This window comes from Arachnia sp., from assembly GCF_057238465.1.
Map to the genome: position 1 here is coordinate 256,842 of NZ_DBHHFZ010000004.1, position 53,772 is coordinate 310,613.

At 67.5% G+C, this 53,772-nt stretch carries 47 protein-coding genes, 2 pseudogenes and 1 riboswitch (1 of these 50 cut by a window edge); of the genes and pseudogenes, 16 read left to right on the top strand and 33 right to left on the bottom strand.

The genetic code is table 11. From position 1 onward, the window contains the following. From ACO6D6_RS06625 to hpt, 10 genes and pseudogenes are all read right to left on the bottom strand, one after another. A protein-coding gene (locus ACO6D6_RS06625; RefSeq protein WP_484784282.1) for an ATP-dependent Clp protease ATP-binding subunit crosses the window boundary here: on the bottom strand, positions 1-2,130 show its 5' portion. The gene continues 366 nt to the left of window position 1, outside the view; the window shows 2,130 of its 2,496 coding nt (coding positions 1-2,130); it begins with the start codon at positions 2,128-2,130; its stop codon lies beyond the left edge, outside the window. Between the two features lie 871 nt (positions 2,131-3,001). After that, entirely contained in the window at positions 3,002-3,325 is a 324-nt protein-coding gene (locus tag ACO6D6_RS06630) for a histone-like nucleoid-structuring protein Lsr2 (RefSeq protein ID WP_484784284.1), read from the bottom strand. Positions 3,326-3,702: 377 nt separating this feature from the next. After that, positions 3,703-4,365, bottom strand: coding sequence for a hypothetical protein (locus ACO6D6_RS06635; RefSeq protein WP_484784286.1), 663 nt, complete (start codon positions 4,363-4,365; stop codon positions 3,703-3,705). 95 nt (positions 4,366-4,460) lie between these two features. Beyond that, positions 4,461-4,958: a DUF3180 domain-containing protein gene (locus ACO6D6_RS06640; protein WP_484784287.1), complete on the bottom strand. Its 498-nt coding sequence runs from the start codon at positions 4,956-4,958 to the stop codon at positions 4,461-4,463. Continuing rightward, a complete protein-coding gene (gene folK, locus ACO6D6_RS06645) occupies positions 4,955-5,518 on the bottom strand; it encodes a 2-amino-4-hydroxy-6-hydroxymethyldihydropteridine diphosphokinase (protein WP_484784288.1) in 564 nt (187 codons plus the stop codon). Before folK ends, ACO6D6_RS06640 begins: the two co-directional genes overlap by 4 nt. Next, positions 5,499-5,867 carry a dihydroneopterin aldolase gene (gene folB / locus ACO6D6_RS06650; protein ID WP_484784290.1) on the bottom strand — a complete coding sequence of 123 codons (369 nt, stop codon included), beginning with the start codon at positions 5,865-5,867 and terminating at the stop codon, positions 5,499-5,501. The genes folK and folB overlap by 20 nt, the downstream gene beginning before the upstream one ends. Positions 5,868-5,940: 73 nt before the next feature. After that, entirely contained in the window at positions 5,941-6,741 is an 801-nt protein-coding gene (folP, locus tag ACO6D6_RS06655) for a dihydropteroate synthase (protein ID WP_484784291.1), read from the bottom strand. 4 nt (positions 6,742-6,745) lie between these two features. Continuing rightward, positions 6,746-7,312, bottom strand: coding sequence for a GTP cyclohydrolase I FolE (gene folE, locus ACO6D6_RS06660; RefSeq protein ID WP_484784292.1), 567 nt, complete (start codon positions 7,310-7,312; stop codon positions 6,746-6,748). Beyond that, positions 7,248-9,315 (bottom strand): annotated as a pseudogene (gene ftsH / locus ACO6D6_RS06665) (ATP-dependent zinc metalloprotease FtsH). The gene folE and the pseudogene ftsH overlap by 65 nt, the downstream one beginning before the upstream one ends. A gap of 134 nt (positions 9,316-9,449) precedes the next feature. After that, positions 9,450-10,001 (bottom strand): hypoxanthine phosphoribosyltransferase, encoded by a 552-nt coding sequence (gene hpt / locus ACO6D6_RS06670; RefSeq protein WP_484784293.1) that lies wholly within the window; start codon positions 9,999-10,001, stop codon positions 9,450-9,452. Between the two features lie 108 nt (positions 10,002-10,109). Here hpt and ACO6D6_RS06675 point away from each other — a divergent pair, with 108 nt between their 5' ends. After that, entirely contained in the window at positions 10,110-10,697 is a 588-nt protein-coding gene (locus ACO6D6_RS06675; protein WP_484784294.1) for a histidine phosphatase family protein, read from the top strand. Between the two features lie 48 nt (positions 10,698-10,745). Here ACO6D6_RS06675 and ACO6D6_RS06680 read toward each other — a convergent pair whose 3' ends face one another. Next, on the bottom strand, positions 10,746-11,123 hold the full coding sequence (locus tag ACO6D6_RS06680) for a DUF2218 domain-containing protein (protein WP_484784295.1): 378 nt from the start codon (positions 11,121-11,123) through the stop codon (positions 10,746-10,748). Between the two features lie 369 nt (positions 11,124-11,492). Here ACO6D6_RS06680 and mutA point away from each other — a divergent pair, with 369 nt between their 5' ends. Then, a complete protein-coding gene (mutA, locus tag ACO6D6_RS06685; RefSeq protein WP_484784297.1) occupies positions 11,493-13,361 on the top strand; it encodes a methylmalonyl-CoA mutase small subunit in 1,869 nt (622 codons plus the stop codon). A 3-nt stretch (positions 13,362-13,364) separates the two neighbouring features. Then, positions 13,365-15,557 carry a methylmalonyl-CoA mutase gene (gene scpA, locus ACO6D6_RS06690; RefSeq protein WP_484784299.1) on the top strand — a complete coding sequence of 731 codons (2,193 nt, stop codon included), beginning with the start codon at positions 13,365-13,367 and terminating at the stop codon, positions 15,555-15,557. Positions 15,558-15,699: 142 nt separating this feature from the next. On the opposite strand, the gene ACO6D6_RS06695 is transcribed toward scpA, so the two are convergent. The 7 genes from ACO6D6_RS06695 to ACO6D6_RS06725 all read right to left on the bottom strand — a co-directional run bounded on the left by ACO6D6_RS06695 (position 15,700) and on the right by ACO6D6_RS06725 (position 22,667). Next, entirely contained in the window at positions 15,700-17,175 is a 1,476-nt protein-coding gene (locus tag ACO6D6_RS06695; protein ID WP_484784301.1) for an ATP-binding protein, read from the bottom strand. Positions 17,176-17,252: 77 nt separating this feature from the next. Next, complete coding sequence (locus ACO6D6_RS06700; protein ID WP_484784302.1) at positions 17,253-17,567, bottom strand: type II toxin-antitoxin system PemK/MazF family toxin; 315 nt, start codon at positions 17,565-17,567, stop codon at positions 17,253-17,255. 3 nt (positions 17,568-17,570) lie between these two features. Then, the gene (locus tag ACO6D6_RS06705; protein WP_484784304.1) at positions 17,571-17,804 is read right to left on the bottom strand and encodes a YlcI/YnfO family protein; all 234 of its coding nucleotides are present in this window, start codon (positions 17,802-17,804) and stop codon (positions 17,571-17,573) included. A 170-nt stretch (positions 17,805-17,974) separates the two neighbouring features. After that, complete coding sequence (locus tag ACO6D6_RS06710) at positions 17,975-18,931, bottom strand: hypothetical protein (RefSeq protein ID WP_484784306.1); 957 nt, start codon at positions 18,929-18,931, stop codon at positions 17,975-17,977. Beyond that, the gene (locus tag ACO6D6_RS06715) at positions 18,931-19,245 is read right to left on the bottom strand and encodes an immunity 53 family protein (protein ID WP_484784308.1); all 315 of its coding nucleotides are present in this window, start codon (positions 19,243-19,245) and stop codon (positions 18,931-18,933) included. Before ACO6D6_RS06715 ends, ACO6D6_RS06710 begins: the two co-directional genes overlap by 1 nt. A 226-nt stretch (positions 19,246-19,471) precedes the next feature. Then, positions 19,472-20,875, bottom strand: coding sequence for a leucine-rich repeat protein (locus tag ACO6D6_RS06720; RefSeq protein ID WP_484784310.1), 1,404 nt, complete (start codon positions 20,873-20,875; stop codon positions 19,472-19,474). 289 nt (positions 20,876-21,164) lie between these two features. Continuing rightward, positions 21,165-22,667, bottom strand: a complete 1,503-nt coding sequence (locus ACO6D6_RS06725; protein WP_484784312.1) for a DUF7059 domain-containing protein — start codon at positions 22,665-22,667, stop codon at positions 21,165-21,167. Positions 22,668-22,856: 189 nt separating this feature from the next. On the opposite strand from ACO6D6_RS06725, the gene ACO6D6_RS06730 reads away from it, so the two are divergent. Further along, entirely contained in the window at positions 22,857-23,261 is a 405-nt protein-coding gene (locus ACO6D6_RS06730) for a carboxypeptidase-like regulatory domain-containing protein (protein WP_484784313.1), read from the top strand. A 78-nt stretch (positions 23,262-23,339) separates the two neighbouring features. Here ACO6D6_RS06730 and ACO6D6_RS06735 read toward each other — a convergent pair whose 3' ends face one another. From ACO6D6_RS06735 to ACO6D6_RS06750, 4 genes are all read right to left on the bottom strand, one after another. Next, positions 23,340-25,055, bottom strand: coding sequence for an ABC transporter ATP-binding protein (locus tag ACO6D6_RS06735; RefSeq protein WP_484784315.1), 1,716 nt, complete (start codon positions 25,053-25,055; stop codon positions 23,340-23,342). Then, positions 25,055-27,562 carry an ABC transporter ATP-binding protein/permease gene (locus ACO6D6_RS06740; RefSeq protein ID WP_484784318.1) on the bottom strand — a complete coding sequence of 836 codons (2,508 nt, stop codon included), beginning with the start codon at positions 27,560-27,562 and terminating at the stop codon, positions 25,055-25,057. Before ACO6D6_RS06740 ends, ACO6D6_RS06735 begins: the two co-directional genes overlap by 1 nt. Positions 27,563-27,707: 145 nt before the next feature. Beyond that, positions 27,708-28,853 (bottom strand): cobalt-precorrin-5B (C(1))-methyltransferase, encoded by a 1,146-nt coding sequence (locus ACO6D6_RS06745; protein ID WP_484784320.1) that lies wholly within the window; start codon positions 28,851-28,853, stop codon positions 27,708-27,710. Beyond that, positions 28,843-29,493, bottom strand: coding sequence for a precorrin-8X methylmutase (locus ACO6D6_RS06750; RefSeq protein WP_484784322.1), 651 nt, complete (start codon positions 29,491-29,493; stop codon positions 28,843-28,845). The genes ACO6D6_RS06745 and ACO6D6_RS06750 overlap by 11 nt, the downstream gene beginning before the upstream one ends. Positions 29,494-29,596: 103 nt before the next feature. Continuing rightward, a riboswitch (cobalamin riboswitch) is annotated at positions 29,597-29,734 on the top strand. A gap of 25 nt (positions 29,735-29,759) precedes the next feature. On the opposite strand from ACO6D6_RS06750, the gene cobI reads away from it, so the two are divergent. The 7 genes from cobI to ACO6D6_RS06785 all read left to right on the top strand — a co-directional run bounded on the left by cobI (position 29,760) and on the right by ACO6D6_RS06785 (position 36,303). Continuing rightward, complete coding sequence (gene cobI, locus ACO6D6_RS06755) at positions 29,760-30,506, top strand: precorrin-2 C(20)-methyltransferase (RefSeq protein ID WP_484784324.1); 747 nt, start codon at positions 29,760-29,762, stop codon at positions 30,504-30,506. Further along, positions 30,503-31,363, top strand: coding sequence for a precorrin-4 C(11)-methyltransferase (gene cobM / locus ACO6D6_RS06760; protein WP_484784326.1), 861 nt, complete (start codon positions 30,503-30,505; stop codon positions 31,361-31,363). The genes cobI and cobM overlap by 4 nt, the downstream gene beginning before the upstream one ends. Beyond that, complete coding sequence (gene cobJ / locus ACO6D6_RS06765; protein ID WP_484784329.1) at positions 31,360-33,780, top strand: precorrin-3B C(17)-methyltransferase; 2,421 nt, start codon at positions 31,360-31,362, stop codon at positions 33,778-33,780. Before cobM ends, cobJ begins: the two co-directional genes overlap by 4 nt. Then, the gene (locus ACO6D6_RS06770; RefSeq protein ID WP_484784331.1) at positions 33,780-35,006 is read left to right on the top strand and encodes a CbiX/SirB N-terminal domain-containing protein; all 1,227 of its coding nucleotides are present in this window, start codon (positions 33,780-33,782) and stop codon (positions 35,004-35,006) included. Before cobJ ends, ACO6D6_RS06770 begins: the two co-directional genes overlap by 1 nt. A gap of 189 nt (positions 35,007-35,195) precedes the next feature. Next, entirely contained in the window at positions 35,196-35,420 is a 225-nt protein-coding gene (locus tag ACO6D6_RS06775) for a DUF4244 domain-containing protein (protein WP_484784333.1), read from the top strand. Positions 35,421-35,425: 5 nt separating this feature from the next. Beyond that, positions 35,426-35,920 (top strand): TadE family type IV pilus minor pilin, encoded by a 495-nt coding sequence (locus ACO6D6_RS06780; protein WP_484784335.1) that lies wholly within the window; start codon positions 35,426-35,428, stop codon positions 35,918-35,920. Next, the gene (locus ACO6D6_RS06785) at positions 35,917-36,303 is read left to right on the top strand and encodes an Rv3654c family TadE-like protein (RefSeq protein WP_484784337.1); all 387 of its coding nucleotides are present in this window, start codon (positions 35,917-35,919) and stop codon (positions 36,301-36,303) included. Before ACO6D6_RS06780 ends, ACO6D6_RS06785 begins: the two co-directional genes overlap by 4 nt. A gap of 84 nt (positions 36,304-36,387) precedes the next feature. On the opposite strand, the gene ACO6D6_RS06790 is transcribed toward ACO6D6_RS06785, so the two are convergent. The 6 genes from ACO6D6_RS06790 to ACO6D6_RS06815 all read right to left on the bottom strand — a co-directional run bounded on the left by ACO6D6_RS06790 (position 36,388) and on the right by ACO6D6_RS06815 (position 43,291). Then, positions 36,388-38,619 carry a DEAD/DEAH box helicase gene (locus tag ACO6D6_RS06790; RefSeq protein WP_484784339.1) on the bottom strand — a complete coding sequence of 744 codons (2,232 nt, stop codon included), beginning with the start codon at positions 38,617-38,619 and terminating at the stop codon, positions 36,388-36,390. A gap of 263 nt (positions 38,620-38,882) precedes the next feature. Beyond that, positions 38,883-39,650: an ABC transporter permease gene (locus ACO6D6_RS06795; RefSeq protein ID WP_484784341.1), complete on the bottom strand. Its 768-nt coding sequence runs from the start codon at positions 39,648-39,650 to the stop codon at positions 38,883-38,885. A gap of 2 nt (positions 39,651-39,652) precedes the next feature. Next, positions 39,653-40,402 (bottom strand): ABC transporter permease, encoded by a 750-nt coding sequence (locus ACO6D6_RS06800; RefSeq protein ID WP_484784343.1) that lies wholly within the window; start codon positions 40,400-40,402, stop codon positions 39,653-39,655. Then, on the bottom strand, positions 40,402-41,307 hold the full coding sequence (locus ACO6D6_RS06805; protein WP_484784345.1) for an ABC transporter ATP-binding protein: 906 nt from the start codon (positions 41,305-41,307) through the stop codon (positions 40,402-40,404). Before ACO6D6_RS06805 ends, ACO6D6_RS06800 begins: the two co-directional genes overlap by 1 nt. Positions 41,308-41,396: 89 nt before the next feature. Continuing rightward, on the bottom strand, positions 41,397-42,068 hold the full coding sequence (locus tag ACO6D6_RS06810; protein ID WP_484784347.1) for a response regulator: 672 nt from the start codon (positions 42,066-42,068) through the stop codon (positions 41,397-41,399). After that, positions 42,065-43,291: a sensor histidine kinase gene (locus tag ACO6D6_RS06815; protein WP_484784349.1), complete on the bottom strand. Its 1,227-nt coding sequence runs from the start codon at positions 43,289-43,291 to the stop codon at positions 42,065-42,067. The genes ACO6D6_RS06810 and ACO6D6_RS06815 overlap by 4 nt, the downstream gene beginning before the upstream one ends. Here ACO6D6_RS06815 and ACO6D6_RS06820 point away from each other — a divergent pair. After that, positions 43,199-43,516 (top strand): annotated as a pseudogene (locus tag ACO6D6_RS06820) (hypothetical protein); the annotation flags it as partial. The gene ACO6D6_RS06815 and the pseudogene ACO6D6_RS06820 overlap by 93 nt on opposite strands. A 78-nt stretch (positions 43,517-43,594) precedes the next feature. On the opposite strand, the gene ACO6D6_RS06825 reads toward ACO6D6_RS06820, so the two are convergent. From ACO6D6_RS06825 to ssd, 5 genes are all read right to left on the bottom strand, one after another. Then, entirely contained in the window at positions 43,595-44,017 is a 423-nt protein-coding gene (locus ACO6D6_RS06825) for a VOC family protein (RefSeq protein WP_484784351.1), read from the bottom strand. 330 nt (positions 44,018-44,347) lie between these two features. Continuing rightward, a complete protein-coding gene (locus ACO6D6_RS06830) occupies positions 44,348-44,959 on the bottom strand; it encodes a type II secretion system F family protein (protein ID WP_484784353.1) in 612 nt (203 codons plus the stop codon). Then, positions 44,956-45,792, bottom strand: coding sequence for a type II secretion system F family protein (locus ACO6D6_RS06835; protein ID WP_484784355.1), 837 nt, complete (start codon positions 45,790-45,792; stop codon positions 44,956-44,958). The genes ACO6D6_RS06830 and ACO6D6_RS06835 overlap by 4 nt, the downstream gene beginning before the upstream one ends. A gap of 167 nt (positions 45,793-45,959) precedes the next feature. Then, positions 45,960-47,099, bottom strand: coding sequence for a TadA family conjugal transfer-associated ATPase (locus ACO6D6_RS06840; protein WP_484784357.1), 1,140 nt, complete (start codon positions 47,097-47,099; stop codon positions 45,960-45,962). Then, entirely contained in the window at positions 47,099-48,121 is a 1,023-nt protein-coding gene (gene ssd, locus ACO6D6_RS06845; protein ID WP_484784359.1) for a septum site-determining protein Ssd, read from the bottom strand. Before ssd ends, ACO6D6_RS06840 begins: the two co-directional genes overlap by 1 nt. A gap of 95 nt (positions 48,122-48,216) precedes the next feature. Here ssd and ACO6D6_RS06850 point away from each other — a divergent pair, with 95 nt between their 5' ends. The 4 genes from ACO6D6_RS06850 to ACO6D6_RS06865 all read left to right on the top strand — a co-directional run bounded on the left by ACO6D6_RS06850 (position 48,217) and on the right by ACO6D6_RS06865 (position 53,577). Next, on the top strand, positions 48,217-48,981 hold the full coding sequence (locus ACO6D6_RS06850; protein WP_484784360.1) for a class I SAM-dependent methyltransferase: 765 nt from the start codon (positions 48,217-48,219) through the stop codon (positions 48,979-48,981). 56 nt (positions 48,982-49,037) lie between these two features. Continuing rightward, positions 49,038-49,490, top strand: a complete 453-nt coding sequence (locus ACO6D6_RS06855) for a phage holin family protein (RefSeq protein ID WP_484784362.1) — start codon at positions 49,038-49,040, stop codon at positions 49,488-49,490. Between the two features lie 854 nt (positions 49,491-50,344). Further along, entirely contained in the window at positions 50,345-52,276 is a 1,932-nt protein-coding gene (locus tag ACO6D6_RS06860) for a hypothetical protein (RefSeq protein ID WP_484784364.1), read from the top strand. Beyond that, positions 52,273-53,577 carry a hypothetical protein gene (locus ACO6D6_RS06865; RefSeq protein ID WP_484784365.1) on the top strand — a complete coding sequence of 435 codons (1,305 nt, stop codon included), beginning with the start codon at positions 52,273-52,275 and terminating at the stop codon, positions 53,575-53,577. Before ACO6D6_RS06860 ends, ACO6D6_RS06865 begins: the two co-directional genes overlap by 4 nt. Positions 53,578-53,772 lie beyond the last annotated feature (195 nt).

The following is a 53,772-nucleotide window of genomic DNA, read 5'->3' on the forward strand; positions in this document are numbered from 1 at the left end:
ACGGTTCAGGAACTCAGGACGGAAATGCTGCTTGAGTTCGTCGGAGACCTTCGCCTTCATCTTCTCGTAGCTGGAGGCCTCGTCCCCGGCCCGCGAGAATCCGAGGTTGACACCCTTGCTGATGTCGCGGGAACCGAGGTTGGTGGTCATCACGATGACGGTGTTCTTGAAGTCCACCACGCGACCCTGGGCGTCGGTGAGACGCCCCTCGTCGAGGATCTGCAGCAGCGAGTTGAAGATGTCGGGGTGGGCCTTCTCGATCTCGTCGAACAGCACCACCGAGAACGGCTTGCGACGCACCTTCTCGGTGAGCTGACCGCCCTCCTCGTAGCCGACGTAACCGGGCGGGGACCCGAACATCCTGGACGCGGTGTGCTTCTCGGAGTATTCGCTCATGTCGAGGGTGATGAGCGCGTCCTCGTCGCCGAACAGGAACTCGGTGAGCGCCTTGGTGAGTTCCGTCTTCCCGACGCCCGAGGGGCCGGCGAAGATGAAGGAACCGGAGGGACGCTTCGGGTCCTTCAGACCGGCACGGGTGCGGCGGATCGAACGGGCGAGGGCCTTGACGGCGTCCTCCTGCCCGATGTAACGCTTCCCGATCTCCTGCTCCATGCGCAGCAGCCGCGCCGACTCCTCCTCCGTCAGCTTGAACACCGGAATTCCGGTGCTGCTGGACAGCACGACGGCGATCTCCTCCTCGCCCACCACCGCGGGAATGTCGGAGTCGCCCTGCTTCCAGGCCTCCTCCTTCTCCGCGCGCTGCGCCTGGATGCGGGTGACGTCGTCACGCAGCCGGGCGGCGGTCTCGAAGTCCTGCGCATCGATGGCGGCGTCCTTCTCCATCTTCAGCTTCGCGATCTGCTCGTCGAACTCGCGCAGGTCCGGAGGCGCGGTCATCCGCTGGATGCGCAGCCGCGCACCGGCCTCGTCGATCAGGTCGATGGCCTTGTCCGGCAGGAACCGATCCTGGACGTAGCGGTCCGCCATCGTCGCCGCGGCCGTGAGGGCCTCGTCGGTGATGGTGATGCGGTGGTGGGCCTCGTAGCGGTCCCGCAGCCCCTTCAGGATGTCGATGGTCAGCGCGACGGATGGCTCGGCCACCTGGATCGGCTGGAACCGGCGCTCCAGGGCGGCGTCCTTCTCGATGTGTTTGCGGTACTCGTCGAGGGTGGTGGCGCCGATGGTCTGGAGTTCACCGCGGGCCAGCATGGGTTTGAGGATGCTGGCGGCGTCGATGGCCCCCTCCGCGGCACCGGCACCGACGAGGGTGTGGATCTCGTCGATGAACAGCATGATGTCGCCGCGGGTCTTGATCTCCTTGAGCACCTTCTTCAGGCGTTCCTCGAAATCGCCGCGGTAACGCGAACCAGCCACCAGGGCACCCAGGTCCAGGGTGTAGATCTGCTTGTCGCGCAGGGTCTCGGGCACGTCGCCGCGGACGATGGCCTGGCTGAGGCCCTCGACGACGGCGGTCTTGCCGACGCCCGGTTCACCGATCAGCACCGGGTTGTTCTTGGTGCGGCGGCTGAGCACCGTCATGACGCGCTCGATCTCGCTGACACGGCCGATCACCGGGTCGAGCCGGTTCTCGCGTGCCGCCTGGGTGAGGTTGCGCCCGAACTGGTCGAGCACCTGCGAACTGGACTTCTCCGGCCCGGCCTCCGGGGCGCCCGCCATGGACGCCTCCTTGCCCTGGTAGCCGGCCAGCAGCTGGATGACGGTGGAACGCACCCGGCCGAGATCGGCCCCGAGCTTCAGAAGCACCTGGGCGGCCACTCCCTCACCCTCCCGCACCAGCCCGAGCAGGATGTGCTCGGTGCCGATGTAGTTGTGGTTCATCTGCAGGGCCTCGCGCAGCGAAAGCTCCAGCACGCGCTTGGCGCGCGGCGAGAAGGGGATGTGCCCGGATGGCACCTGCTGCCCCTGGCCCATGATCTCGACCACCTGCTCACGGGCCGCCTGCAGGGAGATTCCCATTTGTTCCAGCGCCTTGGCGGCCACGCCCTCGCCCTCGTGAATCAGACCGAGAAGCAGGTGCTCCGTGCCGATGTAGTTGTGGTTTAACAGCTTGGCCTCATCCTGCGCCAACACGATGACCCGGCGGGCGCGATCAGTGAAGCGTTCGAACATTCTTTATCTCCTCCTGCGGTGCGCGACGGCATTGCGCCGGCTCCGCTCATACCAGCTTAGAGGCTCGCGCAAGGATCCGCAGACACCCAGCCAGCGGCGTGGTCATCGGGCACGCAGGGGACGCGGTTGGCGGGCCCCATTCCCCGCGCCACCGGTCACCGGACCGCGACGAAACCGGCCTTCCCGTCACCGGCCAGGCGCCATTCGTCAAGTGCCGCACTGGTTTCGGTTCCCGGGAACGACCGCAACACCGGGGATGCGCAGCCAAACCCGGGAGGCGCCACGCCGCTGCGGAATGGGAAAAATCAGGAAACCCGCGGACCCGGCCGTTTCCGGTTTGGCCGATCCGCCGCAAACCGCCGCAACGACCATCAACAACGCCTGCCTCGTCGCGGGTTAGGTGAGCGAGCACAAACTCGATTCGGTATTCGGCGACAACACCATCGTCTGGCTCGGGAACGATTCCCTGGATCCGAACAGGCCCGCCGATCTCCCGGAAGGTGTGCCCCTCCAGTCCACGGACGACACCGATTCCCCAGAGCGGATCGCGGGAACCACCGAAAGCCCCGACGCAACGGCCGGCTTCCCGCTGGCCCCGGGGAAACATCCGCCCCGTACACCCGAATCCACCGAAAGCCCAAACCCGACCCCGCGGCCGCCACGCCTTCCTGCGTCTTCCGGAAATTCCGTCACCCCAAAGGCAACGGTTCCGTTACGTCCCGGGCTTCCCCAAAGCGAGCCGTTGAAGAAAGACCCAAAACAACACCCAAGGGGCGGGAGCAAGTGCTCCCGCCCCCTTACAGGGTTCGCTCAACTGATGTGGCAGTTGTCTTCTCGGCCCGTTTCCCCCGGTAGGGTCGATTGCTCAGTTTCAGTGGGCCGCCTCGTAGGCAGCCATGATGGCGCTGGGGATGCGGCCACGGTCGCTGACCTCGTGGCCCTGCGCACGAGCCCAGTTGCGAACGTCGTTGGTGGAAGGCCCTTCGTGGGAACGCCGCTGGGTGCTGCGCTTGGAACTCTTGCGCACACGGCGGGCAGCGCCGGTCCAGGGCTCGAGGGCCTGAACCAGCTTGGTGATGTTGGCCTCGCTCAGGTCGATTTCGTACTCGACGCCATCGAGAGCGAAAGTGACATTGCGGTCCGCGACAGAACCGTCGATATCATCCTTGAGGAAGATCTGGACCTCACGAGCCATGGGAACTCCTGTTCATCTAAAACTTGCACAAGCTCTTTGCTTGCTCGGGACAGAGGCAACAATACATCATTTTCAAGTACCTTGAAACAGATTATGAACCGTGATCAATGCGATGCCCCCTCCGGGAATACCACTCACCGTGCATGAAACCTTGATCTTTAGGGCCTGAACGTCCTTCCCACACGAGCTTGCCGGCCTTTCGGCCAACCAGAAATATTGGCCGTTCGGATGACAAAGCCATTCACTCCGGATGACTTTTTCACGGCGCAAGAAGCCCGCGGAGCACAAAAAACGGATCCCCGGCCGGTGGCCTTCCGGGCCACGCGGTCGGGGATCCGTGTGCAGAAGCGGTCGGGTTCCTGCCCCTTCGGGGCCGGTCAGGCCTCCTTGCGGACGGGCAGGAGGGGTTCATCGTAGTGGGCCATGTTGAGCTTGCCGAGATCCACCATGGTGGGGTGTTCGTCATCGCTGATCCACAGCTCGATGGCTTCCTCACCCTTGGCGTAGCGGGGCAGCTCAACGATGTTGCTGGATTCCTCGATCTCCTGGCGGGCCTCTTCCTCCGCGATGAGACGCTCCTCCAGCTCGGCGATCTTCGCCTCAAGGGCATCAATGCGGGACTGCCTCTCGGCGACCTCACCACGCAGCCAGGCGGAGTTGCCGCGCATGGTGCTGAGCTCCGAGTTGGCGGCACCCAGCTGGCGGCGCAGCTTGGCGATCATCGACTTGAGGTTCTGCGCGCGCTCGTTGAAACGATCAATCATCGCCACGGATTCAGCGTGATGCCGCTCGGCCTGCTCGACACGGATGGCCACTTGGCGCTTGATCTCCTCGCGGTGTTCCGCTCGCTCGCGCTTCAACTCCATCCAAGCCACGGAGACTGCGGCGACCGCCATCAGCAGGGCTATGACGGCACCGACGCGAACAACCCAGATGCTGTCGACAAACAGCGATCCGAGGACCACCAGCGACCCCACGGAGAGGATGCCAATGGCGATGGAGCGCTCGGAAGATGACTTCGCAACGTGACGACCTGACATGTCGACAGATTAAACCAGCCGAACGGGCATTTTTGAAGCGAAACGCCGAAAACCAAGTTTTGGACATTGGACATGCGCTGGGTCCGGCTGTTTCCTCAGGCGGCCTCGGAGGCCTCTTGATCCTCCCCGGATTCGGCGTCATTGCCGTCACCGTCGATCATGCAGGCGCGTTCCAGCACCCAGCCGCCCCACGCGCAGAACACCGCGGCGGCTATGGCCACCAGGCCGTGCCAGACCCGGGTGGCGGGCAGTTCAGCAGCCATTGAGGCCACCCAGCGCCCCACGTAGACCGCATGTCCCCCTGCGAGCAGGGCCCCGGTGGCGATCAGCGACTTCGCCATCACCATCGCCCGCACCGCCTCCAGCGCGGGGACGCGACGCTGCTCCAGCCGTTTCGGGAGGGTGCGGGCGTAGATGATGGCCGCGACCCCCAACAGCACCAGGAGCACCGACAGGCTCCACGGCGCCACGGGCGGGAAGGCGTTCAGAAGGTCGAAGATGCTCAGGATCATCCACCCGACGGCGCCCCCCGCCAGGGTCGCGACCACGACCTGGCGCACCGTGGTGGGGGTCAGTTCCGGCTTTCGGTTCAACGTCGGCCGGGGTTCGCTATGACGATGTCGTCGCGCCTGATGACGCCGGTCCTGTCAACCTGTTTGACGAGTTCCGTGATGGGGCCGACCCCCACGATTTCTCCCATCGGGTCGATGTCGCACCACGGAACCAGCACGAAGGCCCTTTCGTGGGCCCGCGGATGGGGCAGTTCTATGTCCTCCTCGCTGACCCGTTTGCCGACCATGATGATGTCGATGTCCAGGGTCCGTGGTCCGTTGGGGACCGTGCGTTCCCGGCCGAAACTCTCCTCGATGGCGAAGGCCCGGTCCAGCAGGGTCATCGGTTCGAGGGTGGATTCCGCGACCACCACGAGGTTCAGGTAGTCGTCCTGCTCCGGCCCTTCCCCTTGGAAGGGCGTCTGGTAGACGGGGGAGACGTCCACGATGATCAGGCCGGGGGTTTCCGCGAGCACCTCGACGGCTTGGGCGAGGATGGTGGGCGAGTCCCCCTGATTGGACCCGAAGGAGAAAACCACCTTGGAGATGGGACGCATGTTTCCCAAGGTGTCAACATCGATGTCAAAGGGACCGTTGCTCATGGCTGCTCCTGGTGATGGTGACTGACAGATCTGACAATTCATGAGGGACGGGGGCCTGCGGTTTGTGCACCGTCACACGAACCTGCTGGACCAGCGAATTGGACAGACACCGGTCGGCGATTCTCCCCGCGAGGGTTTCGATGAGCCGGCAGGGTTCGCCCTCGATCTCGGCGCGGATCAGGTCGGCGATCCCGGCGTAATCGACCGTGTCCGACAGTTCGTCGGATCGGGTCTCCACGTGCAGCCCGAGCTCGACATCGACGACGAAGCGTTGGCCGTTGAGCCGTTCCTCGGGAAACACCCCGTGGAAACCGGTCGCGGTCAGGCCTGTGATGTTGATGGAATCCATTCCCTCACCTCCTCACGGGTCGCATTGAGCCGAGAATACCGGGTCCCGGAAACGCCGCTCCGGCAGGAGCCGCTCAGCCCACCGTCAGGGCTCCGAGCCGCCGCCCCACCTGTGCCGCGTCGCGCTGCGCGGGCACCTCGTGGGTGCGAACCGCCCAGATCCCGTGCGCGGCGCACCAGGTGGTGACGGCGGCGGTGGCGGCGTCGCGATCCGTGGCGGGCCTGCCGTCCAGCAGCTCACCCAGGAAACGTTTGCGGCTGACCCCGACCAGCAACCGATGCCCCATGGCCTGGAGGGCATCCAGGCCGCGCAGCAGCAGCCAGTTCTGTTCGGAGGTCTTGGCGAACCCGATCCCCGGGTCGAGGATGATACGTTCGGCCGCGATGCCCGCAGCAAGGGCGGCGTCGCGGCGGGTGGCCAGCTCCGCGGCCACGTCGGCGACGACATCGCTGTAGCCGGTGTGCTGCTGCATGACATCGGAGTGGCCGCGCCAGTGCATGGCGACGTAGTCGACGCCGAGGTCCGCGACCGCATCCAGCATGCCGGGGTCGGCGAGCCCACCGGAGACGTCGTTGACGATCCGGGCTCCAGCCGCGACCGCGGCCCGGGCGACGGAGGCACGCATGGTGTCCACGGAGCAGGTGATCCCGTGAGCAGCCAGGGCCGCGACCACCGGGAGCACACGCGCCATCTCCTCCGCCTCGGGGACCCGCGCGGCCCCGGGACGGGTGGATTCACCACCGACATCGATGATCCCCGCGCCCTGGGAAGCCAGGAGCCTGCCGTGGGCGACGGCGGCCTCGGCGTCGTCGTGCCGCCCGCCGTCGGAGAACGAATCGGGGGTGACGTTGAGCACGCCCATCACGATGGTCATGAGGTCACCTCGCCATGATCAGGCTCATGGCCTCGGCGCGGGTGGCGGCGTTGCGCAGCTGCCCTCGCACGGCGCTGGTGATGGTTCTGCTGCCCGGTTTGCGCACCCCCCGCATCGTCATGCACGTGTGTTCGGCCTCGATCACGACGATCACGCCCTGCGCGCCCAGGTGGGTGACGAGCGCGTCGGCGACCTGCGTGGTGAGGCGTTCCTGCACCTGCGGGCGGCGGGCGTAGATGTCGACCAGCCGAGCCAGTTTCGACAGTCCCGTCACCCTTCCCCCGCCGGGGATGTAGCCGACGTGTGCCACCCCGAAGAAGGGCAGCAGGTGGTGCTCGCAGCAGCTCGTCAGCTCGATGTCGCGGACGAGCACGAGCTCCTCGTGGTCGATGTCGAAGGTGGTCGACAGCAACTCGGCGGGATCCTGCGCCAGCCCGGAGAACAACTCCTGGTAGGAGCGGGCCACGCGACCCGGGGTTTCGGACAGCCCGTCGCGATCCGGGTCCTCACCAACCGCGAGGAGGATCTCGCGGACCGCCGCCTCGATCCGGGGCTGGTCGACGTGACTCACCGCCGGTCCTCGGGGGCGGGCGGCGCCCAGCGGTCGGGGGCCCCGTCCGGGAGCGGGCGGGACGCGATCTGCCTGGGTGGGGTTTCCTGGCTGGACGGGCTGGGGGACATCGGCACCTCGACGGGCGGAATGGTGGAGGGGATGCGCAGCTCGGAGCCGGTCCAGGCAGGCCGTTTGTCGCGGCGTTTGAGGTCCTTGAACACCTCCGCGACCTCGGCCTTGTTGAGGGTCTCCTTCGCGAACAGCTGCCGGACCAGTTCGTCGAGCACCTCGCGGTTCTCGACCAGCACGTCGTAGGCCTCCTGGTGGGCGGCGTTGATGAGCTTGGCCACCTCCTCGTCGATGATCGCCGCGGAGGCCTCCGAGAAGTCCTTCGACGGTTGCGCCCCACGCATCCCCATGAACGGTTCGGAGTCGCCGCCGCCGAGCTGGACGGCACCGACGCGTTCGCTCATGCCGTACTGGGTGACCATGGCCCGCGCCACCTTCGTGGCCTTCTCGATGTCGTTCTGGGCGCCGGTGGTGGGGTCGTGGAAGATCATCTCCTCCGCGGCCCGGCCGCCCATCATGTAGGCCATCTGGTCCAGCAGCTCACCGCGGGTGTGCGAGTACTTGTCGTCGTCGGGCATCACCATCGTGTAGCCGAGCGCGCGGCCGCGCGGCAGGATCGTGACCTTCTGGACGGGATCGTTGCCGGGCATCGCGGCCGCCACGAGGGCGTGCCCACCCTCGTGATAGGCGGTGATGAGGCGTTCGCGGTCGTTCATCAGGCGGGTGCGTTTCTGCGGTCCCGCGATCACCCGGTCGATGGCCTCGTCGAGCTGCGCCTGCCCGATCTCGTTCAGGTTCATGCGCGCCGCGAGGAGGGCGGCCTCGTTGAGGACGTTGGCCAGGTCGGCACCGGAGAAACCGGGGGTGCGCCTGGCCACGGATTCGAGGTCGATGTCCTTGGCGAGGGGTTTGCCGACGGCGTGCACCTGGAGGATGTGGGAACGACCGATCAGGTCCGGGGCCTCCACGGAGATCTGCCGGTCGAAACGGCCCGGGCGCAACAGCGCCGGGTCGAGCACGTCGGGGCGGTTCGTCGCGGCGATCAGGATCACGCCGCCGCGCACGTCGAAACCGTCCATCTCGACCAGCAGCTGGTTGAGGGTCTGTTCGCGTTCGTCGTGGCCGCCGCCCATCCCGGCGCCGCGGTGGCGGCCGACGGCGTCGATCTCGTCGATGAACACGATGGCGGGTGCGGCCTCCTTGGCCTGCTCGAACAGGTCACGGACCCGGCTGGCACCGACACCGACGAACATCTCGACGAAATCGGAGCCGGAGATGGAGAAGAACGGCACCCCGGCCTCCCCCGCGACGGCGCGCGCCAGGAGGGTCTTGCCGGTCCCGGGCGGGCCGTAGAGCAGCACGCCCTTGGGGATCTTGGCGCCGAGTTTCTGGAACTTCGCGGGTTCGGCGAGGAACTCCTTGATCTCCTGCAGCTCCTCGACGGCCTCGTCGACGCCCGCGACGTCGGCGAAGGTGGTCTTCGGCATGTCCTTGCTGGCGAGTTTCGCCTTCGACTTGCCGAAGCTGAGCGGACTGCCCGAACCGCCGCCGTTGACCATCCGCATCACCACGAAGAAACCGATGACGAGCAGCAGGAAGGGCAGGCCCGTGTAGATCAGGGAGGTGAGCAGGTTGGGAGTGGGGTGACGGGTGATCCAGTGATCGAGCGTCCCGGCGGCGGAACGCTGCTGGAGGATCTCCACGAAGCCGTCCACCTGACGCCCCACCCAGCTGGACTGGATGCGCTGACCGGCCTCAGTGGTGATCTGGATCACCTGGTCGCCGTCGATGACGACGACCTCCTTGAGCTTCTCCTCACTCTGCAGGACGCTCATGATCTGGTTCATCGGGACTTCCCGGAAACCGACCAAGCCGGAGATCAGCTGCATGATCAGCGTCCCGAGAAGGATGATGATGACGACCCAGGTGACCCAACTCATCGGGTTCTTCATGATTTTCTGCAACGGCGGGGTTCCCTAGAAGAAGATGTACGTAAGCACTGGAAGGCTACCAGCGCTCACCAAGAGGCACAGAACATCGCATCGGGCGCGCACGGATCGTCGCGGGCCCGGAACCCTCAGGGATCTCAGGAGTAGACCTGGGGGGCCAGGACGGCCAGATCACGGAGGTTGCGGTAGCGACCGGCGTAGTCGAGGCCGTAGCCGACGACGAACTCGTTGGGAATGTCGAAACCGACGTACTTGACGGGCACATCCATCCGGACCGCCCCGGGTTTGCGGAACATCGTCATGATCTCGAGGCTGGCGGGCCTGCGGCTGGTCAGGTTCGAGATCAGGTAGCTCAGCGTCAGGCCGGTGTCGATGATGTCCTCGACAACCAGGACGTGACGTCCCTCGATGTCGACGCCGAGGTCCTTCAGGATGCGCACCACGCCGCTGGACTGGGTTCCGGATCCGTAGGAGGAGACGGCCATCCAGTCCATCTCGACGTGGCTCTTCATGGCGCGCTGCAGGTCGGAGACCACCATGATCGCCCCGTTGAGCACCCCCACGATCAGGAGCTCCCGACCTTCGTAGTCGGCGTCGATCCGGGCGGCGAGCTCGGCGACGCGCGCCGCGATCTGGTCGCTGGTGTAGAGAACTTCGGAAAGGTCGGAGATCACATCGGCTGCATCCACTCTCGTCACCCTAGGGCCTTCGCTCCCTGCTGCCACTTTCTTGGCCGGTGAGTCGGCGACTCGGGCACGACACGCCGGGCGGTGCCCCCTCCCGCCTACGATCATGTCATGCGACTCCTCCTGATCCGTCACGGCGAAACCCAGGCGAACGTCGATCACCGATTGGACACCGCCTACCCGGGCTACCGATTGACCAATCACGGCCTGACCCAGGCCGCCTCGCTGCCGGGGAAACTCGCCGACGAACCGATCGAGGCAGTCTACGCATCCCCGTTGACACGCGCACAGCAGACGGCCGCTCCCCTCGCCGAATCGCTGGGACTCGAGGTACAGGTCCTCGACGGGGTGCAGGAGATCTCGGCGGGTGTGGAGGAACTCAACCACGACTGGCGGGCCTACATTGCGGAGTTGCAAACCTGGTCCTCCGAGAACATGGACTCCTGCCTCGAGGGCGGCGAGACGGCACGGCAGTTCATGTCCCGTTTCACCTCGGCCATCTCCCGCGTGGAATCAGCCGGCCACAGCTGCGCGGCGATCATCAGCCACGGGGCGGCGCTGCGGGTGTGGACCCTGGCCCAGGACCCCGGTTTCGGTCTGAAGAAGGCGCCGCCACTGAGCAACACCCAGTGGATCGTGATCAACGGTTCCTGCCGGGATGGCTGGAGCATCGAACGCTGGGGCGATGCCGTGGCCTGAACCCGGGTGAACCCCGGCGGGGGTCAACCCGGTGCGACGCCAGGCGGATCAGCGCTCCCCGGGTGTCACGGGACCCTGGGTGGTGCCCGGAGTCCCGTCCCCACGTTCCCAACGGACCACCATGCCCTGTTTGGCGCCGAACCGGGCCAGGTGAATGCCCGCGACCTCCTCCAGCCGTTCAAGGTGCTCGTCGGCCGCGGACAGCCGCAGCACCAGGACCTCACCGTCGCAGGAGAGCTCGACGACCCCGGTGGTGGGGCCCTCGCGGTTGAACTCCAGGGAGCCGGTCCCGCTGTCCTCGTCCCAGGCGGTGGTGATCTTGCGACCCATGTGGCTGGCCAGCTGTTTGCCGTAGCGGGCGGGGCGGTCCGTGGCCACCCTCGCGGTCGAGGTGCGGGGGAAGGCGCGCGTTTCAGAAGTGCTCATGAGCCCATCCTCACCCATCCGCCCGAAGGGTGGTGGTCACGGCTCGGGATGTGGCCGGCGCATCGACGAGAAACTCCCGGTGGCGCCGGAACCGGTGGCCGTTGGCGCGCCGCCGGTCCCGGAGGTCTCGCACCCGACGCCCGAACCGGGCACGGCTTCCGTTCCGGGACCCGGCCCCTAGCCGGTCGTTGGTAGGACCAATACGCCCGCTCCCGGCCCGGCAGGCACCTTTTCCCCGAAAAGAACCCGCCCCCGAAGTCTGTCCTTCAACCGGGCTGGGCTAGGGTTGGGATGTCGAGGACTAGCAGTCTCGAAACCAGGCAGCCATATCCCCGCAATGGTTTGCCGGAAGAATTTGGACGGAGAGCGATGAGCACAGAAGCAACGAGCGCGGCCGAGATCAGTCTCGCCGCTGACTTCGCCACTCCCAGCCTCGCAGACTGGGAAAAAGAGGTGCTGAAGGTACTCAACCGGAAGCGCCCGGAAGGCAAGGAACTCAACATTGAGCAGGCATACAAGCGCCTGACGAGCCACACCGTCGACGGGCTTGAGGTCAAGCCGCTGTACACCATTGACGATGGCGTCAAGGAGCTTGGTTTCCCCGGAGTGGCCCCATTCACGCGCGGCACCACGGTCCGCGCAGGAGAGATGGATGAGGGCTGGTTCAGTGCTCAGCTCATTGAGGAACCCGACCCGGCCGAGGCCCGCAAGGCCGTCGACACCGACCTGGAGCGCGGCACATCCGCGGTCTGGGTACGTGTGGACCCCGACGCGGTACCCGCCGACAAACTGGCAGAGGTCCTGAGCGATGTCCTGTTCGACCTTGCCCCCACACATGTTTCCTCCAACACCGATGAGCTGGCGGCCGCCGAGGCCCTGGCCGCGGCCTTCGCCGCCTCCGGCAAGGAGAACATCCGCGGCAGCCTCGGCGTCGACCCGATCGGTTTCGCCGCCCTCAACGGAACCACCCCCGACCTCTCGGTGATCGCGAGGGCCGTGGAGCTTGCAAAGCCGTTCCCGGGTGTGCGTCCCATCGTCGTGGACGCCTCCCGTTACGATTCCATGGGCGCCGGTGACGTCGCCCAGCTGGCCTACGCGCTGGCCACGGGCATCGAATACGTGCGCGCCCTCACCGATCTCGGGCTGAGCGCCGATGAGGCCTTCGACAGCGTCCTGTTCCGGGTCTCCGCGAACACCAACCAGTTCGTCACCATCTCCCGGCTGCGCGCGCTGCGCACCCTGTGGAACCGGGTCGGCGAGGTGCTCGGGGTGAGCCCGGAGAAACGCGGCGCGGTGCAGCACGCCGTCACGTCGCTGCGCGAGATCACCCGCGACGACGCCTACGTCAACGTGCTGCGCGGCACCATCTCGGCCTTCGCGGCGGCCGTCGGCCAGGCCGAGTTCATCACCGTGTTGCCGCTCGACACCGTGATTGGTCTTCCCGACGTCCTGACCCGCCGCATCGCCCGCAACACCCAGGTGGTGCTGGCCGAGGAGTCGAACATCGGCCGCGTCAACGACCCGGCCGGCGGCGCATGGTTCGTCGAGTCCATGACCAAGCAGCTCTGCGAGAAGGCCTGGGAACTGTTCGGCCAGCTCGACGAGAAGGGCATGGCGGCCGCCATCGCCGATGGCACCGTGGCCGCCCAGCTCAAGGAGATCAACGATGCCCGCGCCAAGCTGCTCGCCACCCGCAAGCTGCCGCTGACGGGCGTCTCGATGTTCCCGAACCACCTCGAGAAGGCCCTCGTGCGCGCTCCGCGTCCGAAGGCCCCGAAGCTCGGCGGCATCCCGTTCGTGCGCGACAGCCAGGTCTTCGAGGACCTCCGGGACCGTTCCAAGGCCGCCGAGAAGACCCCGACCGTGCTGCTGGCCTGCCTCGGCACCCGGCGCGACTTCGGTGGTCGCGAGGGCTTCACCTCGAACCTGTATCACGTGGGTGGCATCAACACCGTGATCGCGGAGGGCACCAACCCGGAGGTGTTCGTCAAGGCCATGCAGGAGGCGGGCACCGACATCGCGGTCCTGTGCTCCAGCGCGAAGGTCTACGCCGCCCACGGTCTCGCCGTCGCGAAGGCCCTGAAGGAGGCAGGCGCCCAGGAGGTGCGGCTCGCCGGGCAGCTGAAGGAACTCGGCGGCGACGAGGCCGAGGTGAGCGCCGTGATCGACGGCAACGTCTTCGACGGAATGAATGTGGTGGAGCTGTTGACCTCCACCCTGGACAAGCTGGAGGCCTGAGCAATGACCACGATTCCCCGTTTCGGCTCGGTCGACCTGAACGGCGACGGCATCCCCACCGACGCCAAGAAGCAGTTCGACGACCACTTCCACCAGGTCGGTCACTCCGCCGGCTGGCAGACCCCGGAGCACATCCTGGTGCCGCCGCTGTTCGGCAGCGGTGACCTGGATGGCCTGGACTTCCTCACCACCCGCCCCGGCATCGCGCCCTACCTGCGCGGCCCCTACGCGACGATGTATGTGAACCAGCCGTGGACGATCCGCCAGTACGCCGGGTTCTCCACCGCCGAGGAGTCGAACGCCTTCTACCGCCGCAACCTCGCGGCCGGCCAGAAGGGCCTGTCGATCGCCTTCGACCTGGCCACCCACCGCGGCTACGACTCCGACCACCCGCGCGTGGCCGGTGACGTCGGCATGGCCGGCGTGGCCGTCGACTCCATCCTGGACATGCGGCAGCTGTTCGATGGCATCCCGCTGGACCAGATGTCGGTGTCGATGACCATGAACGGCGCGGTGCTCCCGGTGCTGGCGCTCTACGTCGTCGCCGCCGAGGAGCAGGGTGTCAAACCCGAGCAGCTGGCCGGAACCATTCAGAACGACATTCTGAAGGAGTTCATGGTCCGCAACACCTACATCTACCCGCCGCAGCCGTCGATGAAGATCATCGCCGACATCTTCGCCTTCACCAGCGCGAACATGCCGCGGTTCAACTCCATCTCCATCTCCGGCTACCACATGCAGGAGGCCGGCGCGACCGCCGACATCGAGATGGCCTACACCCTGGCCGACGGTGTGGAGTACATCCGCGCCGGTGAGTCGGTGGGCCTGACGGTCGACGCCTTCGCGCCGCGGCTGTCGTTCTTCTGGGCGATCGGCATGAACTTCTTCATGGAGGTCGCGAAGATGCGCGCCGCCCGCATGCTGTGGGCGCGTCTGGTGCGCGGCTTCAACCCGAAGAACCCGAAGTCGATGAGCCTGCGCACGCACTCGCAGACCTCCGGCTGGTCGCTGACCGCGCAGGACGTCTACAACAACGTGGTGCGCACCTGCATCGAGGCCATGGGCGCCACGCAGGGACACACGCAGTCGCTGCACACCAACGCCCTCGACGAGGCCATCGCGTTGCCGACGGACTTCTCCGCCCGCATCGCCCGCAACACCCAGCTGTTCATCCAGCAGGAATCGAAGACCTGCCAGACGGTGGACCCGTGGGCCGGTTCGGCGTACGTGGAGAAGCTCACCGACCAGCTGGCCCGCAAGGGCTGGGAACGCATCCAGGAGGTCGAGCAGGCCGGCGGCATGGCCAAGGCCATCGAGCAGGGCATCCCGAAGATGCGCATCGAGGAGGCCGCGGCCCGCACCCAGGCCCGCATCGACTCGGGCCGCCAGCCCGTGATCGGCGTCAACAAGTTCACCCTCGACCACGAGGACGAGCTGGAGGTGCTGAAGGTCGACAACCGCGCGGTCCGTGAGCAGCAGATCGCGAAGCTGGAGCGGCTGCGCGCCGAACGTGACGAGGAGGTCACCCAGCAGATGCTGGAGCGCGTCACCTGGGCGGCAGGGAACCCGGATCCGACGGACCCGGACCGCAACCTGCTGAAGGTCGCGATCGACGCGGCCCGCGCGAAGGCCTCCGTCGGCGAGATCTCCGACGCGCTGGAGAAGGTCTACGGGCGCTACACCGCGCAGATCCGTACCATTTCCGGTGTGTACAACAAGGAATCCGGTTCGTCCAAGGCGGTGGCGAAGGCCCGCAAGCTCGTCGAGGAGTTCGAGCAGGAGGAGGGACGTCGTCCCCGTATCCTGATCGCGAAGATGGGCCAGGACGGTCACGACCGCGGCCAGAAGGTCATCGCCACGGCCTACGCCGATCTCGGCATGGACGTCGATGTCGGCCCCCTGTTCCAGACCCCCGAGGAGGCCGCACGGCAGGCCGTCGAGTCCGACGTGCACGTCGTGGGCGCCTCCTCCCTGGCGGCCGGTCACCTCACCCTGGTGCCCGAGCTGCGCAAGGAGCTGGACAAGCTGGGCCGGCAGGACATCATGGTCGTGGTCGGCGGTGTGATCCCGAGCCAGGACTTCCAGGAGCTCCGCGAGAACGGCGCGGACGCGATCTACCCGCCGGGCACCAACATCCCGGAGGCCGCGATCGACCTCCTCGAGGTTCTGAACAAGCGTCTCCACGCTGCCAAGTGACCCCGTGACCAAGCGGCCCGCCCCGGAGAAAGGGGCGGGCCGCTTGGTGTGTTCACCGCATCGTTTCCCCGGCCCCGACTGCGCAGGAACAACCACCTCACCCGATCCGGGGGTGTAGGTCGCGGATGCGCGGTGCAGTTCTTCAGTTCGTCGCGCGCTCGTAGCGGGTCGCCTGGATTCCCCGCGCCCCTCTCATCGCGACCTGGCCCGACCCTTGCAGACGACGCAACGCGAACCGGAGCTGCCCTTCGGTCAAACCGGTCTCCCGCTTCAACTCGGTCATCGTCCTGGGCTGTGTTAGGGCCGCGAGCACTGCTGAACCGTGACGGGTGATTCCCTCTTTCCCGCCCTCCGCAGTTGCCATCGCCGGACCGTGGCCCGGTCGCCGGGGCAGGTCACGGTGAATGACAACGGTGAAGGATATACCTCTGTCGATGAAACGCGGGGCAGGCAACCCGGCCTCGGCGAGCACCTCGATGGCCTCCCGGATTCCTCCACCCTCACCCTCGATCACCCTGCTGCCGTCATACAGCCGGGCGTTCTTGCACACCTCGTAGAGCGTCGGGTTGACCGCGCTCTTGGCGCCCGGCCGGCCAAGCTGTCCCTCGGAGACTCCCCACAGACCTCCCGGGTTCGTCACCACGAGCCGGTCGGTCATCAAACGGATCTCGACGCGCTTGGAACCCGTTATGGGGTCCAGGTTCCGATGAACGAGGGCATTGGCGATTATCTCCCTGACCGCGCGCATCGGCAGTTCGGGCTGGTCGACGCCGTGACCTCGTTCGTCGTATCCCATGGTGGAACGGGTGTTTCGTTCCACCCATTCCATGGTGTCGGCGAGTAGGTCGGGGATCGGACCGACGAAGTGGACCAGGTCCCGGGTCCGTGACCCACCGCCCCGGTCCGCGAGCTGCACGGCGGCGGTGACTCCCAGGCTCGGTGACCAGGACTGCGGCACGTTTCCCAAGGCATACAACCCGGCCAGGGTCAGCTTCCCGGAGCGCGTGGTTACACCGACGTAGTGGAGGATCTTCTCGTCCGGGAGGGTGGCGTAGCGGCGTGACCCGGCCCGCACCGCGGACAGGAACCTCGTCAGCAGGTCCGGGTCGAGTTCCGTCGCAGAACTTTCAGGGATCGGGGTCCGGTCCGGGTTCGTGGGGTGGAGAGCCTGGGTTTTCAGCAATTCGATCTGGGCGATCTCCTGCTCACTCATTGCGTAGTCGCCATCGGATTGTCTCAGGTAGGCGATCCCACCGTGCCGTGCGGGACGCTGCGCCAGGGGCAGGCCCTCGACGTGCGTCACCAGCACGGGGTAGCCCTCGAAGGTGAGGGTCTGGAACTCACATCTGGCCGGCGGGGTGACGGAGGTACGGGCCATGGAGGCCACCGCCCCTTCCAGTCCAGCGATGTCCCCCAGCCCCACCGGAATGAAACCCCTCGCCTCATCCAGGCCGAGAATGATCGTGCCGCCGTCGGGCAGGTTCGAGAACGCGCAGAGGGTGTCCCCCAGCGACGGCGCCCCACCCGCAGCCGATTTCACCTCGATTCCGGTGGAGTCCCCCCTGCGTTCCCGCAGTTCCCGGACCACCGCTTCCAGAGTCGCATCGTCCCAAGTCACACTTAAAGTGTAACTCTGGGTGCAGAACTTACACTTTGCAGTTCCACTTTGCCTCACCGATTCCCGGTCGGAAGGCTTCAGCTCTCGAGCGGGACATCGAGGTCGAACGCGACGACAATCGCGCGAGCCAGTTGCTTCTCCTGATCCGGCGTCAGGAAACCCACGGGACACCCCAGAGCACTCGCCGGATTGGTGATCACGTTGTCGATCGATGCCACACAGTCGTGGTCCAGCCCGTTCCGGGGACCCAGCGGAACCTCACTGGACAGTCCCTTCACCGCGCTGGTGAGCGGCGCAACCGTGACCTTCGTCATGGCTGCGCGTGCGACCTCGCACGTGAGGACCAGGACGAGACGCGTCTTGTCCAGTCGCGCCAGGCAGATCTCACGCATGACTCAGTTCTCGACACTCACATTGCCAAAGGTCCAAGAAACCAGATCGTCCAGGTCATCCGCGGTTTCCAGTGAACGAAGGATCTGCGCATCCCGCTCCCCGGCCAGCCGTCGCCTCTCCCGCTCCAAGGCGGTACTGACCAACGCTGCTCTGCTGGGCGCAATGTCTTCGGAGACGGCACGGCCCAAGAAGTCGACCATGCTCTCCGGAAGCCGAACGGCGATCTGTTTGGCCATGAACCGGTGGTGCCAATGCGCATCCCATGGGGTCTGTCCCTGTGGGTTCCCCGGTTACGCGGCACTCAACCCCGATTTCAGGGCGAAACGGAGCGTTTTCCGTGTTGAGTGCTGCACAACCGGGTTTCTCGGAAGTATCAGTGGCACACGGTGACCGGGTTCCGCTGCAGTCATCTCCTGACGGCGGCAGCGGAGCCCCTCAACCGGTTCAGGTAGATCAGGAGCACCATCAGCGACTCCGCGATGGGAAGCAACCCGTAGTGTCCCAGGTTCAGCTTGACACCAACCCCGGACAGCAGCTGGGCGACATCACCGAACACCGAGAGGGGCAGCCTGGCAAACCAGCCGAGGCCGGGCACATTCCCCAGCAGCAGGGCGAGGGCGGGTTGCACCACCGCCAGGGCCGGCATCAGGCAGTTGATCAGCATCAGTTTCCCGGTGCGCAGCCCCGGCAGGCCGCGGATGAGGTGCAGGAAGAGCCACATGCCGACGCAGTAGAGCCCGAGCATGGGGATCACCTGCGCCAGGGTCATGCCGCCAGAGAAGGGCACCGCGCAGAGCACGGCCGCGACCACCAGCCCCGCAGGCACCAGCACCACCGCCCAGATCTGCAGGTCGGTGAGCCCCCTCCTGCGCCTTCGCCGGGAGGTGGCGAGCCACCGCCCGTAGCCGCCGGTCAGCAGGCAGCTCAGCAGCGGTGCCGTCACCCAGTCCGGGCCGAACTGGTTCGGATCGCCGAACCAGTTGCTGTCCGTGACGTTCACGAGCCCCAGCATCATCTGCCATCCGCTGGTTGCGAACCCCGCCAGCAGGGCCAGCACCTGCAGCGACCCCGCCGTCGCCCACCGGAACCCCGGGCGGTGCTGGAAACGTCGCACCAGCAGCAGCGTGACCACCAGCCCGAACGCATAGAAAACCAGCGGCAGCAGCGCCTGCGGGGTGAACAGCACCCGCGGATCCCATCCGTTCACGGCATCCCGGCCAGTGGGCTCCCCCGGCTCGGCGTCCCACCACGGGACGAGCTCCGGCACCATGGGAACCCAACGCCACAACTGCCACGCCACTGCACAGCCGACCAAGATCCACACCAGTCCCCGGGCGTCGCGGCGACGTAGCGTTCTGCTCATCATCCCTCCGGGGACTCCGCCCATGCGAGGAAGATCTCCAGGGCCTCGGTCAGGCTCCTGGGCCCGCAGAACGCCTCGAAACGACGACGCACCGGGTCGGCGGTTTCCACTACGCGGGCGTGAACCCAGTCCTCGTCGAGGCGCTCCACGACGAATTCCTCGAACGGGGCGTTCTCCAGGTCGGTTCCCGTCAGATCCACCTCGACCATCCATCCCGGATTGTCGAGGGTTTCCACCCTGATTCCGTGGTCGTGTTCCCACGTCCCGTCGCACTGCGCCAGGTACCAGTCCTGAAGGCATTCCAGGGCGCTCATGATCCACTCCTCACGTGTTTCCGGAAGTCGCGGCACGGTCCTTCGACATCGTGATGCAGGAACAGGAAATTCCTGACGTCCTCATCCCGCTCCCCCTGAGGGATTTCTTGTTTCCTGTTCATGTCCTTGCTTTCTGCTGTTCCGGAACCGAGCACAGTTTCGCGGATCCCACCGGTGAAGGGACCGGCGGGTTACCTCTGGATGTGCTCGTCCGGGTCGCCTCAGTTCAGATATTGGTGGCGCCGGTTCTCGGCAGACCCGGGCGGACCGGGTTGATGACTTGGTTGGTGACGCCGGTCGGGGCCGGGTCGGCCGGTTTCGTCCCGGGTACCGAGGCGCTCTCAGCGGTGCTCGGCGACGGGGTGGGCCGGGTCGGGTGGCTTGCCGGGTCGAACGGGTCGGTTCCCGCCTTCACTTCCTCGGCGTTGCTGAAACCGTCGCCGTCATCGTCGGCGTTCAGGTCGAAGGACGGTTTGGCGGGCTCCGTCGCGCCGTCGCCCTTGGCCGTGACGACGATGCACCCGTCGGCGAGGGTGTATCCGCTCCAAGTGGGTCTGGTGTAGCCGTCGGCGAGGTGGCAGTAGTGGCTGACCTTCAGGTCGCGCGGATCACCGAAGGAACCGGTGTTGGGGCTCCAGCGGCCGGGCGCGTGGATGGTGGGCGCGGGACCCTCCATCCTCACCGAGGTCAGGGCGTTGCTGCCGAAGGCGCGTTTCGCGATGGTGGTGACCTTGGCCGGGATGGTCAGCGAGACGAGGTTGTTGTACTCGAAGGCGGCTTCCTGGATCTCGGTGAGTTCCTCCGGCAGGGTCACCGACGCCAGTTCGTTGCTGTGGAAGGCCCGTTCCGGAATGGTGGTGATGGATTTCGGCAGCCTCAGCGAGGTGAGCTTGTTGCCCGCGAACGCCTCCTTGCCCAGGGATGTCACGGTCTCCGGGATCTCCACGGATGTGAGTTTGTTGTTGGAGAACACCCCGGCGGCCAGCGACGTCAACCCCTTGGGGATGGTGACACCGGTCAGGGCGTTCGCCTCGAACGCGGAAGCGCCGACGGAGGTGACCGATTCGGGCAGCACCAGCGAGGTCAGGCGGCACGACGCGAAGGCCGCCGGCCCGATGGTCGTGAGCCCGGCCGGGAGGTCGACCGAGGTGAGGTTGTTGTTGACGAACGTGGAAGCCTTGATCTCGGTGAGTTTCTTCGGCAGCACAACGGTTTTCATGTGATTGTTCATGAACGCCTGTTCGCCGATACCGGTCACCGAATCCGGGATCACCAGATCGTCAATGGAGTTTCCGTAGAAGGCGGCCTTCCCGATTTCCTCAAGCCCTTCGGGTAACGTGACGGCCTTCAGACGGGCCGAACGCAACCCTTCCTCACCGATGCGCTTTACCGGGTAGGTGGTGCCGCCGTGGCTGACGGTGGCGGGGATGGTGAGGTTGCGGGCTATCCTGGCCCGGTTGAAACCGACCAGCGTCGCCCCTTGCCCGAGCGCGTCCGGATCGACGCGATAGGTCACGGCGTCCACCTCGACATCGACGGTGGCGGCGTGGGCACCCGTGGTCTGGAAAGCGAATCCCAGGCCGGCGACGAGGGCCACGGCGAGCCCTCGACGGAAGAACAGACGAGACATGTGAAGTTTGCCTTTCCTATTGGACCGGGAAAGCATGCCATGGATATCGCGATCTGGCCATCAGGCAATCAACGAAGGTGAGGGATATCCGTTCCGATGGCAACGCGGCCCTCACCTCGCGCGGCGAAGCACCGCTCCTTCTCCACCTATTTTCTTCGCGCACGAATCAACCCCCCTCCCCTCGGGCAACGACCCCTCCCCGACAGATTCGCCGGAAAAACGGATTGGGAAGCGTTTCGCCAACGGCAGTGACATTTCCTGTTTCCCCGGCGAATCTGCCGGGTGCCGGTCAGCGGGCGGCGAGGTACTGCTCCGCCAGAGCCTGCCGGACGGCGGGGACCGCCTCAGCCGCGACCTCCTCCACCGGGACCTCCAGCAACCGGGCGACTGCGGCGATGGTCTGCCCGACCGTCAGGTCGCCGTCGAGGGCCCCAAGCACCGCGCCCGTGACGGTGCTCAGACGCATCCCGCGCAGCAGCCCGGTGCGCTGCCGCAACACCAGGTGTTCGGGGTCGGCGGCCCCGGGCTGACCGGTGGTCTCCGCGACCACTCCGGTCAGGCGCGGGGTCAGCGACAGCAGGTCGGCGGTATCGAGACGGGCGGCATCAACGGCCCCGGCGTGTGCGGCGAACACCTCCCCGACCGGCTGGGCGACGGCGTGCGGCCACGACTCGCACCGGATCTCGGGTTTCTCGCGGCCCGCGTTCGTGAGCAGGATCCAGCCCATGCCGACCTCGTCGATGCCGAGGTGGTCGAAATAGGCCAGCCATTCGCGGTAGGTGGGTTCCCATTCGGGACGTCCCGTCAGACCCGCGTCGGTCAGCCACATCTCGATGTAGGCGAACCGGTCGAGGCGTTCGCGTTCGATGGCGAACAGGTCACAGCCGGAACCGTCCACCCACGAGGCGAGCCGCTCCTCCCACGGCTCCTGGGTGACGGCCCAGTTCGTCAGCAGCTGGAGGCTGCCTCCCGGGGCCAGGTGGGCGGGGGCGTCACGGACGACGGCCTCCACCAGGCCGTCGGCGGTGAAGGTGGATTCGCGGTAGGTGAGGCGTTGACCACCGGGTGGGCTCATCACGTAGGGCGGGTTGGAGACGATCAGGTCGAACCGTTCCCCCGCCACCGGTTCGTACAACGACCCCTCCCGGAAGTCGACTTCCACGCCGCTCAACGCCGCACCGAGGCGCGCGAGCCGCAGGGCACGCGGGTTGAGGTCGGTGGCGACCACCCGGTCGGCGTGGCGGGACAGGTGATAACTCTGCACCCCGCATCCCGTGCCGAGGTCGAGGGCCCGCCCGACGTGACCTCGCATGGTGATCTCCGCGAGGGTCAGGGACGCGGGTGAGGCCCCCAGCACGTAGTCGGGCCGGGTCGGTTCCACGATCCCGTCGAGCCCGGGGGTGAGGTCGCTGACCAGCCACCCGGAGGCGCCGTCGTCGGGTGAGGCGTAGGGCCGCAACTCGACCACGGCCCGCACGGATCCCCCATCCGCGGCGATGATTCCCTCAGCCACCACGTCCGGGAAACACCCGCCGAAGGCGCTTTCCGCGTCCCCGGAGGGCACCTGCTGCCTCAGCAGGAACATCCGGATCAGCGTCGCGAGGGGGTCGCCCGCCCCGGCCAGGGTGACGTCGGCGGGCAGGGTGCAGTTGCGGTGCAACCCGGCCTGCCCGGCCTCCCCGATGCGTTCCAGCACGGAGTCGGTGGTGTAGTCGATCTCGATCAGCCGGTCACGCAGCCGGGAAATGTCCATGCCGACACCATAGGACCCCCGAGCGGGTGTTCGTGGCATTCCCGGCCCCTCCTCCCCGCCCCGAGGCCCCGCACATCCCGGCCCCTCGCAGACCCACCCGGGAGTTCCTTGACTTCGTCCTCGTCGGCGCTTAGCGTCGAGAACACGGTGGCCCGCTGCGCACGATCCAGCGGACCGGGACCACCGGAACATCTCCCATCGACCCGAGAACCGGAACGAGGCGAGAACATGAAAACCAGGCAAATCATCATGGGGCTGCTGCCGGCGCTCTGCCTGCTCGGCTGCTCCACCACCGTCCCCGCGACCCCCTCCAACGGGCCCGCGCAGCCCAGCCCCATCAGCAACAGCGATCCCCAGCCCAGCGGGGAAATAACCGGCGCCGAACTGAAGGGCACGGTCCTCGACGAGAACGGCGCGCCGATAGCGGACTGCCTCATCGAGATCAAGGGGGACACGAGGGAACTGGCCATCGTCACCGACACCTCGGGGATGTTCTCAGTCGGAATCCGCCGCGGCTCGCAGCACATCACCGTCAACTGCGACAAGCACCAGATCTACCAGAAGGAAGAGTTCCCGGTTCAGGTCCCTGAAACCGACGAGTTCGAGCAGACCTTCACGGTCCAAAGGAAATAGACCGGGGTCTCCCCGGTTGCGCAGCACTCAACCCGGTTTCGGGCGCGAAACGAGGCGTTTCCCGCGTTGAGTGCTGCGTCACCGTGTTGTCCGGAGACTCCACTGCGCGGCTGCTCGCCATTCCTGGAGGAGTCGTGCGTACTCCCCGGATGCCTCAGCCAGATCGGCCGGGGTGCCTTGCTCGATGATGCGTCCTTCACGCATCACGATGACGACATCGGCGAGTTCCAGCATCGCGGGCCGGTGGGTCACCACCACGGTGGTGTGGTTGTGGCGGATCCGTTTGATGCTGTCCACGATGGCGTGTTCGTTGCGGGTATCGAGGGCCGAGGTGGCCTCGTCGATCAAGAGCAGAGGTGCCTCTTTCGCCAGGGCGCGGGCGATACCCACCCGTTGGCGTTCCCCGCCGGAAAGCTGGCCGCCCAGTTCACCCACCGGGGTGTCCCAGCCCGCCGGTGCCTGTTTCAGGATGGGGGTCAGCATGGCGGCTTCCGCGATGCGGTCGAGATCCGTCCGGGTGAGGTTCGGGTTGACGGCCAGCAGGTTGTCCCGCAGGGATGCGTCGGCCAGGACCGTGTCCTGGAAGACCATGGCTGTGTTGCCCCGCAGCTGGTTCGTCGTGGCCTCGGCCGGGTTGTCGCCGCCGCCCAGTGTGATGGTGCCCGTGTCGGGGGTACTCAGTCCCGCCAGGGTTCTGATGAGGGTGGTTTTGCCCGACCCTGAGCCGCCGACAACCACGGTGACCGTTCCCGGCGCCAGGTCCAGGTTCACATCCGCGAGTCCGACGGTGCCGTCGGGATGGGTCAGTTTCAGGTTTCGGGCCCGCAGGTGCGGCGCCTCGGACATGGGAGGCGAGGGGTTGATCGGGGTGGTCTCGACGATGGCCCGGACCTCCTGGAGGCTGCGGTTGATCGCGACAACTCCGGCGACGGTGCCCGCCACCGTGGTGACCTGTTCCAGGACCCGCAGCAGCACGATGATCAGGGTGGCCGCGGTGATCGCGTCGATCACACCGGAGTCGAGGGCCAGCCAGGCCGTGAAACCGAAACCGAGCAGCACCGCCTGCAGCACGAGGCTGAACAGGAATTGGCCGGGGATCTGCCACAGCAGGAGTTTCAGCACCCGGCCCCGGGTTTTCCCGATGGCCTCGGTGACCAACCGGTTCCCCAGGGACAGGTTGCGTGCCGTGCGCAGCGACGGCTGGGCCCAGGCGAATTCGAAGAGCCGGTCGTCGAGCTCCTCGGTTGCCGCCGTGTAGGCGCGCTGGGCCCGCGACTCCAGGGCGGTGCCGGCCCGCAACGCCACCAGCGCCAGGAGCCCGCCGGCCAGTGTGACCACCCCGATGGGAGGTGAGACGACCAGGAGCCCCAGTCCCAGCGCCAGCGTGAAAGCCACGGCGGTTACCACCGGGGTTATCAGCAGGATCACCCCGGAGGTGGCCTCGGTGGCTCCGCTGGCCATCAGGGTGCGCAGCGAAGCGGCCCGCTGCGGGGTCATCTCGGGCCACGCCAGGACCGCTCCGGGTGTGCGCTGCTGGATGGTGCGCATCACGCTGATCCCGAGACGCAGCCCGCGCCGGGCGGCGAGCATGTCCGTACCCCAGGCCGCGACGATCAACCCCAGCAGCGCCGCCACCCACGGGGCGCCGCTGGCCGGGGAGTCGCCGAACAGGGACCTGCCCAGGGGGAACAGCACCAGGACAGCGCCCGCCTGGAGTGTCGCGGAGGCGACGGCCAGGACCAGGTAGGTCCAGAAGTCGCGCCTGTTCGTGATGGCGTGCAGGTGTCGCAGCATCACCGGCTCCCCTCAGGTCCGGAGCCGGCGCGCCACAACTCGGCGTAGGTTCCGTTCCGGTCGAGCAGTTCCTGATGGGTTCCGGATTCGGCGATGGCACCCTCGCGCAGCACGACGATCCGGTCGGCGTCCCGTACGGTGTGGAGCCGGTGGGCGATCATGAGCACGGTGCGTCCCGTGAGCAGGCGGTCCAATCCTTGGCGGATAGCCCATTCGGAGTCCGGGTCGGCCGCGGCGGTGGCCTCGTCCAGGACCACGATCGGGGTGTCGGCCAGCAGCGTCCGGGCGATCCCGATGCGTTGACGTTCCCCACCCGAGAGCCGGGTGTTGTCGACGACGGTGGCGTAGCCCTGCGGCAGCTGCATGATGCGTTCGTGGATCTGGGCCGCCTCCGCCACCGCCCGCACCTGTTCGCCGGTGGCATCCGGCCGGCTCAGGGCGATGTTGTCGCGCACGCTGGCCCGAAGCAGCTGCACGTCCTGCAGCAGGATCGCGACCTTTGCGTACAGCTCATCGGAGGAGAGATCGCGGATGTCGACGCCGTCGATGCTGACCCCTCCTTCCTGCGGGTCCCACATCCGCGCCAGCAGCGCGGCCACCGTCGACTTGCCCGCCCCGGAAGGACCCACCAGAGCCGTGACCTGCCCGGATTGGAGTTCCAGGTCCAGGGCCGGCAGCACCGCCGGTCCCGCTCCGTAACCGAACCTGACACCCGCGAACCGGACGTGCCCCGGGGGTGCGTGCCGGCCGCCGGAGGGAGCCAGGCCCGGTGTGCCGAGCAGCCACTCCAGGGAGTTGCGGGCCGTGAGGGCCTGTGTCAGGACACCGATGCCCGATGCGATCCCGATCAGCTGGGCCCCGCACGAGGTACCCACGATCAGGAAGACGATCAGCTCCTCGGGACGCATCCAACCCGCCGAGACGAACGCCCACCCGGCCAGCACCAGCAGGCCCAGCACCGTCGTCGGGCGGTTGATCATGACGGCCTGGGTTTTCGCCAGCGAGGTTTCCCGCTGCCACCGCTCCACGACATCACCCATCCGGTGCAGCGTCTCCGGTAGGTCGACAACAGCCCTTGGACCGAAAACCCGAGCCTGGTCGATCGTGCTGAGGAAGGTCTGCGCCTGCCCCGAGGCCAGAGCCGAGGTGCGCTGCACGAGGGCGTTCTTGTCGGCGTCGCGCCGCGAGATCCGGATCATCACGAACAGGAACACGACCAGCGGTAGCAGCAGCACCAGGGCGAGCCGCCACTGCACCACGAACAGGTAGCCCAGGGTCACAACCGGCGTGACGACCGCGGCCACGAGGTCGAGCACCGAATGGGTGACCACGTAGTGCAGCGCGGCCACGTCGTCGCCGACCAAGGTTTTCACATCCGCCGCCTTGCGGTTGGTGAACCAGCCCAGCGGCAGCGTGCTCAGCTTGTCCATCAGACGCCGCCGCAACGCAGCAGCGAACCGGGCGTCGTAGAGGTGCATGCCGAACAGCAGCACCGTGGTGCCGGTAGCGCTCAGGGCCATGACCAGCAGGGCCGCAACCCCCACCGCGATGAACTCGCCCACTCCGGCGCCGCGCAGGAAAAGCCGGGCCACCTCGGCGAACAGAATGAACGGCACGATCTGCACCACGGCGAGCAGAGCCTGCGCCAGGCCACCCACGACCAGCGCCCCACGGGCCGGGGCCAGGACCCGCACCGGGGCGGGTGCAACGGTGGGCACCGCCGTGGGTTGTGGTTCCTGTTCCCGGGCGGCCTGCTCCAGGACACGCGATTTGCCCATGGCACGCCCCCTCACCCAGTAGGCGTGGGCGTGGAGCGTGGCCCGGTTCAACCCGAACTCACGCTCCAGCGGGGTGCGGGCACGCCGGGTCGCGAGGGACTCGGCGGTGACCCAGGCGTACCAGCCGGTCCAGTCCCGCCCGGAAATGGCCTGCGCCAGACCCTGCCCGTCGGGCAGCTCATCCACCCAGCGGGCCTCGATGTTCGGACCCGACGGCAGCGGCAGCTGGACATCACGCTCGTCGTGCTGTTCCAGGTACACCACGACGGGATGCTCCTGCGGGATCGAGGACGCCAGGGCATGAATCGCCGGGTAGGACGCCAGATCACCCAGGAAGAGATACCCTCTGGGCGCCGGATCGAGCAGCTCGAAGGGTTCCTCACCGAACCGCATCGCCACGATCTGATCACCCGGCTCACACGTGGTGGCCCAGTAAGCAGCAGGGCCCATCGGATGATGAATGACAAAATCAATCGCAAACTCCCCGGTCCCCGGATCCGCCTCAGCCAGCGTGTAGCCCCGCTGGAACTGTTTCGCCCCACCATCCGGATCCGGAAACCAGGCACGCACCCAGTTCCCGGGCGCCTCCCCGCCGGGGGCGAGCAGCGTGTCGGAGTGCAGGAACACGCGCACGAAATGGTCCGCGCGATACTCGCGTCCCATCACCGTCAACACGTGCTCCCTCGCCCCGAGTCCCTTGAGCACCGCCCCCTGGATCCCTTTACCCACGACTGATCCCTTCAGGAAGTTTTGCCTAACCTCATCATCGTGCACTCGGGTCGCCAGGTTTCAGTCGTCTCATTGCCGGCGGTGGGGCGGGGAGCGTCCCGGAAACGTCATCCGGCCGGCCCGTGCTCCCCCGGGGCCGTGCGGGTCAGTGCACCCTCGCGAGGATCTTTCCGGCGCGGTCGATCACGACGATCTCCACTTCCACCGGCGCCCCGCCGAGGACCGCCAGTGCCTCGTCGCGCGCCGAGTCCGCGATCAGCTGCGACAGGTCGATGCCGGCCTCACCGGCGAGGGTGACGGCGTGGGCGACGGTGGCGACCTCTCCGATCGCGTCGGCCAGCTCCGGTGAGGCACCGGCCCCCTCCACCAGTTGGCGCAGATGACCGGGCTGGATGCGGGTGCGGTGGGAGTGCAGGTCGAGGTAGCCGGCCGCCAGTTTGGAAAGCTTCGCAACCCCGCCGACGATCGTGAGCCTGGGCAGCGGGTGTTTGCGCAGGTATTTCAGGACGGCGCCGGCGAAGTCGCCCATGTCGAGCAGTTCGATGCCCGGGTACAGCTCCTCGGCCACCCGCTCCGATGTCGATCCGGTGCAGGCGGCTGCGTGCGTCGCACCGCTGGCGATGGCGACGTCGATGCCGCGGTGGATCGACGCGATCCACGCCGAACACGAGTAGGGCACGACGACACCGGTGGTGCCCAGGACGCTCAACCCTCCGAGCACGCCGATGCGCGAGTTCCAGGTCTTCTCGGCGATGCGCGCACCGTCGTCGATCGAGACGGTCACGCGCACGTCGGGCGCGACCCCGAGGCGCTCGGCGGCGGCGGTGATGTTGGCGGTGATGTACTCGCGGGGTTTCGGGTTGATGGCCGGCTCCCCCACCGGCAGCGGCAGCCCCGGCAGGGTGACGGTGCCGACGCCCTCGCCGCCCGCGAATCTCACGCCTTCGCCGGGCTCGCCGGGTTCGACGACCACCCGCACGACCGCGCCGTGGGTCACGTCGGGGTCGTCACCGGCATCCTTCGTGACCGCCGCCATCGCCCGCCCGGGCCACAGCCGCCACTGGGTCAGGGCGAACGCAGCCTCACGCCCGCCGGGCAGCACGATCCCGACCGGGTCGGGGAACTCGCCCGTTTCGAGGGCGACGAAGGCGCTGGTGGCGGCCGCGCAGGCGCATGCCCCCGTCGTCCAGCCGGGTCTCAGCTGCGACGACTCCAGCTGCGCCTTCCGGCCGCGGGGACGCAACGCCTGGCGGCCCTCCGCGGCCAGGGCGGGATCCGCGTCAGCGGTCATTCGTGGTCTCGGATCGGCTGGCCATCGCGTTCACCGCGGCAACCGCCATCGCGGAGCCGCCACGGCGACCGAGGACCGTGATGTAGTCGACACCGCTGTCGTCGGCGACCAGCGCGTCCTTCGACTCCGCGGCGCCCACGAAACCGACGGGGATGCCGATGATCGCCGCGGGCCTGGCACCGGTCTCCCGCATCACCTCGAGCACCCTGAACAGCGCGGTCGGGGCGTTTCCGATGGCGACGACCGCGCCGTCGAGCAGGCCGTCCTCCTGCCACAGATCGACGGCCGCTGCGGTTTTGGTGCAGCCCTTCGCCTCCGCGATCGCGGGCAGGCGCGGGTCCTTGATGTGGCAGATGATCCGGGTGTGCTCGGGCAGGCGGCTGCGGATGATGCCGGTGGCGACCATCGACGCGTCACACAGGATCGGCGCCCCGGCCTCGAGGGCATTGAGGGCGGCGGCGGCAACACCCGGCGTGAAGGCGATCAGGTCGGCGATCGCCGGGTCGGCAGCGGCGTGGATCATCCGCACCACCACGGGCTCGACATCCTCGGGGAAACGCCCCAGGTTCGCCTCCTCCCGGATGATCTCGAACGAGCGGGCATAGATCGGGCTACCGGTCTTGATGTAGTCATTGGTCACACCTCCAAGACTATGGCAGTCACCGCCGCCCACCGGCCAGCCCGAGCGGCCGGCACGCCCCAACCGGGACACGCATCGACCTTTCGGATAGGACCTCCGCGCCGGAACTGGCTAGGCTGTCCCGCGACAAATGACCAATCAGCTTGCCGACAACGAAGGAATCCGGTGCGAATCCGGAGCGGTGCCGCCACTGTGACCACCCAGGTGGGAGCCAGACACTTCGGGCCAGCCAAGACCGAACGGGCGTAGCACCCGAGGAGGGCCACATGAGTGTTGACCGCACCCTGTCCGGAGTGGGGGTGGGCCCCGGCGACCCTGACCACGTGACCGTTAAGGCGTTGCGGGCCCTGGAGGCAGCCGACGTCATCCTCGTGCCGAGCACCGAGGCCCGTGCCGGTGGCGTAGGCCGCGCCGAGGAGATCGTGTGCACCCACCTGCCCGCCAAGGCCGACGCGATCCGTCGCATCCCGTTCTCCATGGCCGAGCGCCGCGGCATCGGGCACCGCCGCGCCAGCGCGTGGGAGGCCTCCGCCACGGCCGCCGTCGAGGCGTTCGAGGCCGGCGCGAAGCGGGTCGCGTTCGCCACCGTCGGCGACGCATCGGTGTTCTCGACCTTCTCGTACCTGTGCGACCTGGTGTCGCGGCGCGTCGAGGTCAAGGTCGAGGTCATTCCCGGGATCACCGCCATGCAGGCCATCGCCGCCTCCAGCCGCACCCCGCTCGTCGAGGGCCAGGAGATCCTGTCCCTCGTGCCGTGGACCGTCGGACCCGAGACCCTGGCCCGCGTCTGCGAGGTCTCCGACACCGTCGTCATCTACAAGGGCGGCCGAGAGATGACCGAGCTCCGCGCCGTGCTGGATGCGCAGGGCCGCCTCGACGGGGCCATCCTCGGCACCGACCTCGGGTTGCCATCCGAACACCTCGTGCCCCTGTCCGAGGTGACCGACCGCGCACCCTACTTCAGCACCGTCCTTGCCGCACCGAGACGTTCCACCACCGGAGGGAGAATATGAGCGGACTGAGACTCGACCCGAAAGGCCTGGTGGTCTTCGTCGGGGCAGGCCCCGGGGCCGACGACCTGATCACCGTGCGTGGCGCCCGCGTCATCGCCGAGGCCGACATCATCATCTGGGCCTCGTCGCTCGTGCATCCCGGGATCGTCGCCAGCCACAAGCCGGGTGCGGAGGTCATCGACTCCGCGTCGATCCCCCTGGAGGACCTGGTGCCGCTGTACACGCGGGCCCGTGACGAAAAACTCCTCGTCGCCCGTGTCCACACCGGCGACCCGAACATCTACGGGGCGACGGCGGAGCAGCGCGACCTGTGCGCCCAGATCGGCATCCCCACCGAGACGATCCCCGGCATCTCGGCGTTCTCCGCCACCGCGGCCCGGGTCGACTCCGAGCTGACGCTGCCGGAGGTCGCGCAGTCGATGATCCTCACCCGCCTCGAGGGCGGCCGCACCCCAATGCCCGAGAAGGAGACCATCCGCTCGTTCGCGGCCCACGGCACGACGATGTCGATCTACCTGTCGGCGGCCCGCAACAAGCAACTGGAGGCGGCCCTCCTCGAGGGCGGCTACCCCCCGGAGACGCCGTGCATCATCGGCTACCGCGTGACCTGGCCCGACGAGGCCATCTGGCGGGTCCAGCTGAAGGACCTGTCGGCGACGATGAAGGAGCACAAGCTCTGGAAGCACACGATCGTGCTCGTCGGCCCGGCCCTGGCCACCGACCGCGCCGCCAAACGCTCCCACCTGTACCACCCCGGTTTCCGGCACGAATACCGCGCCGCCGACAAGGCCGCCGCAACCGACCTGAGGGAGCACGGCGCCACCACCTACAACCTGGAGAACGGAGACAACACATGATCACGGTCCACGGGCATCTCGGCGCCCCCAGCGAGGAGCTGCGCCGCGCCGTCGCCGCCGCATCCGTGGTGGTCGGCGGACGCCGTCACCTCGATGAGCTGGCCGTCCCCGAGGACAAGCGAATCGTCCTGGGTGGCCTCACCCCTGCCGTCGAGAAGATCCGGCAGCTGCCTGAGGACACCGATGTCGTGATCCTCGCCTCCGGCGACCCGCTGTGGTTCGGTGTCGTCCGCAAGCTGCGGTCGATCGGGCTGCGTCCGAAGGTCGTCACGCGCGCATCCTCGGTGGCCGAGGCGTTCGCCCGTGTCGGACTGCCCTGGGACGACGCCATCACGGTCTCCGCGCACGGCCGTCCCATCGACGCCGCCATCGCCGCGGCGCGCCGCTACGCGAAAGTCGCGGTCATGACCGACCCGCGCGAACCCCTCTCGCAGCTGAGCGATCCCCTGGCCGGCCTCGACCGGACCTTCGTCCTGGCCGAGCGTCTCGGCGAGGACGACGAACGCGTCCGGATCATGACCGGTGAACAGCTGGCCGCGGTCGAGGACGTCCGGAACCCGAACGTCGTGCTCGTCCTGGAACGCCACCCCGACGCCGAATGGGACGAGACGGCCGTCGACACCACCGCGCCCCGCCGCGTCGCCGTCCCCGAGGTCGCGGTGGAGCGGCTGACCGCGAATGCGCTGTCCGACCTGAAGGTCGGGCAGGTTTTCTCCTCCGAGGCCGCCCGAGCCCGCGCCGCCCAGATCGACGAGCTGCTCGGCGGGACCCAGATCTACGACGGATCCGCCACCGAGGGGCTGCGCAAGGCCTTCGAAGAATGCGACCTGGTCGTCTCGCACATGGCGATCGGCGCCACCACCCGCATCCTCGCGCCGCTGCTGGACTCGAAGAAAACCGACCCGGGTGTCGTCGTCATCGACCAGGGCGGGCATTTCGTCGTGCCCCTGCTGGGCGGGCACGTCGGCGGTGCGAACGAGCTGGCCGAGAAACTGTCGGAGGCCCTCGGGGCCACCGCGGTGCTCACGACCGCCACCGACTCCCTCGGCATCCCCGCTCTCGACACCCTCGGCTGGGCCCACAGCGGCGATGTCGCGAGCGTGACCAGCGCGATGCTCGACGGCCGTCCCGTGCGGCTGGTGCGGGATCAGCCGTGGCCGATGCCGCCGCTGCCGGCCAATGTCACCGAGGACGCGGTCTCACCGGTCGCGGAGATTCTCGTCACCGACCGCGACGCCTCGCAGCTGCCGGCCGCCGAGCTGCCGCGGGTCGTCCTGCATCCCCGCTCGCTGGTGGTGGGCATGGGCTGCAACCGCGGCACCTCGGAGAAGATCCTGCGCGCCCACCTGGAGGCGACCCTCGAGGCTGCGGGCCTGACGATCCACTCGGTCGCGGCGCTGACAAGCGTCGACGTCAAGGCGCGTGAGGGTGGCCTGATCCGCCTCGCCAAGCACCTGGGCGTACCGTTCGTGTGCTACGAGGCCGCCGAGCTGGCTGGCATCGAGGTGCCGACCCCCTCGGATGTTGTCGCCTCCGAGGTGGGAACGCCGAGCGTCTCCGAGGCCTCCGTCATCCGCCGCGGCGCCGAGCTGATCGTGCCGAAGACGAAGTGCCCCGACGCGACGTGCGCGATCGGCCGGGTTCCGGCGCGCGGCGAGTTGCGGGTGGTCGGTCTCGGTCCCGGTCACCGCGACCTGCTGACCCCGATGGCGAAGCAGGCGATCGAGACCGCCCGATACGTGGTCGGCTACATCCCGTACGTGCGGCAGATCCGTGACCTGGTCAACCCCAACGCCGAGACCCACGCCACGAAGATGGGCACCGAGGAGCAGCGGACGGCGTTCGCGATCCAGAAGGCGCGCGAGGGTCACCCCGTGGCGTTCGTGTGCTCCGGCGACCCCGCGATCTACGCGATGGCCTCCCCCACGCTCGAGATCGGCACCGAGGGTATCGACGTCAAGATCATCCCGGGTGTCACGGCGGAACTGGCCGCATCCGCGCTGCTGGGTGCGCCGCTCGGCCACGACCACGTCACGATCTCCCTGTCCGACCTCCACACGTCGTGGGAGGACATCGAGCGCCGGCTCCAGGCCGCCGCGGAGGGTGACTTCGTGACGGTGCTGTACAACCCCCGCTCCCGCAAACGCATCGCCCACCTGCCCCGGGCGCTGGAGATCCTGGGGGCGCACCGCCCCGCTGACGTTCCGGTGATGGCCGTCTACGAGGCGTTCCGGCCGAAGCAGCACATCAGGTGGGCGCCGATCGGTGAGTTCAATCCCGAATGGGTTGACATGCACACCATCGTCATCGTCGGTTCGTCGACCACCAAACCGGTGGCGACGGGGGTCGGTGAAACAGCCATCGTCACACCGCGTGACTACCAGTGGATGGGCAAGATTCAAGGAGGAAACTGCTGATGTTCAAGGAACTGACCAACGTGCCGCTCGTCATCGCCGCGCACGGCACCCGTGACCCGGAGGGTGTGGCCGTGTGCCGTGCGCTCGCGGAACGCGTCCAGGCGAAACTGCCGGACACGAAACTGGCGATGGGTTTCGTCGAATTGACGGAACCGAGCATCCCCGAGGCCGTGGCCGAGGCCTTGGAGGGCCTCGAGCCGAAGGGCGAGACGGATGCCGTCGTCGTGCCGCTGATGCTCGCGACCGGCGGGCACGTGCGGATCGACATCCCGGAGGCCATTGACGAGGGACGCGGCGCGGCCAGGGTCGCGTACTCGGCGGCGCTGCTGGGCAGCCCGCTGCTGGATTCGGCGGTGCGCAACCGCGTCGTCGAGGCGCTCGGCGAGTGGCGTCCCCAGGACACGGCATGTGTCCTGGTGGGTCGCGGTTCCCCCGTCACCGAATCGAACGCGGAACGCTACCGCCTGGCCCGGACCCTCATGGAGGAGGCGGGGCTCCGCAGCATCCACCCCGCGTTCATCCAGGTGTCGCGGCCGTCGGTGCCGGAGGCGCTGAACCACGCGAAGGCCACCGGCGCGAAACAGATCGTCGTCGCCCCCCATTTCCTGTTCCCGGGCAAGCTGCGGACCTGGAACCTGGATCAGGTCGCCGCCTGGCGCGAGAACAACCCGGACGTCGAGGTGCGGGTCGCCGAGGTCATCGGTGACTGCGACGAGCTGGCCCAGCTGGTCGTCGACCGTTATCTCGCGGAGCTCGACGCCGAGGGCTTCGGCGAAGGCGCCCCCGGGTTCATGTCGAACCTCGTGCTGAAGGACCGCGACGTCCTGGTCGTCGGCGGCGGCGCCGTTGCGGCGCGGCGCATCCCCCGGCTGCTCGACGCCGGGGCGAAGGTGCGGGTCGTCGCACCGAACCTCGGGATCGCCGTCGGCCGGCTCGCGGCGAGCGGCGCGATCACCGCCGAGCAGCGCACCGCCAGGGCGGAGGATGTCGGCGAGGCCTGGTACGTCCTGGCCGCCAGCAACGACCCGAACGTCAACGCGATGATCGCGGCCGAGGCGGAGCGTCGCCACACGTTCTGCTGCCGGGCCGATGATGCGCTGGGAGGCACCGCGACGACCCCGACGACCGCCTCCGCCGGTGGTTTGACGGTAGCGGTGATCGGCGACCGCAACCCGCGTCGCTCGGTGCGGGTCCGCGACGAGCTGCTGCAGGTCCTGCAGGACTGAACCCAGCCGCGCGAGGGCACCCCGCCCGGGTGGGGTGTTGTCGCGGGGACCGGAGGTGTTGTCCGGTTGGGCGGCGGTGTTGTCGCCCAACCGGGGGATGTGGAAAAGGAAATCCCTGCGGGTCCTGCCTCCCATGGTGAAAGTGTCACCGGATGAAAGGCATCCGGTGGACACTTGAAAGGGGAAGCCATGTCCGAGTCCACCAAGAGCATCGCCCGCGTCGAGAAGAAGCAGCCGCTCTCGCGTCGTTTCGCCGAACGGGGACTCACCACCGTCGAGTACGCCATCGGCCTGTTGGGCGCCGCGGCCGCAGCAATGTTGCTGCTCCGCGTCTTCAACGACAGTTCGCTTTTCGACACGATCATGAAGTGGGTCACCGACGTTTTCACGAACGTCGCCCAGCACGACAACTGACCGGCATGCGTGGGGCGGATGCATCCGCCCCACGCCTCCTGGTGGAGGGGCCGGGGGCGCGGGGTGAGGAAGTGTTGAAGGCCGTCGCCGACCACCCGGTTTCTCCGGCGCCCCGCCGCTGGAGGGCCGGTCGCATCGGCTGGTTCGGGCGTCGCAGGGCCCGCCGTGAGCAGCGGGGCATGGTGACGGTGGAGTTCGCCATCGGGCTGGTCACGTTGGTGACGCTGGTGTCGGCCCTGGTCGGTCTCGTGCTGCTGGGGGTGGCCCAGTCGGGTATCCAGACCGTCAGTTCGGAGCTGGCCAAGCACCTGTCCCGGGGCGATGACGCGCTGGCGGAGAAAACCAAGGAGAAGGCGCCCGAACGGGCACGCATCGAGATCGAACGCGCCGAGGCGGGGGTGCGGGTGACGACCCGCTTGGAGGTCCCCATCCTCAACCTCGGTGCCATTCCGCTCGAGGCCGTCGCCTGGGCCCACTGGGAACCGGGGGTCGGGCCATGAGCGCCGCGGGAAACCCGGGGTGTTCCCGGGTCCGTGACGAGCGGGGAGTTGGGACGGTGCTGGTCGCGGGAATCTGCCTGGGGCTGGTGCTGGTCGCGGCCACCGCCGCGTTGATCACCGGTTGGCTGGCCCGCGCGGAAAAGGCCCAGGACGCGGCCGACCTGACGGCCCTGGCCGCCGCGGCGGCCGAGGCGGACGGTGACGACGCCTGCGCCGAGGCCTCGAAGGTGGCCTCCGAGAACGGCGGGCGCCTCACCGGATGCGAGGTGCGGGGGCAGCGTCCCCGGTTCGTGGTCGAGGTGACGGTGACCCTGCCGTTGCTGGAGGGCCGCGGTTTCAATCCCGCCGACGTGGAGCGAAGCGCCACTGCGGGGACGGTGTGAAAGGAGACGGTGTGAAAACCATCCGGGGTTCCGCGGACAGGTCCCGTCCCCGGAACCGATCGACTCGCCCCGCCCACTGGAGTCTCAGAGGATCCGGCGCAGCAGTTCGGTGGCCGCCGTCTTGTCGAGAACCTGGTTGGCGTTGCCGCATTTCGGGGACACGACGCAGGCCGGGCAGCCCGATTCGCAGCGGCAGGTGCGCAGCCGTTCCAAGGTCGCCGCCAACCAATGCTCGGCCACCTCGTGGGCGCGGGCGGCGAATCCTGCTCCACCGGGCAGGCCGTCGTGGACGAACACCGTCGCCAGGCCGGTGTCCGGGTGGCGGGCCGTGGAAACCCCGCCGATGTCCCAGCGGTCGCAGGGCGCGAAGGCCGGCAGCAAGCCGATGGAGGTGTGTTCGGCGGCGTGCGCGGCGGCCCCGAGCCGCAGCGAACCCCAGCCCAGTTCCCGTTCCAGGGTCTCCGGGACGCTCCACCACACCGCCTGCGTGGTGAGGATGTGTTCCGGGCAGTCGAGCGGGGTGGAGTCGAGCACCTCGTGGGTGGTTTCGTCGCGGCGCAGGTATCCGGTGACCTGCCAGCTGAGCCGCACGTCACCGAAGTGCAGGGTTGTCGAGCCGAGTGGTCGCGACCGGCGCTCCCGCAGCACCGCGATGTCCTGGGCGGATTCGGCCTGGGTGTACCAGGGGTTGTGGGCCGCCACCACCATGGCGCTGCGTTCCTCGACATCCAGGTCGGTCACCACGAAAGAGCATCCCTGGTGGAGGTAGACGGCGCCCCGGTGGACGGTGCGGTCGGCGGCTGCCGGATCCACCACCCCGATCACCTGCCCGGTGGAGCGTTCGATGATCTCCACGGGCCGGGGGGTGGTGGATCGCAGGTTGATGTGGTCGACGGCGCGGTCGGGACGGGTCCAGTACCACGTTCCGCCGCGGTCCCGCAGCACCTTCCCGGCGGCGAGGTGAGCTGCCAGTGGCAGGGCGGTGGGTCCGAACCAGCGTTCGTCGGCGGCCGTCAACGGTTGTTCCTGCGCGGCGGCGGCCAGGTGTGGGCCGAGGACGTGCGGGTTCTGCGGGTGACAGATCGCGGCCTCGACGGGGGCGTCGAAAATCAGTTCGGGATGTTGCAGCAGGTAGGCGTCGAGGGGGTTCTCGCGGGCCAGCAGCACCACCAGCGCCTCCCGGCCCGCCCGGCCCGCCCTTCCGGCCTGCTGCCAGAACGCCGAGAGTTTCCCGGGGAACCCGGAAACGAGCACCGCGTCGATGCCGGAGACATCGATGCCGAGTTCCAGCGCGTTCGTGGTGGCCAGCCCGAGGATCTCCCCGGTTTGCAGCGCGGCCTCCAGGTCGCGGCGTTCCATGGCCAGGTAGCCGCCACGGTAGGACGCGATCCGCCCCGGTTCGGCGGCCAGTTCCGCCGCCTCCAGGCTGGTCAGTTCCGCCCCGGCACGGGATGCGACGAAGGCGAGGGTCTGGGTGGCGTCGTCCGCCAGGCCCGCCAGCAGCCGGGAGGTGTCGCGGTTGAGGCTGGCCGAGGGTTGCCAAAGCACGACGGTGCGGGCGGCGACCGGGGCGGTCGAGTCGGCGACCACCTCCACCCGGTCCTCACCGATCAGGGCACCCCCGAAGTCGGCGGCGTTCGGTGCGGTGGCGGAGCTGAGCAGGATGGTCGGTTCGGCGCCGTGGGCGGCGGCGAGGCGTCGCAGCCGCCGCAGCACCTGCGCGACGTGCGCCCCGAAAACCCCCTGGTAGCGGTGGGCCTCGTCGATGATGACGTAGCGCAGCCCGCCCAGCAGCGCCGACCAGCGGCGATGGTTCGGCAGCACGGAGAAGTGCAGCATGTCGGGGTTGGTGAGCACCAGGTTGGCGTGTTCGCGGGCGAATCGCCGCTCGGCCTCGTCGGAGTCGCCGTCGAGGGCACCGATCCGCACCGGTCCCGGGGCCAGGGCCCCGGCGGCCCGGGCCTGGTCGTGGGCCAGGGCCTTGGTGGGTGCCAGGTACAGCGCGGTGGGGCGTCGCAGCGCGAATCCCCTGCCGCGGCCCGCCCTGGGTTCCCGCAGCGCGGCGAGCACCGGCATCAGGTAGGCCAGCGATTTCCCGGAACCGGTGGGGGTGCAGATCGCGGCGTGCCTGCCCGCGCGGGCCAGCTCCGCGAACTCCACCTGGTGCCGCCAGGGCCGGTCGATGCCCGCGGCCCGGAACCCGTCGACGAGTTCCGCATCGAGCCAGCCGGGCCAGTCGGCCCACGCCCCCGGGGAGGCGGGCCGGCGACGCACCACCACCGCCTCCTCGGCCCCGGTCACCCACTCCCAGTTCACCCGCCCAACTCTGCCACCCCTCGCCCACTGATCGGGCCGGGCCCATTTCATGAAGCCGGTTCAGCCGGGCCGCGAGCACCCCCCAAGCCGGTTGAGCCGGGCCGCGACGAAGGAGCGACCCGAGTCGAAACCACCCCGGACACCCACAAGAGGTTTCGACACACCCCACTCGCTGACGCTCGCAGGCCGGCTCAACCAGCTTTGTCTCATTGAAGCCGGTTCAGCCGTGGCGACGACGACCGTTTTGGAGGTGAAGAAGCGCTCTATGCGCGGGTGTCGGTGCGATTGAGTGCCATGGAAGTGATGGCGACGATGAGGGCGGTGAGCACCACCGCTGCGCCCGTGACGATCCCCGCGCTCGCCAGGCTGAGATCCGAGACGGCGAAGCTCGTCCTCTGACCCGAGACGAGAGACGTCCCGAGTTGTGTGGTGTGGGTGACCAGGCCGTGGGGAAGCGCCAGTGCTGCTGTCAGCTTCAGCTGCAGAAGCAGTGTCGAGGCGCTGGTCATCACCAGCGCGATGGTCACCGGAGTGGCGAAGGAGCACAGGAAAGCCGACAACGCCGATTGCAGCGCCGCCAGTGGCACGCAGGCCAGCATGATCAACGAACTGCCCAGGAGGTACTTGGCCGGAAGCATGCCCTCGAGTCCGAACACCAGCTTGCCCAGTCCGATGACGGTGACCAGCAAAACGATTTGCATCGAGGCCGCGAGCGCGGAGATGGCCGCCACCTTGCCCAGCACGATCTCGGATGTCGGTACGGGCCGGCTCATGAGCGCGTTCCAGTTGCTGTTCTTGTGCTCGACGCGCCAGACCAGGGACGCGAGGATCGCGACGGCGACCGGCAGGATGGCCATCCCGTAGAACCCGACGGACCTGATCCACAGGGTGTGCCACCCATCTTCGAAGGTGCCCTGCGCGAGCATGGTGCTCATCGAGCCGGCCAGGACCACGATGATCGGGACCACGAGGACCACCGCCCAGCTCGTGGAACGTTTGAGTTTCAGGAACTCGGAGTAGATGGAGTTCATGGTCATGCTTCCCGGGTGTTGAAACGAGTGGTGATCAGCGTGAAGAGCGAGCCACCCACGACCGCCAGACCGGCAATGCTGAGGTAGGGCAGGTCGTGGTAGACGAGGTCGACGCCGACGTAGTCGGCCGGAGCGGCCAGCGCGTAGTAGCTCCAGGGCGTCAGGTGTGTGAGAAAGCTCGGCAGGATCACACCGAAGAGCGCGAGGAAGATACCGACGATGCTGACGCCCAACGCGACGAGCTGGTTCTCCACCGTGGCCGACAGCAGGATCTGGAACGCCAGCACGGCGAGGTTGATGACCATGATCGAGGCTGTGTACCCGATCCAGTGTGAGGCTGGGAAGGGTGAGGTGACGCCGATGAGCTTCGCGAAGCCGACGAGCAGCGCGGACTGCATCATGGTGACCAGGGCGACGATCAACCCGAGCACGACGAGCTTGGCACGGCACAGGTGGCCGGGACTCACTCCGCTCGTGGCGGACAGCAGCCAGCCGTTGCCCGTGTGTTCCATTTCGACCTGACGACTGGCCAGCACAGCCAAGAGGACGGGCGAGATCATCGCGAACGCCCGTGAGAGCCCGGTGAGCAGGATCTTCCACGGCGCCCCGCCGGGATCCGCGAGATGCTCGTCAATGCCCGCGACCAGCGACTGAAAAGCTGTGAGAACCACGATGGCCACCAGATGAATGATCGCGATCACCCCGATGCGAAGGTGACGAATCTTGGCCAGTTCGTTCATGACGACGGTCATCACAGCCCACCTCCTTCGGTCAGGCGCATGAAGACGTCCTCGAGGCTCTGCTCGTCACGACGGACTCCGTAGATGTCGATCCCTTCGCCAACCAGCGCTGCGACGAATCCGGCCATCCGTTTGTCATCGGTTCCCGCCAGTGCCAGGTCGCCCGACGACTTGAGCCGCGGGTTGTAGGGCACAAGCAGGTTTTGTGCCCGGTGAGGCTCCGAGCAGGTGATCAGCACGTCGGGCGAGGATGCCTTCATCAGCTCGGCGCGGGTGCCCTGGAAGATCATCCGGCCCTGGGCGAGAATGCCCAGCTGGGTGGCGATCTTGTCGATCTCGCCCAGCAGGTGCGAGGAGACCATCACGGTCACCCCGTTGACCGCGAGGTGGCGCAGCAGTCCGCGCATCTCCTCGATGCCCGCGGGGTCGAGGCCGTTGGTGGGCTCGTCGAGGATCAGCAGCTGCGGCTGGCGGGCCAGGGCCATCGCGATCCCCAGGCGTTGCTTCATGCCCAGGGAATACTCGCGGACCTTCTTGTTCATCTGCTCGGTCAGATGCACGACCTGCACTGCGTGTTCGATCTGTGCGTCATCCAAGTGCAACAGGCGCTGAATGAGCCGCATGTTCTCCGCGCCGGTCAGGTGCGCATACCCCGGTGGGGCCTCGATCAGCGAACCGATCCGCTCCAGCAGGGAACGCCGCGTGGCGCGCGTCATCGACTTACCGAGGATCTGCACCTCGCCGTCGCTGGGCTCGATCAGCGACAGCAGCATCTTCATCGTCGTGGACTTGCCGGCCCCGTTGGGGCCGAGGAACCCGTACACACACCCTTCAGGGATACGCAGGGACAGATCGTCGACGACGATGCGATCGCCGTAGCGCTTCGTCAGGTTTTCTGTGGTGACTGCGTAGAACATGTCTCCACGCTGTCGCAGCCCGGAGAAGATTCCATCTGGCCCAAGACATATCTTCCCCCTATGACTTCAGGCATAGCTGACGTGCTGGATCAGGCGCTTCCCGGCGAGATCAGACCCGTCTCGTAGGCCAGCACGACGGCCTGGACACGGTCGCGCAAGTCGAGCTTGGTCAGCACGTGCCCGACGTGGACCTTGACCGTTCCCTCGCTGAGGACGAGCTCATCGGCGATCTCGCGGTTGGACAGTCCGCGCGCGACCAGGCTCAACACCTCGCGCTCGCGCGGCGTCAGCAGCTCAAGCGGTGCGGTGTTCATCGGCGCAGCCAGCGATGACGCCTCGGGCGCGGCGAAGTGACCCAACAGGCGACGCGTGGTCGACGGCGCGACCACGGCGTCACCGTCGTGAACGTGACGGATGGCTGCGGCCACCTCCTCCAGCGGCGCGTCCTTGAGCAGGAAACCCGACGCCCCGGCACGCAAGGCCTCGTAGGCGTACTCGTCCAGGTCGAAGGTCGTCAGCACCAACACATGCGGCGGATCCTCCAGCGCCATGACGCGCCGCGTGGCCTCGATGCCGTCAACCCTGGGCATTCGCACGTCCATCAGCACAACATCGGCAGGCTGCTCAGCCAACACGTCCAGGACCTCGTCGCCGTCGGAGGCCTCGCCCACGACTTCGATGCCCTCGGAGGTGCCCAGCACCATGCGGAAACCCATGCGGATCATCTCCTGGTCGTCGACCAGCAGCACGCGGATATTCATGATTCATCTCCTGTCGGGATCGTGGCGACGACCTCGAAACCGCCTTCGGGTCGCTGCCCGGCACGCAGCTGCCCGTGGTGGGCGGCGACACGCTCGCGCATGCCGATCAGGCCGTGCCCGATATGCCGACCGACACCAGCGGCGGACCCAGCACCGTCATCGGTCACAGTGACCGTGATGGACTCGGGGGTATGGGCCAGCGTGACCCGCACCTCCGAAACCCCGAGGCCAGCATGCTTGCGCACATTGGTCAACGCCTCCTGGACGATGCGGTACACGGTCAGATCGATGCTCTGCGGCACCGTCTGAGGATCACCCGTTTCAATGAACCGCACCGGCACGCCCGCCGCGCAAGACTCCTCTAGCAGACGTGGCAACTGCGCAATCCCCGGCTGCGGTGCGTGCGAGCCGGGCTCGTCATCGCGCAGCACCCCGAGCAGCCGGCGCATGTCCGCCAACGCTGTGCGCCCCGTGTCGCGCACGGTCAGCATGGCTGTGCGCGCCTGCTCAGGATCCGTGTCGATGGTGGAGGCCGCACCGTCGGACAACACCGCGACAACGCTCAGGGAATGTGAGACGACATCGTGGATCTCCCGAGCGATGCGCGTCCGCTCGGACGACGCCGCCAGTTCTGCCTCGACCGCCTTCTCCCGCGCGAGCTGTGCCGCGCGCTCATGCAGTGAGGCGATGTAGCGCCGGCGGGTCCGCACCAGACGTCCCCAGGTCCATGACCACAGGATCAGCGCGACGATCACACCGATATCCCCGATACTCATCTCGCCGCGGTCGAGTATCGGCAGGCAACTCAGCACAGTCCACGTGGCGGTGATCAGCGCTGCCATGCCGGAGAGCTGCCAGCGCCTACGCGAGGCGAGCGTATAGACGGCCAACAGCAGCATCGCATCGGCAACCACCAGCGAGATCCCCAGCAGGATCTGCGTGACCGCGACGAGTTGGATCACCAGATATGTGGCCGCTGGCCACTGACGACGCCACAGCCCCGGCGCACACAGACCGACCGAGACCAGCAGCCCGGTCCCCAGCCACAGGTGCCCGGGCACCGCACCGAACTGAATCGGCAAGTTGTAGGCGAAGATCACCAGCACGAGCATCAGATCAACCAGTCGCGGATGCAGCTGGAACCACGAGGACGTGCCGCCCGAGAGCGTCGGTGCGTCGGCCTTTGTGGGATCCTCGTCCTCACGAGTTGCTACGGAATCCATCCATCTCCACGCTACCGGGACAACCGCAACACAAGAGTTCGCCGTCGATCCCACAAGTACCTGCTGCGGACTGTGGCGGCTGGTGATGGTGACCGTTCGCTCTCGACTCCGCCAACCCGCTACCACGCCGAGGCGGGCACCCCGCCAGGACGCTGGCTCGGTTCCGGCGTCACAGCACTCGGGAACGGTGAGCTCACTCCTGGAGCCCGGGTCGGAGACGCAACTTCAGTTGCTGGTGGGGATGGGCGGAAGCCGTTCACCGGCGATCGTCGGGGGGCGCCCATCCGCGTGCGTGGTGCGCCCTCAGCCCTCATCATGTCCACACACCGGCGTTGGCGTCGGAGTCCTGCCGGTCATTCGAGCCGCGTGTGCAGCACGCCCCTCGAGCACGCAGAAAAGATTCCCGGCGGGATCCGCCAGGACCACCCATCCTTCCTGCCCGGTCTGCCCAATGTCGGCATGTGAGGCGCCAAGCGCCAACGCGGCCGCCACCGCGTCACCTTGGTCATCAGGCCTGAGGTCGAGGTGGATGGCCCCCGGGGCTGCCGGCCGTGTGGCCGGTTGGATCAGCAATGACGGTCCGTTTCCTTCGAGGAGCACGGAGTCGGTCAGGTTGGGGGCCACTTCGTAACCCAGCAAGTCCCTCCAGAACGCGGCGACTGCTCGTGGCTTGGTTGTCTTGATGGTGATCGTCGCGATGCTGATCATCCAGGCATCTCCATTCATGGTTTGAGCGCACTACTTTGGGAAGAACGTTCTGCCTCGCGGATCACTGAAGTGGTGAGCATCAATGGGGATACGGCGGCAAGGCCGTCATGGTTCATGAGGGTGTCACAGAAGACATGCTACTGCGTTACGTCTCGGATGGTTGGTCTGATTAGCCTGTAATTTTTCGTGATGACTGGCCTGAGGGCTGGCGCTGGCAACGACGTCCGTCCAAGTGTCGCGCGGCCGCAAGAAGTCCCGACCTTCACCCTTGTCCTGAGACATCACACTCGCAGGCCGGCTCAACCAATTCCGGGGGAAGGGACCCCAGCTGGTTCCGGGCTTTCCCGTTCAGCGACCCGTGAAGGTGCCGAGCAGCGACGCCACCAGCGGCACCACCCCGATGAGCACGAAGGCGGGAAGGAAACACAGCGCGAGCGGCTGCACCGATTTCACCCCCACCGACCTGGCCCGTTTGGTCTCCTGTTCACGACGGCGACGGCGCGCCTCGTCGGCGTGAACACGAAGACACTCCACCAGGCTGGTTCCGGAGCGGGCCGAGCGGGCTGCGTCACGGGCCGGTGGCCCCCAGTCAGGGTGGCCGGCGAGGCTTCCCCAGGCGTCCTGCGGGTCCCTGCCGACCTGCAGTTGCGCGTCGATCCCGTGCAGGATCACGGCCGTGGCGGGTTGACTGACCGCGGCCACCGTGGCGATGGCGTTGGTCATGGGGGCTCCGGCCTCCAGGCAGACGGCCAACAGGTCCAGGGTTTCGGGAAGTTCCCGCACCACGGCCCGGTCCACCTTCCTGCGACCACTCCACCGTTTCGCCGCCCAAGCCCACGCCTTCCCCACCCAGCCGGGCAGCGGCGACGGCCGGGGTTCGAGCCTGCTCAGGGGTGGCGGGGCCCACCACGCCAGGACGGCCGCTGCGACGAGGAAACCGATCAGGACCGCGGTGCTCATTGCCGGACCGCCAGTTTCTCGGTCCAGGCCACCCCGGCGGCTGCCAATCCCACACCGGCCAGCGCCAGCACCAACCCGAACGGGTTCTCCAGCAGGAAACCGAGGGGATCGGCCCCGACGAAGGAGCCGAGCAGCAGCGCCCCGAGCGGCAGGAAGGCCATGATCCGGGCGCTGCCGCGCGCCATCGCCAGTTCGGCCTCGACCACTCCCGCGAGTTCCCGTTCGGCCCGCAGCCCTTCCGCGACCTGCAGCAGCACGGAGGCAACTGGCGCGCCGGTGCGTTCCGCCACCCGCCACGCCCCCGCGACCCGCGCCAGGCCCTCACGTCCCGGTGTCTGCGCCACCTCCTGCAGCGCCGCGGGGACGTCCCCACCCAGTTTGGCGACGGCCGCGACGGGCGCCAGGGCGTCGCAGTCCGTGGCGGTCTCGGCGAGCGCCGCCGTCGGAATCTGCCCGGAGCGCAGCAGCATGGCCAGCCCCACCGTGACCCGGGTGGTTTCGTCGGCCCGGTTGCGCCGGGCGCGTTCCGCGGCGGCACGCCGCAGCACCCACGCTGCGGTTCCGGCGGCGATGACGACGACGAGGGTCCAGCCTGCCACCCTGAGGCCGAACACCACGGTCACCGCGACCAAGCCGGCACCACCCATCAGCAGCAGGTTGTTGCGCCGCATCCGTGCCCGGTGGGAGGCGACCGCTCTTCCGTGGCCGCTCCTGCCGCCCCGCGCCTGCGACTCCTCCAGTTTTTCCAACGACCCCGTCCGGGTGCCATCGGCAACGGCGGAGTCCCCGTCCCCGGGCCGCGGAACGGGAATGCCGACATCCCCCGGGACCATTCCTCGGCGCCACAAGGAGAAGCTTGACGACACAGGCCGGGACGTCTTCCTCACGACAGCTGCGCTGCCACGTCCCGGACTGCGGCGGGCTGGTAATCCCAGCCGTTCCAAATTCTGCTCCTTCCCGGCGATCAACGCAGCCGCAAGGGCGAAAAACACCACACAGATCAGCATTGCGACCACTCCAGCCAGTCGCGCACCAGGCCCGCTCCCGGACCCCAGGTGGTGGCCCCGCCGGTGAAGGTCATGGCGGGCACGATCCCGACCAGCCCGTCCACACCCCGCCTGAACGCCCCCACCTCCGCCAGCCAACGTTTCCCGTCGGGACCGCGACGCAGGTGCAGCACCAGCCGCAGGGCCGCGGCGAGCTGCGCGTGACAGGCCTCGCGACCCAGCCCGCCAAGCGCGGCGAGGGCCTCCAGCCGGGCGGGAACGTCGGCGACGGAGTTGGCGTGGACGGTGCCGCAGCCGCCCTCGTGCCCGGTGTTGAGCGCCGAGAGCAGGTCGGTGAGTTCCGCGCCGCGCACCTCACCCAGCACCACCCTGTCGGGCCGCATCCTGAGGGCCTGCCGCACCAGGGTGGTGAGCGTGATCGCTCCTTTTCCCTCGTTGTTGGGGGGTCTGCCCTCCATGCGCACGCAGTGCGGATGCCTGGGGGTCAGTTCCCGGGCGTCCTCCACCACGACGATCCGTTCCGCCACCGGTACCTCGGCCAGCAGCGCCGCCAGCAGCGTGGTCTTGCCGGTCCCGGTGCCGCCGGAGATCAGGAACGGCACCTTGCAGGCGATCACCCTCCGGCACAGCTCCAGGGCCTCGTCGGTGAGCGAGCCTGCGGTGTGAAGTTCCTCCAGGGTCAGGGTTCGCGACGCCGGGACCCGCAGCGAGATGCACGTCCCCGGACTGGCCAGCGGCGCCAGCACCGCGTGCAGCCGCACCCCGCCCGGCAGCCGGCCGTCGACGAACGGCTGGGCATCGTCCAGGCGCCTGCCCGCGGTGGCGGCCAGCCGGATGGCGAGCCTGCGGACCGCCTCGTCGTGGACGAACCGCACGTCCGCTGCCTCCAGCCCTGCGCCACGATCCACGAACACCGCATCCGGGCCGTTGACGAGCACATCCGAGACCCCCGGTTCATGCAGCAGCTCCTCCAGCGGCCCGGCCCCGACGGAGTTGCGGCGCAGCTGGTCCATGGCCTGTCTGAGGGCCGTGTCGGTGACCACCAAGCCCATGCCGCGCATCGCGGTGGCGACGTCCGCGGCAGTGTGGGGACGGCCGAGCCTGCCCAACCTGGCCTGCAGTTCCTCCAGCATCACAAACGCACCTCCTTCAACAGCCGCGTCGAGTCCCGGCGCAGCCGGGCCGCGGGTCGCGACCCGACGCTGGCCCCCTGGGCCGCGAGCCGAGACACCCTCGGGTCGTCGCGCACCACCCCGGCCAGCGGCAGCCCCAGCGCGTCGGAGACCGCTTCGGGCGGCAGCCCGCGACCTTTCCCGACCCGCACCACCAGCAGCGCCCCGGTCAGGTCTATCCGGCGGGCCCGCATCCGGGCCGCCGCCACCGACCTCACATCCGCGCCCACCACAAGCAGCGGAATGGCGCGACGCCCCAGCTCCGCCAGCCTGGCGCCGTCACCCAGGTCCACCACCACCATGTCGTGGCTGCGTTCCAGCGACCTGAGCACCGCCGACAACGCCGCCTCGTCCGGGGAGTCGCCGTGGGGTCTGCCCAGCGCCAGCACCGAGACCCGCTCCGCCGAGACCAGGTGCGGGGTGAGGTCCCCGATCTCACCGACGGCGTGCCGCAGCTCCTCCCAGGTCATGCCCACCTGGGTTTCCGCCCCGAACAGCAGGTCCAGGCCGCCACCGCAGCCCGCCAGTTCCACCGCCACCGACCGCAACCCCGCATCCGCGGCCCGCGTGGACAGCGCCACCGCCAGGCAGCTGACCCCCAACCCGCCGGAAGCCCCTATCAAAGCCAGTATCTGCGCCGCGTCCTGGCCCGGTAGCTCGCTTGAGAGCACCTCCGCGAGACGCTGCGACTCGCCGGGCAGCAGCAGCGCGGGCGCGCCCAGTTCCGCCGAGGCCTGCAGCAGTTCCTCGGAGTCGAAACCGACCACCCACACCCCGGGCACGGAACCCAGCGTCGCGGCCCGCGACGCCATGTCCGTGCCCACCAGACGCAGTGACGTGGTGCGCCATCGTCGCCTGAGTTCCTCCCGGTCCGAGACGACATCCAGGTCGATCCCGAGGGCAAGCGTGGTGGCGAGCACGGAATCCGCGAGCGCGGCTTCCCGCGTGGCAAGCAATGGACCGGTAATCTCCGTTGTGTTCACATTTTCACTTTGGGAACCGGCCGAGCCGAATCTCCATTTCTGCCCGAAGATGTGGATAACCTGTTTTGAGTAGCTGAAGAACAACCCAGGAAGAGATGACCACCACCGATCCCCTGCCTCCTGAAGCACTGACCTGGCTTGCCGTCTGGCCGGGGGTGCGGGGGTTGACCTTTGGGGGCAGTCTGCTGCCCCAGCGCCTCGAGGACGCGGGCCACACCGTCTTCGCCATGGCCGACACCGACCGCGACATGCGTCGCCTGCTCGCCCTCCAGGGCGTCACCCCCTTCTGGGCGCGCCCCGAGGCCATCCCGATCGATCCCTGCCAGTTCGACGTGGTGTTCTCCCACCAGTCCTTCCATCTCTTCGATCCCGGGCAGGCGCTCTCGGAGATCGCCCGTGTGTTGCGTCCCGGTGGTTGTTTCTCGGCCTCGTACATCATCCGCGACGACTCGGTGCCGTGGGTGCGGCGCCTCACCGCGTTGCTGCGCCACTACGACCCGATGGCGATGCGCGGCGACTACGGCCACCAGTCCCTGGCCGCCGTGGACGACTCGAAGTACTTCCCGGAGGTGGAGCACCGCGCCTTCCGTGTCTGGCAGACCGTCAGCCTCGACGACCTCCAGCAGCTCGTCGCGAATCAGCCGTTGTCGCGGAGGCTTTCGGAGGTGCAGCGCAAGCGCCTGGCCGACGAGGTCAAGACGCTTTTCGAGCAGTCCGTCAGGCCCGGGGAGAACCTGCGTCTGCCGTTCCAGCTGCTGGCGTGGCGGGCCTGGGTGAATCACGACGAGCTGACCGAACCGGTGTCCATGCCGGAAAGTGGCATCGAGATCGACATGCAGGTCGCGACACCTCTGCGGTAGCCGTAGGGTAGGGGTACCCGGCTGCGCCGCAACCGGTCGGACGCGAAAGGAATACGATGGCCCGTCCCACACCATTCCAGTTGCTCCGCGACGGCCTGATGGATTTCGTCGCCCGCGAAACGGAGCTGGCCAAGGCCGAGCTCGTCCCTGCCGCGAAACAGGCCGGCTTCGGTTCGGCCTTCGTCGCGGCCGCAGTCACTTTCCTGCTGCATTCGCTGTGGATGCTGGTGATCGTGCTGGCGTTGGCCCTGAGCTGGTTGATGAGCCTCACCGGCCTCAACACCGTCGGCTGCCTGACGCTGGGGTTCCTGGCGGCGGCGCTGCTGTCGATCGGGATCGCGGTGGTGCTGATCTTCATGGCCCGCGCCCGCTTCCGGAAGGTCAAGGCCCCGACCGCCACCATCGAGGAGGCCAAGGCCACGTTCATCGCCCTCACCGACGCCGCCCTCGGCCGGTCGGCGGAGGTGGTGGTGGTGAAGGAGGAACCATCCCTCCCCGAAGCCAGCTGAGCCGGGTCGCAAGCCCTCCCCCAAAGCCGGCTGAGCCGGGGCGCGAACCCCTCCCCCGAAGCCGGCTGAGCCGGGTCGCGACATCCCCCTTCCCAAAGCTGGTTGAGCCGGGTCGCGACATCCCCCTTCCCAAAGCTGGTTGAGCCGGGGCGCGACGAAGGAGCGACCCGAGTCGAAACCACCCCACACCCGGTAAGACAGAACCCAACCCCAAGTCGCCAGTCACCCACGACCTGGTTTCGACACGACCAGCTCGCAGAGCGAGCAGGCCGGCTCAACCGGCTTCACCACTTCCAAGCTGGTTGAGCCGGGCCGCGACGAAGGAGCGACCCGAGTCGAAACCACCCGACCCCAACACCCTTACCGCCCCACTCCCGTCCTTTCCCATGCACGAATCGCGGAAGCGGTGGGGGTGCTGTTCACGACTTTGCTACCCCCACCCTTCCCGTTCACGAATCGCGGAGGCTCGACGGTTCAACGTCGCCACACAACGTTGAACCGTCCCCCACCCGCGATTCATGCACAAAAGAGGCACAGAGGGACTCGGAATAGGGAAGAAGCGCAGATCTTGCCGAAGCCGGCTGAGCCGACCCCCTTTTTGAAGCTGGTTGAGCCGGGGCGTGAGGAACGAGCGACCCGAGTCGAAACCACCCGGCAGCCGACAAGCAGACCCCACCCCAAACCACCACGGTTTCGACACGACCAGCTCGCAGAACGAGCAGGTCGGCTCAACCAACTTCACCACTCCCAAGCTGGTTGAGCCGGGGCGCGACGAAGGAGCAGCCCAAGTCGAAACCACCCGGTATTTCCTCGTATCCCTACCCCCGGTGAGTGGTTCTGACCGATAATTGACCATGGTCCCGCTCATCGACGACGACTCATCGCTTCGGCACGTCCCGCTGCTGCGTACCCTACGGTTCGCGGGGTTGCTCGTCTTCCTCACCGGGACGGTGCTTGGGTTCGCCCTGGTGGACGTGTTCAGCGCATCGGGAGAGGCCGACATCCGTTTCCTCGTCTCCGCTGCTCTGCTGCTCTTTCTCTGGTTGCTCGCCTACGGCATCGGCGATGGCCGGAAACTCGTTCCGGCGGTGCTGCTCGGGGCGGGATGGCTCGCCCTGGCCGGTTTCCAGGGGTATTCGTGGTGGATGGTCTACTCGGCCTCCTCCTTCAGCGCGGTTCCGTTGCTGGCGCAGGCCATGGGGTCGCTCGGCCTGGGACTGACCACCGTCACCGGTCTGGTGTTGCAGGGGGTCCAGAACCTCCGGGGCGCTCATCCCGGTTCTCTCAAGGATCCCGCCCGGCTCTGTTTCCGCACCCGCGAGGAACGGAAATCCGGCGACGCCGCGCCGTGGGAACGCTGGTCGTTCGGCTGGCTCCGTCGGATCTGCCTGGTTCTGGCTCCCGTGGTGGCGTTGACCGCCGTGGTCGCTGCTGGACATTTCCTGCTCCCGGCGGCCGCGATCTCACACACGACGGCCTCCCCCTCCGCGAACCTGCCGGAACGCCCCTCCCGCATCGGCTCCGATGTCGCATGGTCCCGGGAGGCCCCCGGCCTGCTCGGAGTGGTTGCTGGGGCGGCCGGGCCGGTCATCCTCACCGAGGAGGGCGTCACGGCACTCAACCCCGTCGACGGCTCCACCCTGTGGAGTTACCAGCGCCCCAACGCCCAATACGACTATCACGACAAACTGTCCGAGATCCGTTACATGGCAGTCTCCCGCACGATGGTCGCCAGCCCCACCGGACGTCACGTCGCGCTTCTGATCAACGGTCCCCAAACCGCCCTTTCGAAAAGTTCCCCCATCTACAAGGAATACACATATCTGACGCTGGTGTTCGACACCATCACCGGCCGGATCACAGGCGAGCACCCCTCCAATGGGTGGCGGCTTCAACTCACCGATTCCACGCTCCTGGACGGCAACAAGGCCTACAGCTTGACCACAGGGGAACTGCTCTGGGCCCTGACGGATTCCGACACGGTCGAGCATGGGGGATACAGCGGCCCGGCAGGGCACAGATCCTTCATCATCGAAAAAGACCGCGGAAATCTCACCCTCGTCCCGGATACCGATCCGACGGCCATGTCCAAGGTACAGGGAGTCGCGATTGATCCCCGGAGAGGCAATCCCGCGCTCGTCGACGGCTGGACCGCGCAATACACCGAGCCCCTGCCGGAATTGGACGAACACGGAGTCCCGAGCTACCCCGTCGCGGGATGGAATGCACGGGCCGTCACCCTGGATTCCCTGGCAGGCCTGGAGGACGAGACGCCCGTGGATCTGGGACGCGCGGCGGGAGCGAATCTGGTGGCTTCCCGGGCATCCGGCGCGCTGGTCACCTACCCGCCCTACGACCAGAGCACCTTCGAAGAGGCCGAGCAGAGTGGCGGCCCCCTGCTGGAGGCCGTCTTCGACCCCGCCACCCGCACCGTCACACCCGCATCCCAGTACGCTGGCCCGGCCGCCGCGAAGGTGGGGTTCGTGGCGCACCCCGAGGGTGGGGCGATCTCCTTGCAACCCGGCGACGGTTCCCCGGGGGTGACGATTCCAATTCCCCCCGGAACCACCCATTTCTCCCCTGAGGCACTGCTCTTCAAGGATTTTCGCACCTATTCACCTGCCCAACTGGCGACAAGAGAGCCCGAGCACACCGGGGCGACGCTGTTCATGAACGCCCCCAGCGTGACGATGGTCATCCTCAACGCGGAGGAGATCAGTACGGGATCCCCGGACAGGAAAGGCCAGCGGTACCGTTTGTTCGGAGTGACGGGAGGCGTCTCATGAGACTCGCGAAACGGTCCCTCGCCCTCGCGTTGATCCTGCTGCTCCTCGTACTGCCTGCGGCCTCCCGTCCCCAGACGAAAGAGGACATCAGGCGGTCCGTGGCCGTCAAGAAATTCGAGGACACATCGATATTTCGAACAAAACCCACGGAAACCGGCTGGGATTTCTCACGTTCAAAAGAGAGGACCAGTCAGGATTACAGCTACGAGACCGACTTCCATCTCTCAACCACCAGCGGCCCCGTCATCGTTGCGAAAACCAAAAGGATTCTGGACGCCGACAACCCAAACAAGCTGAACGACGAAAAAGAAGTCCCGACGACGACTCTGGTGGCCCTGAAGCCGGACGACGGGTCGGTCAGGTGGGCGCGAGTCGTCGAACCCTCGTTGGCGGGCAGGCGCTGGTACGGTTCCAGCAGAACACCGCAGGAAATCTTTGCAATGGGCAGCTCGTATGATTCCCAACGCAACTATGCCGTCGTCAGCCCCGACGGGCGTCGTGTGGCGGTCCAACTCGTGTCCTACATGACCCCGGCCACCTCCGAAAAAATCAGCGACCAGCGAACCACCTTCGTCGTCCTGGACGCGGAAACCGGCGACGAGGTCCGCACCGTGAATGTCTCCGGCATGGTTTTGGGTCATGTCCTCACCAACGATTCCCTGGTGATCGAGACCGCCCAGAACGCCTTTCCCGCGGGCACCGGAACCCTCAACGCAGTCCCTCTCGATGATTCCCGGGCCGAACCCACCGTCGCCCGCACCGACCAGTGGCTGATCGGCGGAACCGCCGATTCCCTGCTCCTGGCTCCGCAGGATTTCGGTAGGCGGGACGAATGCCGAGGCTGTCATTCTTTCACGATCACCCGAGTCGGCATCACCGGCGAGGAAATGGGAACCATGCCGGGAATCACCCAGCTGCGTCCTGCAGGTTGGGTTGAGCGTTTCAAGGATCCGGCCGCCGCCACCGAGATCATCAACCGGGGCGGCGACCCCAAGGAGATCGGGTTCGCCCTGCGCAAGCTGCCCCGGGAATTGGTCGATGTGGATTCCGGGACGGTCATCGACCCGGGAGACCTGTCACCGTCGGAAATATCCACTCCCACCGGCCCGGTGATTCTCCTGGAAAAACCCTCCAAGGACGAGAAAGGGCATGACATTTCCCCGGTCGTCTCCTGGCTGAACGTGACCGCGGGCGAGAAGACCCTTCGAACGGACGACCTGACCTATCTGACCAACAAGAGCAACTTCAACGGCATCGCCGCCGAACGGATCAGGATGGGAGAGGAAACCAACACCTGGTGAGGGAAACCACCCCGGGAAAACCCCAGGAAACTCTGCTCACCGCCCACCCCTCTTCCTCTCCCCCCTCTTCCTCTCCCCCACTCTTCCTCTCCCCCTCTTCCCACTCTTCCTCTCCCCTTCTTCCCCCTCTTCCTCTCCCCCTCTTCCCACTCTTCCTCTCCCCCTCTTCCCACTCTTCCTCTCCCCTTCTTCCCC

Bases quoted from the DNA above. Each gene is read 5' to 3' on its own strand.
- ACO6D6_RS06630 (WP_484784284.1), bottom strand. From the start codon at position 3,325: ATGGCTCGTGAGGTCCAGATCTTCCTCAAGGATGATATCGACGGTTCT.
- ACO6D6_RS06635 (WP_484784286.1), bottom strand. From the start codon at position 4,365: ATGTCAGGTCGTCACGTTGCGAAGTCATCTTCCGAGCGCTCCATCGCC.
- folK (WP_484784288.1), bottom strand. From the start codon at position 5,518: ATGAGCAACGGTCCCTTTGACATCGATGTTGACACCTTGGGAAACATG.
- folB (WP_484784290.1), bottom strand. From the start codon at position 5,867: ATGGATTCCATCAACATCACAGGCCTGACCGCGACCGGTTTCCACGGG.
- folP (WP_484784291.1), bottom strand. From the start codon at position 6,741: ATGACCATCGTGATGGGCGTGCTCAACGTCACCCCCGATTCGTTCTCC.
- ACO6D6_RS06675 (WP_484784294.1), top strand. From the start codon at position 10,110: ATGCGACTCCTCCTGATCCGTCACGGCGAAACCCAGGCGAACGTCGAT.
- ACO6D6_RS06680 (WP_484784295.1), bottom strand. From the start codon at position 11,123: ATGAGCACTTCTGAAACGCGCGCCTTCCCCCGCACCTCGACCGCGAGG.
- mutA (WP_484784297.1), top strand. From the start codon at position 11,493: ATGAGCACAGAAGCAACGAGCGCGGCCGAGATCAGTCTCGCCGCTGAC.
- scpA (WP_484784299.1), top strand. From the start codon at position 13,365: ATGACCACGATTCCCCGTTTCGGCTCGGTCGACCTGAACGGCGACGGC.
- ACO6D6_RS06700 (WP_484784302.1), bottom strand. From the start codon at position 17,567: ATGCGTGAGATCTGCCTGGCGCGACTGGACAAGACGCGTCTCGTCCTG.
- ACO6D6_RS06705 (WP_484784304.1), bottom strand. From the start codon at position 17,804: ATGGCCAAACAGATCGCCGTTCGGCTTCCGGAGAGCATGGTCGACTTC.
- ACO6D6_RS06710 (WP_484784306.1), bottom strand. From the start codon at position 18,931: ATGAGCAGAACGCTACGTCGCCGCGACGCCCGGGGACTGGTGTGGATC.
- ACO6D6_RS06715 (WP_484784308.1), bottom strand. From the start codon at position 19,245: ATGAGCGCCCTGGAATGCCTTCAGGACTGGTACCTGGCGCAGTGCGAC.
- ACO6D6_RS06720 (WP_484784310.1), bottom strand. From the start codon at position 20,875: ATGTCTCGTCTGTTCTTCCGTCGAGGGCTCGCCGTGGCCCTCGTCGCC.
- ACO6D6_RS06725 (WP_484784312.1), bottom strand. From the start codon at position 22,667: ATGCCACGAACACCCGCTCGGGGGTCCTATGGTGTCGGCATGGACATT.
- ACO6D6_RS06730 (WP_484784313.1), top strand. From the start codon at position 22,857: ATGAAAACCAGGCAAATCATCATGGGGCTGCTGCCGGCGCTCTGCCTG.
- ACO6D6_RS06735 (WP_484784315.1), bottom strand. From the start codon at position 25,055: ATGCTGCGACACCTGCACGCCATCACGAACAGGCGCGACTTCTGGACC.
- ACO6D6_RS06745 (WP_484784320.1), bottom strand. From the start codon at position 28,853: ATGACCGCTGACGCGGATCCCGCCCTGGCCGCGGAGGGCCGCCAGGCG.
- cobI (WP_484784324.1), top strand. From the start codon at position 29,760: ATGAGTGTTGACCGCACCCTGTCCGGAGTGGGGGTGGGCCCCGGCGAC.
- cobM (WP_484784326.1), top strand. From the start codon at position 30,503: ATGAGCGGACTGAGACTCGACCCGAAAGGCCTGGTGGTCTTCGTCGGG.
- cobJ (WP_484784329.1), top strand. From the start codon at position 31,360: ATGATCACGGTCCACGGGCATCTCGGCGCCCCCAGCGAGGAGCTGCGC.
- ACO6D6_RS06770 (WP_484784331.1), top strand. From the start codon at position 33,780: ATGTTCAAGGAACTGACCAACGTGCCGCTCGTCATCGCCGCGCACGGC.
- ACO6D6_RS06775 (WP_484784333.1), top strand. From the start codon at position 35,196: ATGTCCGAGTCCACCAAGAGCATCGCCCGCGTCGAGAAGAAGCAGCCG.
- ACO6D6_RS06780 (WP_484784335.1), top strand. From the start codon at position 35,426: ATGCGTGGGGCGGATGCATCCGCCCCACGCCTCCTGGTGGAGGGGCCG.
- ACO6D6_RS06785 (WP_484784337.1), top strand. From the start codon at position 35,917: ATGAGCGCCGCGGGAAACCCGGGGTGTTCCCGGGTCCGTGACGAGCGG.
- ACO6D6_RS06795 (WP_484784341.1), bottom strand. From the start codon at position 39,650: ATGAACTCCATCTACTCCGAGTTCCTGAAACTCAAACGTTCCACGAGC.
- ACO6D6_RS06800 (WP_484784343.1), bottom strand. From the start codon at position 40,402: ATGACCGTCGTCATGAACGAACTGGCCAAGATTCGTCACCTTCGCATC.
- ACO6D6_RS06805 (WP_484784345.1), bottom strand. From the start codon at position 41,307: ATGTTCTACGCAGTCACCACAGAAAACCTGACGAAGCGCTACGGCGAT.
- ACO6D6_RS06810 (WP_484784347.1), bottom strand. From the start codon at position 42,068: ATGAATATCCGCGTGCTGCTGGTCGACGACCAGGAGATGATCCGCATG.
- ACO6D6_RS06815 (WP_484784349.1), bottom strand. From the start codon at position 43,291: ATGGATTCCGTAGCAACTCGTGAGGACGAGGATCCCACAAAGGCCGAC.
- ACO6D6_RS06825 (WP_484784351.1), bottom strand. From the start codon at position 44,017: ATGAATGGAGATGCCTGGATGATCAGCATCGCGACGATCACCATCAAG.
- ACO6D6_RS06830 (WP_484784353.1), bottom strand. From the start codon at position 44,959: ATGAGCACCGCGGTCCTGATCGGTTTCCTCGTCGCAGCGGCCGTCCTG.
- ACO6D6_RS06835 (WP_484784355.1), bottom strand. From the start codon at position 45,792: ATGGTCCCGGGGGATGTCGGCATTCCCGTTCCGCGGCCCGGGGACGGG.
- ACO6D6_RS06840 (WP_484784357.1), bottom strand. From the start codon at position 47,099: ATGCTGGAGGAACTGCAGGCCAGGTTGGGCAGGCTCGGCCGTCCCCAC.
- ACO6D6_RS06850 (WP_484784360.1), top strand. From the start codon at position 48,217: ATGACCACCACCGATCCCCTGCCTCCTGAAGCACTGACCTGGCTTGCC.
- ACO6D6_RS06855 (WP_484784362.1), top strand. From the start codon at position 49,038: ATGGCCCGTCCCACACCATTCCAGTTGCTCCGCGACGGCCTGATGGAT.
- ACO6D6_RS06860 (WP_484784364.1), top strand. From the start codon at position 50,345: ATGGTCCCGCTCATCGACGACGACTCATCGCTTCGGCACGTCCCGCTG.
- ACO6D6_RS06865 (WP_484784365.1), top strand. From the start codon at position 52,273: ATGAGACTCGCGAAACGGTCCCTCGCCCTCGCGTTGATCCTGCTGCTC.